This is a genomic window from Vibrio sp. V15_P4S5T153 (assembly GCF_963874485.1).
GTDB lineage: Bacteria > Pseudomonadota > Gammaproteobacteria > Enterobacterales > Vibrionaceae > Vibrio > Vibrio anguillarum.
Genome location: NZ_CAWNHR010000017.1, coordinates 269,950 through 312,889, shown reverse-complemented (window position 1 = coordinate 312,889; position 42,940 = coordinate 269,950). Strand labels below are relative to the sequence as shown.

The 42,940-nt window shown below is 35.6% G+C and carries 48 protein-coding genes (1 of these 48 cut by a window edge); 18 read left to right on the top strand and 30 right to left on the bottom strand.

From position 1 onward, the window contains the following. Positions 1 to 476: 476 nt before the first annotated feature. From AACT42_RS11910 to AACT42_RS11895, 4 genes are read right to left on the bottom strand one after another with little or no spacing between them, the layout of a single operon-like run. Positions 477 to 1,352 (bottom strand): 3'-5' exonuclease, encoded by an 876-nt coding sequence (locus tag AACT42_RS11910; RefSeq protein ID WP_094131701.1) that lies wholly within the window; start codon positions 1,350 to 1,352, stop codon positions 477 to 479. A 16-nt stretch (positions 1,353 to 1,368) separates the two neighbouring features. Then, entirely contained in the window at positions 1,369 to 1,524 is a 156-nt protein-coding gene (locus AACT42_RS11905; RefSeq protein ID WP_176432218.1) for a hypothetical protein, read from the bottom strand. 14 nt (positions 1,525 to 1,538) lie between these two features. Further along, complete coding sequence (locus AACT42_RS11900) at positions 1,539 to 1,928, bottom strand: hypothetical protein (protein ID WP_094131700.1); 390 nt, start codon at positions 1,926 to 1,928, stop codon at positions 1,539 to 1,541. Positions 1,929 to 1,942: 14 nt separating this feature from the next. Further along, positions 1,943 to 2,128, bottom strand: coding sequence for a hypothetical protein (locus tag AACT42_RS11895; RefSeq protein WP_094182813.1), 186 nt, complete (start codon positions 2,126 to 2,128; stop codon positions 1,943 to 1,945). 100 nt (positions 2,129 to 2,228) lie between these two features. Between AACT42_RS11895 and AACT42_RS11890 the strand changes: the two genes are divergently transcribed. Beyond that, the gene (locus AACT42_RS11890) at positions 2,229 to 2,966 is read left to right on the top strand and encodes a GIY-YIG nuclease family protein (protein WP_176432217.1); all 738 of its coding nucleotides are present in this window, start codon (positions 2,229 to 2,231) and stop codon (positions 2,964 to 2,966) included. A gap of 8 nt (positions 2,967 to 2,974) precedes the next feature. Further along, entirely contained in the window at positions 2,975 to 3,700 is a 726-nt protein-coding gene (locus tag AACT42_RS11885; RefSeq protein ID WP_094182811.1) for a peptidyl-tRNA hydrolase, read from the top strand. Positions 3,701 to 3,804: 104 nt separating this feature from the next. Here the strand turns inward: AACT42_RS11885 and AACT42_RS11880 are convergent, their stop codons facing one another. The 5 genes from AACT42_RS11880 to AACT42_RS11860 form a co-directional block, all read right to left on the bottom strand. Then, a complete protein-coding gene (locus AACT42_RS11880; protein WP_094182810.1) occupies positions 3,805 to 4,803 on the bottom strand; it encodes a hypothetical protein in 999 nt (332 codons plus the stop codon). 50 nt (positions 4,804 to 4,853) lie between these two features. Then, positions 4,854 to 5,885 carry an ERCC4 domain-containing protein gene (locus tag AACT42_RS11875; protein ID WP_094182809.1) on the bottom strand — a complete coding sequence of 344 codons (1,032 nt, stop codon included), beginning with the start codon at positions 5,883 to 5,885 and terminating at the stop codon, positions 4,854 to 4,856. A gap of 101 nt (positions 5,886 to 5,986) precedes the next feature. Then, entirely contained in the window at positions 5,987 to 6,838 is an 852-nt protein-coding gene (locus tag AACT42_RS11870) for a thymidylate synthase (protein ID WP_094182808.1), read from the bottom strand. Continuing rightward, positions 6,835 to 7,083 (bottom strand): hypothetical protein, encoded by a 249-nt coding sequence (locus tag AACT42_RS11865; protein WP_094182807.1) that lies wholly within the window; start codon positions 7,081 to 7,083, stop codon positions 6,835 to 6,837. Before AACT42_RS11865 ends, AACT42_RS11870 begins: the two co-directional genes overlap by 4 nt. 80 nt (positions 7,084 to 7,163) lie before the next feature. Further along, entirely contained in the window at positions 7,164 to 7,547 is a 384-nt protein-coding gene (locus AACT42_RS11860) for a DUF6750 family protein (RefSeq protein ID WP_044129018.1), read from the bottom strand. Positions 7,548 to 7,924: 377 nt separating this feature from the next. On the opposite strand from AACT42_RS11860, the gene AACT42_RS11855 reads away from it, so the two are divergent. Together AACT42_RS11855 and AACT42_RS11850 are read left to right on the top strand one after the other, a co-directional pair. Then, positions 7,925 to 9,262 carry a hypothetical protein gene (locus AACT42_RS11855; protein ID WP_094133736.1) on the top strand — a complete coding sequence of 446 codons (1,338 nt, stop codon included), beginning with the start codon at positions 7,925 to 7,927 and terminating at the stop codon, positions 9,260 to 9,262. Positions 9,263 to 9,370: 108 nt separating this feature from the next. Continuing rightward, positions 9,371 to 9,769, top strand: a complete 399-nt coding sequence (locus AACT42_RS11850; RefSeq protein WP_094133735.1) for a hypothetical protein — start codon at positions 9,371 to 9,373, stop codon at positions 9,767 to 9,769. Between the two features lie 678 nt (positions 9,770 to 10,447). Here AACT42_RS11850 and AACT42_RS11845 read toward each other — a convergent pair. From AACT42_RS11845 to AACT42_RS11835, 3 genes are read right to left on the bottom strand one after another with little or no spacing between them, the layout of a single operon-like run. After that, a complete protein-coding gene (locus AACT42_RS11845; RefSeq protein ID WP_094182806.1) occupies positions 10,448 to 10,813 on the bottom strand; it encodes a hypothetical protein in 366 nt (121 codons plus the stop codon). An 11-nt stretch (positions 10,814 to 10,824) separates the two neighbouring features. Further along, positions 10,825 to 11,205, bottom strand: a complete 381-nt coding sequence (locus tag AACT42_RS11840; RefSeq protein ID WP_094133932.1) for a hypothetical protein — start codon at positions 11,203 to 11,205, stop codon at positions 10,825 to 10,827. 14 nt (positions 11,206 to 11,219) lie between these two features. Next, complete coding sequence (locus AACT42_RS11835) at positions 11,220 to 11,570, bottom strand: aminoacyl-tRNA hydrolase (protein ID WP_254918658.1); 351 nt, start codon at positions 11,568 to 11,570, stop codon at positions 11,220 to 11,222. Positions 11,571 to 12,180: 610 nt separating this feature from the next. Here AACT42_RS11835 and polA point away from each other — a divergent pair. From polA to AACT42_RS11810, 5 genes are all read left to right on the top strand, one after another. Beyond that, positions 12,181 to 14,865 carry a DNA polymerase I gene (gene polA, locus AACT42_RS11830; protein WP_094133930.1) on the top strand — a complete coding sequence of 895 codons (2,685 nt, stop codon included), beginning with the start codon at positions 12,181 to 12,183 and terminating at the stop codon, positions 14,863 to 14,865. 102 nt (positions 14,866 to 14,967) lie between these two features. After that, positions 14,968 to 16,566 carry a hypothetical protein gene (locus AACT42_RS11825; protein ID WP_094133929.1) on the top strand — a complete coding sequence of 533 codons (1,599 nt, stop codon included), beginning with the start codon at positions 14,968 to 14,970 and terminating at the stop codon, positions 16,564 to 16,566. Positions 16,567 to 16,601: 35 nt separating this feature from the next. Next, a complete protein-coding gene (locus AACT42_RS11820; RefSeq protein ID WP_094133928.1) occupies positions 16,602 to 17,858 on the top strand; it encodes a hypothetical protein in 1,257 nt (418 codons plus the stop codon). A gap of 10 nt (positions 17,859 to 17,868) precedes the next feature. Further along, positions 17,869 to 19,125, top strand: coding sequence for a hypothetical protein (locus AACT42_RS11815; protein WP_094133927.1), 1,257 nt, complete (start codon positions 17,869 to 17,871; stop codon positions 19,123 to 19,125). A gap of 108 nt (positions 19,126 to 19,233) precedes the next feature. Continuing rightward, positions 19,234 to 19,632 carry a hypothetical protein gene (locus tag AACT42_RS11810; protein ID WP_094133926.1) on the top strand — a complete coding sequence of 133 codons (399 nt, stop codon included), beginning with the start codon at positions 19,234 to 19,236 and terminating at the stop codon, positions 19,630 to 19,632. Positions 19,633 to 19,667: 35 nt separating this feature from the next. Here AACT42_RS11810 and AACT42_RS11805 read toward each other — a convergent pair whose 3' ends face one another. Next, positions 19,668 to 20,027 (bottom strand): hypothetical protein, encoded by a 360-nt coding sequence (locus AACT42_RS11805; RefSeq protein ID WP_094133925.1) that lies wholly within the window; start codon positions 20,025 to 20,027, stop codon positions 19,668 to 19,670. A gap of 332 nt (positions 20,028 to 20,359) precedes the next feature. Here AACT42_RS11805 and AACT42_RS11800 point away from each other — a divergent pair, with 332 nt between their 5' ends. Then, positions 20,360 to 20,632 carry a hypothetical protein gene (locus AACT42_RS11800; RefSeq protein ID WP_094133923.1) on the top strand — a complete coding sequence of 91 codons (273 nt, stop codon included), beginning with the start codon at positions 20,360 to 20,362 and terminating at the stop codon, positions 20,630 to 20,632. A 27-nt stretch (positions 20,633 to 20,659) separates the two neighbouring features. Here AACT42_RS11800 and AACT42_RS11795 read toward each other — a convergent pair whose 3' ends face one another. Beyond that, positions 20,660 to 21,238, bottom strand: a complete 579-nt coding sequence (locus AACT42_RS11795; RefSeq protein WP_094182805.1) for a hypothetical protein — start codon at positions 21,236 to 21,238, stop codon at positions 20,660 to 20,662. A gap of 67 nt (positions 21,239 to 21,305) precedes the next feature. Here AACT42_RS11795 and AACT42_RS11790 point away from each other — a divergent pair, with 67 nt between their 5' ends. Beyond that, positions 21,306 to 21,680, top strand: a complete 375-nt coding sequence (locus tag AACT42_RS11790; RefSeq protein ID WP_094133526.1) for a hypothetical protein — start codon at positions 21,306 to 21,308, stop codon at positions 21,678 to 21,680. Between the two features lie 25 nt (positions 21,681 to 21,705). On the opposite strand, the gene AACT42_RS11785 is transcribed toward AACT42_RS11790, so the two are convergent. Next, positions 21,706 to 22,677 carry a hypothetical protein gene (locus AACT42_RS11785; RefSeq protein WP_141193242.1) on the bottom strand — a complete coding sequence of 324 codons (972 nt, stop codon included), beginning with the start codon at positions 22,675 to 22,677 and terminating at the stop codon, positions 21,706 to 21,708. 121 nt (positions 22,678 to 22,798) lie between these two features. On the opposite strand from AACT42_RS11785, the gene AACT42_RS11780 reads away from it, so the two are divergent. Beyond that, positions 22,799 to 23,908: a hypothetical protein gene (locus AACT42_RS11780; protein ID WP_094182804.1), complete on the top strand. Its 1,110-nt coding sequence runs from the start codon at positions 22,799 to 22,801 to the stop codon at positions 23,906 to 23,908. 37 nt (positions 23,909 to 23,945) lie between these two features. Here the strand turns inward: AACT42_RS11780 and AACT42_RS11775 are convergent, their stop codons facing one another. Together AACT42_RS11775 and AACT42_RS11770 are read right to left on the bottom strand one after the other, a co-directional pair. Next, the gene (locus tag AACT42_RS11775; protein WP_094131976.1) at positions 23,946 to 24,251 is read right to left on the bottom strand and encodes a hypothetical protein; all 306 of its coding nucleotides are present in this window, start codon (positions 24,249 to 24,251) and stop codon (positions 23,946 to 23,948) included. Next, on the bottom strand, positions 24,235 to 24,933 hold the full coding sequence (locus AACT42_RS11770; RefSeq protein ID WP_094131977.1) for a serine protease: 699 nt from the start codon (positions 24,931 to 24,933) through the stop codon (positions 24,235 to 24,237). The genes AACT42_RS11775 and AACT42_RS11770 overlap by 17 nt, the downstream gene beginning before the upstream one ends. A gap of 190 nt (positions 24,934 to 25,123) precedes the next feature. Here AACT42_RS11770 and AACT42_RS11765 point away from each other — a divergent pair, with 190 nt between their 5' ends. Continuing rightward, positions 25,124 to 25,459: a hypothetical protein gene (locus tag AACT42_RS11765; protein WP_045595339.1), complete on the top strand. Its 336-nt coding sequence runs from the start codon at positions 25,124 to 25,126 to the stop codon at positions 25,457 to 25,459. Between the two features lie 35 nt (positions 25,460 to 25,494). Here AACT42_RS11765 and AACT42_RS11760 read toward each other — a convergent pair whose 3' ends face one another. After that, positions 25,495 to 26,394 (bottom strand): hypothetical protein, encoded by a 900-nt coding sequence (locus tag AACT42_RS11760; protein ID WP_094131978.1) that lies wholly within the window; start codon positions 26,392 to 26,394, stop codon positions 25,495 to 25,497. A gap of 204 nt (positions 26,395 to 26,598) precedes the next feature. Here AACT42_RS11760 and AACT42_RS11755 point away from each other — a divergent pair, with 204 nt between their 5' ends. Further along, entirely contained in the window at positions 26,599 to 27,078 is a 480-nt protein-coding gene (locus AACT42_RS11755; protein WP_094131979.1) for a hypothetical protein, read from the top strand. Between the two features lie 84 nt (positions 27,079 to 27,162). Continuing rightward, a complete protein-coding gene (locus AACT42_RS11750) occupies positions 27,163 to 28,290 on the top strand; it encodes an RNA-guided endonuclease InsQ/TnpB family protein (protein ID WP_094131980.1) in 1,128 nt (375 codons plus the stop codon). Between the two features lie 134 nt (positions 28,291 to 28,424). On the opposite strand, the gene AACT42_RS11745 is transcribed toward AACT42_RS11750, so the two are convergent. From AACT42_RS11745 to AACT42_RS11725, 5 genes are all read right to left on the bottom strand, one after another. After that, a complete protein-coding gene (locus tag AACT42_RS11745) occupies positions 28,425 to 28,727 on the bottom strand; it encodes a hypothetical protein (RefSeq protein ID WP_053317400.1) in 303 nt (100 codons plus the stop codon). Between the two features lie 10 nt (positions 28,728 to 28,737). Beyond that, a complete protein-coding gene (locus AACT42_RS11740; protein ID WP_094131981.1) occupies positions 28,738 to 29,004 on the bottom strand; it encodes a hypothetical protein in 267 nt (88 codons plus the stop codon). A gap of 14 nt (positions 29,005 to 29,018) precedes the next feature. Further along, positions 29,019 to 29,861, bottom strand: coding sequence for a hypothetical protein (locus tag AACT42_RS11735; RefSeq protein WP_094131982.1), 843 nt, complete (start codon positions 29,859 to 29,861; stop codon positions 29,019 to 29,021). A 100-nt stretch (positions 29,862 to 29,961) separates the two neighbouring features. After that, complete coding sequence (locus AACT42_RS11730) at positions 29,962 to 33,240, bottom strand: hypothetical protein (protein WP_141194975.1); 3,279 nt, start codon at positions 33,238 to 33,240, stop codon at positions 29,962 to 29,964. Positions 33,241 to 33,353: 113 nt separating this feature from the next. Then, the gene (locus tag AACT42_RS11725) at positions 33,354 to 34,478 is read right to left on the bottom strand and encodes a trypsin-like serine protease (RefSeq protein WP_094133372.1); all 1,125 of its coding nucleotides are present in this window, start codon (positions 34,476 to 34,478) and stop codon (positions 33,354 to 33,356) included. Between the two features lie 246 nt (positions 34,479 to 34,724). Here AACT42_RS11725 and AACT42_RS11720 point away from each other — a divergent pair, with 246 nt between their 5' ends. Both AACT42_RS11720 and AACT42_RS11715 read left to right on the top strand, forming a co-directional pair. Next, positions 34,725 to 35,966 carry a hypothetical protein gene (locus AACT42_RS11720; RefSeq protein ID WP_141193225.1) on the top strand — a complete coding sequence of 414 codons (1,242 nt, stop codon included), beginning with the start codon at positions 34,725 to 34,727 and terminating at the stop codon, positions 35,964 to 35,966. 102 nt (positions 35,967 to 36,068) lie between these two features. Next, on the top strand, positions 36,069 to 37,094 hold the full coding sequence (locus AACT42_RS11715; protein ID WP_094182802.1) for a hypothetical protein: 1,026 nt from the start codon (positions 36,069 to 36,071) through the stop codon (positions 37,092 to 37,094). 24 nt (positions 37,095 to 37,118) lie between these two features. Here AACT42_RS11715 and AACT42_RS11710 read toward each other — a convergent pair whose 3' ends face one another. Next, complete coding sequence (locus AACT42_RS11710; protein ID WP_094133431.1) at positions 37,119 to 37,970, bottom strand: hypothetical protein; 852 nt, start codon at positions 37,968 to 37,970, stop codon at positions 37,119 to 37,121. A gap of 523 nt (positions 37,971 to 38,493) precedes the next feature. Between AACT42_RS11710 and AACT42_RS11705 the strand changes: the two genes are divergently transcribed. Then, positions 38,494 to 39,072 (top strand): hypothetical protein, encoded by a 579-nt coding sequence (locus AACT42_RS11705; RefSeq protein WP_141193230.1) that lies wholly within the window; start codon positions 38,494 to 38,496, stop codon positions 39,070 to 39,072. Between the two features lie 30 nt (positions 39,073 to 39,102). On the opposite strand, the gene AACT42_RS11700 is transcribed toward AACT42_RS11705, so the two are convergent. From AACT42_RS11700 to AACT42_RS11675, 6 genes are all read right to left on the bottom strand, one after another. Then, positions 39,103 to 39,402 carry a hypothetical protein gene (locus AACT42_RS11700; protein ID WP_094133433.1) on the bottom strand — a complete coding sequence of 100 codons (300 nt, stop codon included), beginning with the start codon at positions 39,400 to 39,402 and terminating at the stop codon, positions 39,103 to 39,105. Between the two features lie 62 nt (positions 39,403 to 39,464). Beyond that, entirely contained in the window at positions 39,465 to 40,712 is a 1,248-nt protein-coding gene (locus AACT42_RS11695; protein WP_094133434.1) for a hypothetical protein, read from the bottom strand. Positions 40,713 to 40,723: 11 nt separating this feature from the next. After that, positions 40,724 to 41,044, bottom strand: coding sequence for a hypothetical protein (locus tag AACT42_RS11690; protein ID WP_094133435.1), 321 nt, complete (start codon positions 41,042 to 41,044; stop codon positions 40,724 to 40,726). Between the two features lie 180 nt (positions 41,045 to 41,224). Continuing rightward, on the bottom strand, positions 41,225 to 42,190 hold the full coding sequence (locus AACT42_RS11685) for an SPFH domain-containing protein (protein ID WP_094133436.1): 966 nt from the start codon (positions 42,188 to 42,190) through the stop codon (positions 41,225 to 41,227). Between the two features lie 159 nt (positions 42,191 to 42,349). Continuing rightward, a complete protein-coding gene (ndk, locus tag AACT42_RS11680) occupies positions 42,350 to 42,766 on the bottom strand; it encodes a nucleoside-diphosphate kinase (RefSeq protein ID WP_094133437.1) in 417 nt (138 codons plus the stop codon). Between the two features lie 122 nt (positions 42,767 to 42,888). After that, a protein-coding gene (locus AACT42_RS11675) for a hypothetical protein (RefSeq protein ID WP_094133438.1) crosses the window boundary here: on the bottom strand, positions 42,889 to 42,940 show its final stretch. The gene runs 1,586 nt beyond the window's last position; 52 of the gene's 1,638 nt are visible here — the last part of the coding sequence; its start codon lies beyond the right edge, outside the window; it ends in the stop codon at positions 42,889 to 42,891.

Below are 42,940 nucleotides of genomic sequence, written 5' to 3'. Positions count from 1 at the left end.
AGCCACCACTTCGTGGTGGTTCGCCTTTCACCACCACCTAAATTAACTCGCTTAGGCTCATTAGATTTAGATGGAGCACTTGGCGCTATTGGGTAGAAATGTTGTTGGTTTAACAATATAAGTTTCTTATAAAGTCCAATATTGAGCACATTACCCCCAAACCGCGCCATAAGTGCCTAGACAGGCACCTTATACCACCTGCCATTATCGCTTTTGTCCTTTCACGCAAGAAAGGGCGGGGTCATACCTAATGCTCGTGGGAAGAATGCCATGTGCCTTCAAAAGTAATCAAGGGCAAAGATTTTTTTGAAATTTCAGCAATGAACTGATTTACAGAGATAAAAATATATATTTCTACATTTATCATAGCGAATGGCAAGCATGTATTACTAATTTAAAGCGAAGAATGGGCGCTACACCTGACGGTATAGCACCCACAACTTTTATCAGCCCACCATCTAGTAGTGGTGGTTTTGCTAGGAAATAGCTTTGAAAACCCTTGCTGTATAGATAGCATCACTGTTAGCCCTATGCTCCTTTAGCTCGGACTCTAGACCTAAGTTCTGCACAGCTCTTTTAAGTCCCATCGTATCTCGACCATGAATTTTTGCGTAGATTGTTTGGAGATCTAAAAAGCTATGGTTCAGTTCGGGCTGACTAGTTCTTCTTAACTCTCTATTAAACGCTTTTTGCTCGATACCACCCCAGTGGACAAAAATGCATTTTTGTTGCTTATCGAGAAAGCTTTTCAGTTTTTCAAGATAGAAATTTTCGAAGTTTGGCATACCCTGGAGCATTTCAGTGCTAATGCCTGTTTTTTCTTCACAGTATCTACCCATTTTCATCTCTGGGAATGGTAGAATCAAAGAATCTAATTCAAACGCGGCTTCTAGGTTATCCGAACTTACCGCAACAAGACCAAAATCAACAATAGATTCTGTAAACTTGTCTGATCCACCTAGCCTATATTGGTTGTACTCAAAATCGAGAAATAATAGCCACTCAAAGTTTTCTCTTACTAGGTTAAGATGGTTTTTTGCATCTTCTGCACTTCTATGAGGCTGGGATTCGGAGTTAGCGGGAAGCCCTTGAATAAGCTCACCTAAAAAACGCTCTAGATTAAGCACATCATTGCCAACAAATTCGGTCATTGTCGGAAGTTTGTGGTAAAAATCACCTAATGTGATTTTACTTGAGAAATAGTCAGGATTGGTCTGACTAAGTAAATTACATGCAGATGAAATGCTTTTTTTTAGGCTTTTAACTTGAGGTTTTCTATGCAAACCCTTTTCAGTAGACTTGTATTGATCGAGGTTGCTAAGCCATTCCAGCAATTTACTTACGTCATTCATTTCAAATACCTTAATTTTATCCAGAATTTTCTCTTTTACACCATTCTAAGAATTCTTGATCTGATTGTATGTCTGAAGGAATTTCTACAGTCCCATGCTTTAGCATCAGAGCATAATCCAAAGAAATAGCATCTCTTTGCTCTTCACTAAAGTGCTGAATTTGATTATTCAATATAGCTTCCTCAGTTAACAAGTTCTTCTTTGATGTAAGGCAGCAAGAGTTCTAGAATTTTTATACATCATTACAACCCTTAAGTAAATAATAGCCAGATCGAAAACTATTCTTGAATCCATCTTTTTAGTTTCAGGAGACATTAAGGGCAATGCATGTATCGTTTCAAGAGATGAATCTGAAAGATACTCATAAAGAGGGATAACAACCTCATCTCGGTATGTACTGTATGAGCGCAACTTTATTGATGCTGATATTCGATTTATAAATCTGAGTAAATCAGAAGACTTTACACCTGACTTAGACAATGACTCAGTAACTTTATACAAGTCTTTATATTTTGATTTTTTATTTATTAAATTAACGAGTCGCAGGGCATCTTTACCTATGGTTAGATTATACAAAACTCGCTCCTTACTTAAGCGTTTTCACTTTCTATTTCCGTTTCACCATTTACTTCCTTCCAGCCATTCTCCCACTGAAGGAAAGCGTCACTTGGATTGTCCACGTATGTGTTTCTAAAAGGGTTTGCATCGATACTCATGCCAGAAGCCCTACAGGTTTTACCATTTTCATACGGGGTTTGATTATTGAGATTGTTCACATTATACACCGTTGCAATTATTGTTATTTAAAGATATATTGCCATTTGTTCTTACTTCTATCAAATGTTTTGCATACATTTAGTTAAAAAAGTGATAAAAATGAAAGAATTTTATTATGAAATAAAATGTCAGAAGCAGGACTCATTAGGTAGTTGGGCTTTCCCTCCTATGTATTCAGGACTATTGAAAGCTAAAGACAAAAAAGCAGCCCGAAAAGCCCTTGAAGATGAGTTCGACGTTGAATTACCTTGCCGTGTTCTCAAAAAAGATTTTGAAAAAAGCCCATATTTGCTCAAATTAAGAGAGCATGACGGAACTGATGAATATCTAAATCGTTTATTTGAAAACAGGAAATGCAAGGAGTGCAGCAATTCCTTTAGGCGAATTGACCTTTACAATGACCACAACGAGCAATACAAGGGGATAGAGTTTTGCTCTAGAGAGTGTCAGCAGAAATACGGAAATAAACACATTGCGTTCAATGCTTCCTGTATCGATAAGACACATGGAAATGCGCCTGTCATCTATAAGATCACTAATACGGCTGAAAATAAGCACTATATAGGCAAAACTTTGCAGGTTTTCACGTTACGCTGGTATCAGCATTTTTTTCAGGGTGGTGATTGCAAATTTCATAAAGCAATCAGAAACACCAAACTAACAGATTGGGAGTTTAGTGTTTTAGAGATTATTGGAGAATCACCAGAAGGTATGCCTATAGAGGAATACGTTCTCTCTAGAGAAACCCATTGGATGAAAAAGTACGATTCAATCGATAACGGCTACAATAGTCAAGTTTCTAGCATTACTGTACACGGGCATCTGGAAGAAGGTTGAGGTAAACGATGTTCACTATATATATTAGAAAAGACCTTGGAATGACTAGAGGTAAGATGTTATCCCAAGTCTCACATGCAGCTATGAAATACACGCTGTCACTATTTGAGCAAAATGGTGGAGTTTTAACTACTAGTTTGAGCACCATCGAAAAACTAAACCATGTATTGACCCACATAGACAAAGTTCTGAATATCCAATTTGTAAAAAGTGAAGAAGAACTTATCAATGTAAGCAATGCTAGTTCGAATCACTCAGTAAGTATTCTTGATAATGGACTGACGCAATTTAATGGCGTTAGAACACTAACTTGTGCTTTGGTTAATACTGACTTTAGTCTTCCAATTCTTAGAATCCCTGAATATGGTAAGAAAGAGAGTGATCATAAGCAAGTACTCGTATTTTATAGTAATGAGAGACTAAACAAGATAATCCAGATCAGATCAGCCATTAAAATGGCAATAGCGACTATCCTTGCACATGTCTCCCGTTGCAGTATTGACCTTAATTCTGAGAAAAATAGAGATCTACAAATCTGGCTTGATGATTGCTTTAAGAAGGTTACATTAAAAACTAAAAGTATTGATGTATTGATGAATCTAAAAGAACAGTCAGAATCAAGAGGCTTATTATGCGTAGAGGATATTGACACATACTCAACAATTTCTCTCGCGATAGGACCAGGTAGCAACAGAATGTATCATGAGTTAACGGACAAGCTGACACTGTACTAATTGAAATTGCAGCCTATAGGCTGCTCTTTTCCAATTATCTACTAATAATGGTGCTTTTTCATACCTGATATACTTAAGCCAATCTATGTAGATTGGCTTTGATTTTACTTTTTAAGTTGTTGAATGGCTTTCTTAAAACTTCCGTATTCAGTTTGACCCGCTCTAATAGAATGGTCAAACCTACTCAATATGGCATCCATTTTTATCTTTAAAAAGTTCTCGTGCGATATAAAGAAACTGCCATTTTCAAGCTTATGGATGAAATTTACTCTTGATGAATATTCAGGAATGATTAAATCTAAAAGCCAGCCTATATAAATTGAGTTTCGTATTTTGTTGTACAGTATTGGATCTTTTGAAATCAGAATATATGCTTTTCTAATTATATCGAATGCATTTCTATCACAATCAATGTAATAGACAAGCTGATCTTTATATTCGAATGAATCCAGGGTTATAAAATCAATGCCTAGATCTTCTGGGATTTCGCTGATGAATTCATTTAGATTATTTAGAAGAGCCTTCTTCTCACCATCTTCGACACCCGACTCTAACGAAACATCAATTTCTTCAACAACTTGCAAGCAATCTTTCAAGGCAGAAATTATATTTACTGATAGGCATATTTTAAACTTTGAAGGAAGTTTATTTATGTGATCGATTACTAATTTATCTTTCGCTCTCTTTGGGATTCGGTATTTTGATATATTATTTAAACAAGAGTATTCAGAAGTTTTTTGCTCAATTTCTAAAGTTAGTTCTTTATGCACATTAGTTTTCTTATCAGTAATTACCTTTTCGAACTCAATTCCATTAACATCTTTGAGATTTGCGAAAAATCTTGATTTAACTATCTCTTTCTTCTTTGAGTCAATGACAACAAAAGTTATCGAATCCATTAACGGGTTGTTCTGTCTAATGTAAATTCTATCTATTTTCAAAATTGTGTTTTTAGGAAGGGAAATTGAGTTCGAAACATTTACTGCTTCATATCCAAGGTAGGACTTAAGGAAGTTTTCATTTCTTCTTTCATTGATAACATTAAATGTAGTTTGGGATGCTAGCTTGATAGCATCCCCGATAGTTGGTATATAAAAAATCATCTTTAATCTCCATTTTTAGAAATTATAACAATGATCATCTGATTTATATACTAGAAATATCTTAATGAATTATATATTTTTTGAGCGTTGATCTCTCCAACACCTTTCAGCTTTTTCAAATCCAATAAGGACATTTTACTAAGTTCTACAATAGATATTCCTTCTCTTAAAAGGTGTGTAGCAGTCGTATGAGATATTCCTGGTATGTTCAAAAGCATCTTATAAAGATGATAGTTACTTGATTCACGCGCTTCAATATTGCAACGTGAAGGCACTACTTTGTAGTAGAGTTCTTGTTCAAGAAACCCCTGAGCTAACTTTGCAACCAAATACGCCGTATGATGCTTATTATAAGCCTGCAAGATGTGTTGATTATGGATCGCAGTTATGTAGTTAACCACACCATCTGTTTGCTTCGTTTCAGGGAAGGCATTATAAAGGCTTCTTTTCCCTTCTTGTTCCGATTCAATTATCCAGACAATTTTTGTCTCTTTATCACCGCGAGCGAACCTGAAATCAGATAACCTTTCAACTTGATCGTGAAAGTGCTTGGATACGGTGCTATTGTAAAGATCAGTAACTGTCTTCCTCTCTATAACCATTAATCTTTCATTTAGGTGTGAACCTATATGAATGTCACCAATACTAAGAACTGTTTGCTCGATTTGATTTATGGAAATTCTTTCGACCAGATCTCTTAACTCTTTAGGTTCTCTTGTGTCTATAAGCAAGTATGAATTCATTCTTGTGCTCTTTTTAAATGGAGCACTTTCGATTTTCCACTTATAGGTTTGACTGCCTAGCTCAAAAGGCTCTCTGGTATCAATTAGAGAGCTTATAATGCTTGAGATATCTCTACCTTTGGATTTTAGCTTTTCGTGGGATGTCTGCTTCTTAATCACTTGCAGACCCCTATTTTCAAGCTCATTCGCTAAAGCTTCAAGATCTCTATACTTTGAGAGTTTGATTGGATTGCTTTCATATGAAGTATCTGTAATGCCTTTAAGATACACATAATCACCATCAAGGACTATCTTGAACTTAACTCCGTCTTTATCAACTTCAATCTCGCCTCGTTCCAACTTAATTACACCTAAATAGATAAATGTCAACAATTATAGTTTAACAAATTGAATTTAAAAATGAAAAATAAAAAGCCGAATCGCAAGATTCGGCTTAGGGGCTAAACTGAAAATGGATACTCAATTGGGTCGTAATGTTCGTAACCTTCAACTACAAAGTCATCCACTGTTACCCATGTTTCTAGATCCTTCAGTGTTTTGATATCAGGATTAATGATTAACTTAGGTTGCTCCAAAGGCTCCCTTTTTAACTGCACATCTTTCATCAGATCAAACTGATTTTCGTAAATATGGCAGTTAACTAGCTTATGGAATCCCTTACCTGGTTTGTGACCCGTAATTTGAGCCATGACAGCTAGAAACACATAGACTTGCTGCATGTTTGCTACCAGTCCCAGAGGCACATCTACCGACCTTGACGTACTGTTCAGGAATAACTCTCCATCCAATAATGAGAATTGATGCGAATGCATACAAGGTCTCAAACACCCCATATGGAATTCACCTGGATTGAAAAATGTGATGATCTCACCTCTATTATCAATTCCATTTTTTAAATGGTTGACTACGTTTTCTAATTGGTCTATACTTGTCCCATCAGGGGTCTGCCAGCCACGAGCTTGCACTCCATAGATCCTGCCGCAATCGTCGGTGCCTTTTCTATGTGGATTCTTTAGCCAAGCCTCATTTTCATTAGCGTTTGCATCCCAAGAGCGTGTTCCCAATTTTCTAAAGTCAGCAGCATTACTGTATCCACGAATATAACCAATTAGTTCCGCTATCGCTAATTTTATCGGACTTTTTCTTGTTGTTACTAATGGGTATTTTCCTTCATCAACATCATAAGTGAAGTCAGCGTTAATAACCGTTAGGCATCTTTCTCCTGTTCGATCATTTACTACCCATTTTCCTTGGTCAACAATTCGTTGACATAAATCCAAGTATTGTTTCATGAGTCTTTCTCATATTGTAATTTATTTATTGATTTAATAAGTTCATTTTTAAGTTCTTTTCTACGAATACCACCAACATGCAAAAATTCGCTTTTATCCTTATCAACTAGCAAAAGAGCAATGGCTTCTGGCTGTACTTCAAGGGATTCCGATTCTATCAAATCAGCAATTTCTCTTAGCCACCAGCATATTTGGCTTTTGCCTCGGATGTTTTGAGGTTTTGTAGGGAATTTTAGAACAGACATATGATCTCAAATCCAAGTATTTATTTCAATAATAAAAAGGCGACATCTCTGTCGCCTTCAGCATTTTCAATCTTGCTTTGCTAGAAACCTGCATCGGCTTCAATACGCTCATTAGCTTCCTTGGCATCAAAACCAATTGTACCAGTAAGAAGAGCTACGATACTTGTAATGGAGAGCAGACCCACACCAACAAGTAAACTAACTAAGCCGTTTTTAGCATGTCCTTGGTTTGGCTGCTTATTGTCTTTGTAGAACAAGAACAAACCAACACCAACTAGAACTAGACCTACCAAGTAGAAAAAGCTCATAATCATGCTTTTAATTGCTTGAATGTTACCTTCGATGTTTTTTGCTGCTTCACCAGCATCTTTTACACTCGCGAACGCTACGTCTGGAGCTAGCAGTGAAAAACCTGCCAATAAGCCCAAGCCAAGGTACATTCCATGCTTTCTTGTTAATTTCATGATATTTTCCTTTTTTATTATTTATTAATTTCTTTTGTTATTGATATGTATAGTCTTACTATACTTTGGACATTATATTTAATGATCTTTATTCGATCAACCATTATGTTAATTATTAAATTTTAATGTGATTAATAATTACCCTGATGATAAATAAAGGCATTTCAAATGATTCCACACTAACAACTGGTTTTGTCAAAGAAAATTTTGATTGTTTCTACAGCACTCCCAACTTAATGACCAGATATTTTTAATCATATATTTAAATATACCTCTTTTCCTTCAGTGTAACATTGTGTATTATAGTAAACATTCAGGCGAGCTATCAGCTCGCCTTATCTAATTACAATAATTGTCATAATCATTTAGGTGTGTATATGGTTTGCGTAGAACAAAAAGGCAATAAAATAATCGACATTCAGCAAACTTTAGCAAAAGACTACACTAGAGAGACAAGTATTGAGCTTTTATTCCCAAAGAATTTTGAGATTGATGATGATAGTCGATTTGTAAATGGTTTCGATAGCTTTATTACTCAAAGCCGTAGATTCCATAAGGGTAACAGCATCAGTACTATGCTGCTTTATGTGAAACAGCTAGAAAAGAAAGATCTACCATTTGAAAAATTCAGTATTTCCATTAGCTTGTTCGCATTTCTATTTAATGGTCAGCTAAAGAGCAGTTCGATTAATGAAACTGAAGAGGATTCATTAGAGAATTTCGACAATAGTATCGATTCTCTTAAAACTTTATTGAACTCATTTAGGGATTTCCCTATTGAGGATGAAACTAAGTTTGAAAAATTTAGAAGCGTAGATTTTGTTCTATCTTTCAAGTTTGAACAATTTCTACTAAAAAACCTACTTACATTGCAGTCAATTAAAGATTCACAGGATCTTCGTGCAAAAGTTAACAATCTATGTATTGAAGAGCAAAAACATCGAAAGGACAAGATGTATCACGAGAAAGTGGGTTCTATGGATCTTAAAACTGAAGATGTTGATAAGATCACTCGTCTCACAAATAAAATGGAAATGCAGGAGAGGATTACTGAACTACCTCTTAAGCTAAACACGACCACGACCAATGTAGGTACAAAGGAAAAGTATTTAGCTATTGCGCTATCCACTGGCATTATTATGATCCTGTTCGGATTTATAATGCTCCAGTTACGACTTATGGGGTTTGATACTGGCTTACAATTTGTTTTAGGTTTTGCATTTCTTTATGTTATCCGCGATGTATTTAAAGAAAGCATCAAATCACGGATTTATAAAAAAATCATGGAGCATAAACCAAGACAAAAGGCGATTCTTCATTATCCTGGTCAAACCAAGCCCATTGGCTATAGCCAGACATGGTGGTCTGAAGGTTTGTATCGCTCAGATAAAAAGCAGCGAGGTGATAATTCGATAACAATTAAAGAGCGCACAACTTTAAGGGATTTCGATTATCATGGGTTTAAGAAAATAAAAACAGACTTACAAATTGATTTGGCTGAAATCATGAAAACCATTCCAAGTGATGGTAGGGAGATTTATTTGTACACAGCCAATGATAAACCAAGTAAAACAAGAGTTCCGCGCAGAATCAGAGTTGAACTCAAGATTCACGAAAAGAAAACATATAAAGGTCATGAAGAGACGGTTACATCAAGATTCCGAATTTTGATTGATAGAAATAAGATTATTCGTATAGAACCTATAAACTATTAAGCCAAAGCCTAGCAATCGCTAGGCTTTCTTTTTTAAGTTAAAAAGGATTGACCTAATCGGTTTTGAACATATAATTTACACAAATTAACAAATAAAAATGGAACTATAATGAAAAAACTACTTAAAACTATATTCACAAAAGACAACGCTAAATCATTTATCCATCGTTTCAACGACAATCTGGATAAGGTTATTGCTTTTCGCGATTCCGTAGGAAAGAAGGCTTTAGTAGGTTTTCTTGTTGTTGCTTCGGGTATTGCTCTTAATCACTATGACATTTTGGGTGGTTTGGCGATTTTTGTTTCAGTTATTGCTGGGATCTATACCTTTTTCACTTTCGGTGTGTACATGGCATTCCATATTCTTGAGTTCTATGTAACAAGCAAAATCAACGCTGCTGTAGGTTCGGTTGTTAGAGTTGGGATAGTTGCTGATGAGCTTACTGACTATACCGTTGAAAAGTTCAGAGAGCAAAGAACACAAAACAACGCAAAATCAGAAGCATAAAAAAGCCCCAATCATGGCAAGGCATTACGGTATCGTGGCGCTAGTCCGTTGCCCATTTAATCAATAGCCCTTGTTACACATAGTAAGGGCTAATTTTTATATTGGACAAATTTTATCCTTCCATATCCTGCTTTTAATAAATAGAGTTAATGAAAAATGATAGTAAAACTAACCTTAGATATGGTGGCATTCAGTATTCTTGCTATATCCTTTGCCGTTTCGTGTTTCTCGGTAAGTTCAATTATTATTAGAAATACGGCACTTGTTGTGCTTCACGAAGACTTATCAGAAAAGATACCAAGATGGGGGTTGTGAGCTTCGTCTTATCTGTGATGTTAGTGGGTGTCCTTTATCACTTAAATTTCACGGTTTTTTATAATGCTATGCAACTGTTGACTTTTATGTTGGGAAATACCTTTCTATATTACGTTGTTAGGCTTTTGCTAAATGCTGAAGAAATTGAAAAAAAGAACGGTAGTGTTATCAAAAGTGCGTTTGGATTGATACTTCTAGTTATGCCGCTTTTTGCTTTCTCTCTAATGTCTAGTGTCACGCTTTGTGGGTGTTTCCCATCTGAGATGTGCAACTGCTAACCCACAAAAAGAGGACTAAACGAGTCCTCTTCTGCTGAGCACCATGAAACCGCAATGCCGTGCGATCAGAGGCTATTTTCAATTATCATAACTCTTCTCTGTACATCTTCATTTCTTCTTCCGTTAATCCGAAAGCATCAATGAGGGTGTTAGCAAAGTTACCTTTTGGCAACCATTTACTAGGCTTGTATCTTTGCTCAAGAAATCCCTTTACGTTATCTAGAGCTTCTTCATAGCTGTCAGTAGACGGGTCGTGAGATGTTTTCTTAGGGTCTTTCCCGCGAATAACTGCATACAAAATGTACATTTCGAACATATGAGAGCTTTCTCTTTCGCTTTCCTTAGCATTTACAAAGGCTTTAAATTTTGACACGATTTCAAAAAATCTGTTTTTTTCTTGTGTTTTCATAGTGTTTTTCTCTTCAATATTTTTAGTAGTTTCAGTAATCATTTTATTATTCCTTAATTAAATTCTTTAGATTTGATAGCAGTTATATAAATCAGTTCCTTTTCTTCTTTCGTGAGACCAAAAGCCTCATCAAGAACGTAAGGTATTCTTCCCTCGAATGAATATTGAGATCGGTACTCCTTTCCATTCAAATAGTCATAAATATGATTTTCGGCGGTTTTGTACTTCAAAGAGCTGGCGTTGTGAGTAGTCTTTGCAACCGATTTGCCTCGAATCAGTGCGTTAAGAACGTATAACTCCATGCTGGATTCGCACTTATGACTCTTTGCTTTCTTTGCTATAGTTTTAAAGCTATCAACAATTTCTAGATATCTTTCTTTTGTAAATTTAGTTTTTAGTTCGGCTTTAAATACATTTAGGTTGATGTTTTTCATAATATTTCTCTCAATTATTTTATTAGCTTTAGTTTTCCAAGGACGCGTTTAACCTGGCGTTTGGTACATGGACCTACGCCGAGAGCTGTGACTATTGGACTTCCATCGAAGAATGGAAGATGCACATGTTGAGAATCAACAACTAATGCGCAAGGTACACCTAGCTTCTGGATTTCGTGATGGATTTTGTTGATATGTATTTCGTCGTTAGCCCAAAGACATACTTTTGAACCGCCAAATTCAGGGTTCTCGTAATCGTCTACAAGTGAGTTGCAGATTTCTTTGTTTCTAACACTATAATGAAAGGCGTGACCAATTTGAGAGCAAAGCTTTCCAGCATTCATCTCTAGGTCTTGTCTTGCTATTGCGTAGACATAAAGGTGCTCTTGATGAGCGGTTTTTGGAGCGTCCTCAGAGTTAGACTGAGTGCTTTTTTGAAGAGTTTCTGAACTTAGTTCAGTGCGGTCTGTCCGTGCGCAAGAGCTATCTGAATGGCATTGTCATGATTGTTTACCTACATATATAAAATTAAAAGGTGGTCTACAGAAGAATCGAGCTTCTTGAGAGCTTCGGTGATGCGAACCCCTCACTCCGAGATAGACCATTGGTGGCTTGCAGGGGTGTCGAACCCCTCTTCTAGATGGCTAGCGCACCCTCCAGAAATTCCCACGATCCAAGCCTTGGTGACTCGCAGGGGTGTCGAACCCCTCTTCTAGATGGCTAGCGCACCCTCCAGAAATTCCCACGATCCAAGTCAGTTGCCGCAGCGTTAGAAACCAAAATAAAGTTCTCGCATTTCACCTAAAAGAATAAGATTGGCTTTCCTTCGCTGCGAAAACAATATTATGAAATATAAAAAAGGCTGTCAATGGGTATTTCGAATATTTTTATACATCATAATAATTATTTGTCTTTTATTATACCTTGATTTGGTGTAAGGTAATGATTCAACTAATCAAATAAAAGATTTCCAAAATGACACTTGAGCTTAATAAGACCATGATTATTATTGATGGTAATTCATTTTATCATCGTGCTTTCCACGCAGTCCCTGCTTTGAGCAACAAAGAAGGCTTCCCAACAAATGCCATTACTGGCTTCTGTAACATGGTGAACCGAGCAATTAATTCAATTTCTCCAGACAAAACGATTGTTGCATTCGATCATAGCGGAAAAACTTTCCGACACGATATGTATTCTGAGTACAAAGCGAATCGTGATAAGACCGACCCTGTCTTAAAGCAACAGGTTCAACCAATTAAAGATATTGTTGAGGCTTGGGGTCTACCTATTTTGTCCATCCCTGGTTATGAGGCCGATGACACTATCACAACTATGGCGGTTAAAGCATCGAAACTAGGTTACATGGTTTACATTCTGACATCTGATAAAGATATGTACCAAGGGATCAATGAACGAATCAACATCATTGATACGCAGCAGACCGAAAGAAGCACAAAGCTACTCGATGCCGCAATTGACAGAGAAGGTACATTTAAGAAGTTCGGTGTATACCCTGAGCAGATTATCGACTTCTTAGCGCTTCAAGGAGATAAATCAGATAACATCCCAGGCATTGATGGTTGCGGAGATAAGACCGCAGCAAAATGGATCGCAAAATACGGCAGTCTTGAAGGTGTTTTAGCTAATGCAGGAGAAATTGGTGGCAAGTCAGAAGAAAAAATCGAAGCCGCTAAGTCACACCTATCACTAAGCAAAGCCCTAGTTACTATTAACTGTGATGTCGATTTAGGGAAAGGCGTAGAAGAATTTGTTGGTTGTCGTGACGAAGTCCGACTCTATGAGCTAACAACAAAGTACGGTCTTATGAATCTAAAGAAAGCGCTTGGACTTAAAAACCCAAATGCTGAAAGCATTGTTACTCAGTACACTACTGATGAAACGAAAATCCGCGAAATGCTGTTCAATAAGTCTAATTCGTCAATACTAAATAAGCCTATCCAGATCGACTTCTTCAAGTGTGAAGAAGGTGTGCAAGATTTATTTAGTACACAAGGTAACAAGCACTTAGTATTTAAAATTAATGATGAGTATTTAGTGGTTGATGTTGAGCAGTACACAAATGAATTAGCCACATTAGCGAAAACGCTAATTGACAGCCATGACTTTGTGATTGTCAGTCGAAACGCTAAAGAAGTACTAAAATCATTGGGGAGTTGTTATGACTCAATTGATGTGTTCCGATTAAAAGCACATGATGTCAATGTTTTACATTATGTCGCTGTCGGTGGTCAATCCAAGAAGCCATCAATAGAGTTTTTGAATAGCACATACTCTCATTTCAATCTCAATCCATTAAGAGAGAGGTACAAACTAAATACAACTAAAGCTGATTGGAATAAAGTACCATTCGAAGATGCAGCTTTGATTGTACTTGAGGAAATGCAGGTTAGCGCGAAAGTGTACGAAGAGTTAACCGAGCACTTAATGACGAAAGAGTATGCTGTTGACTCTAAGATCACACCTATTCTTGCATATATGGAGTTCATTGGGGCAAAAGTTAACCTAACGAACCTTAGAGAAATTGGTTCTGAGCTTAAGAGCCGCTTAACTACGCTAGAAGCGAATATTTATAAAGAAGCTGGTAAGAAATTCAATATCAATTCACCAAAACAGGTGCAGGCTGTTCTATTTGAAGATTTAGAAATTCCATCAAAGAAAAAATCTACTGCTGAATCTGTACTGACTGATTTAATCGATAAGCATACTATTATCCCAATGATACTTGAGCATCGTAGTGTATCTAAATTGTTGTCAACGTATGTTACAGGTATTGAGAAACGAGCTACCGAGAAAGGTAGAGTTCATACAACATATAATCAGGATGTTACATTAACTGGTCGATTGTCTTCTGAAGATCCAAACCTTCAGAATATCCCTATCAGATCGGAAGATGGGAAGCGCATTCGCTCAAGCTTTGACGCGAATACGGGGAATAAAATTCTGTCTATCGACTTTTCTCAAATTGAATTGCGCATTCTTGCTCATCGAGCAAATGAATCTTTGTTTATCGATGTGTTCAATGAAGGTGGTGATATTCATGAAGCTACAGCGAAACAAATTGTTGAAACTGATGAAGTGGATGAATCGCAGAGACGAAGAGCAAAAACAGTCAATTTCGGTTTGATCTATGATATTTCAGCGAAAGGGTTAGCTAAACAACTTGGTATCGAGAAAAAAGCTGCTGAACAGTTTATGGCTAAGTATTTCGAAAAATACGTATCTATCAAACCTTACTTTGAAGGTGAACTAGATTTTGCTAAAAGTAATGGATATGTAGAAACACTTGGTGGTCGAAAGATCAATGCAGGAGACTTAAACTCTCCAAACTCAATGGTTCGTTCACATGCCGAGAAATCAATCAAAAACGCAGGTATTCAAGCAACAGCATCGGAAGTGATTAAAGCAGCGATGATTGAAGTCTTTGACTATATCCTGAATGAAAGAAATGACATTAAACTCCTGATGCAAGTCCATGATGAACTAGTTTTTGAAGTTTCAGAAGCTAGACTCGAAGAAACTAAAGACACACTCAAAAAGTTGATGGAAGAAGCATACAGTAAGGTTTACGAGATCACCCTAAAGGTTCCGCTGGTGGCAGATGCCAACTCTGGTGAAAACTGGAACGAAGCGCACTAAAATCTAAAACGATAACTCACCAATTCTAACCCGATTGGTGAGTTTTTTTGTAAATGGTCACATGGTATAATTAATTAAATAATCTTCTTCTGGATAATAATAATGAACAGAGTTAACGCGTTACATGTGATAGTAGACGGGATTTCAGCAAACTCATGTGTTATAAATGACATGTATGCTGGCAATAACACTCCTATATCACCTTTGGGAATATTTGATTTTCACACTCAAGAAATTGATGAATTTTCTTTTCAGGACTATGAAAGTAAAATTTATGAAAAGGAAGTTTATAGAATAAATGCAATTGACCTAGATTCTATTGAAACTTCATTTTTAAATTCTGTATATTACAAAACTGATATGGCAATCAGTGAAAAAAATATACTGGCTGGCTACAAATCTGGATTTATTGACATCATAAAAGATACGATACATCTAGAGTCAGATGGATGGTATAACAAAGATAATCAAAAGATTTGTGAGGCAAATGTAAGCGCTCATGAATTAAAAGAAATTTTATCTTGGTCAATACAGATCCTGCCTCATTTGGATACAGATACAATAAAAGAAATGGACAATAATGGCGTTGTTACATTCGACGGAAAGCCTATTGCATTCAAAACAGACTCAAATTGGACATTTGTCGAAAATGGGCGACAATTGTCTGGCGATGCTATGAGAGTTTTACATCACTCAGATTGCTCTTTCACATACTCAGAAGCCACTGATAACTTGGATCTATATCATGCTGTCACAATGAGTGAAGATGAGTATAACAAAAGTGGTACAAAATTTTTCGGTTATGTAAGTAGAGGTAACTCAAAGCAGGGTGATGGACTATATTTAACTGGGAGTCTAAATGAAGCCGTTCGTGTATATGGCAATCCAGAATCCTTTGAACGTAAAAGTCATGCATACGCAAATAAAGAAGAGCATTTAGTACACCAAACTCAACGAGGGGTTTTGCATAAATTCTCTGTCTCAAATGCAAATATATATGATGCGTCATTTGATAATAACTACCCTACTTTGCTAATGGACTCAAAACCATCACCCATTTTACTGAGAACTATTGCAAACAAATATGAAATTGAAGATAAAATCAAAGACATTGTTTTAGCTAAGACTAACTCAATGATCATTAATTCAACCAATCAATTTGATGTTTATCTAGCTATATATGAATTTGCAAATTCATTAGGTAGCTATTCTGGGAATCCAGATTCAAGAAACGTTGTTAAACAAGTATTTTCCGCGATGGGCTATGATGGAATTAAAGTTACGCCACCAAATGATAAGAAACTAAACACAATAAATGAAATAGCATCTTTATATAAAGATTATTGTAGTGGTAGAACAACAGAAATATTTTATGATGGGTTAAAAATTAAGCCTTTTGTTGCTAAGCACATTGCAAGCTACGCGGTAAAAGTTAAAGACGCACAAATACCAAAAATGGAAAATTTTCATGTTATTGTGTTTTCACCCGATGATTTGTTATGCAAGATAAAAGAAAGCATTACTCTACCTAAGCACAAGAAGTACTTTGTAGAAAGAGGTGAAGGAACTGAAGTTATTGATGATTTTTACGACTTGGAAAAAGGAAGTCTTGATAAATTATCCTTTAAACAGATCAAGTCAATAACACATCAACGCGACAATGGTAATTTCGATAAGCCAGGAACTGAATTGACAATGTAATTAAAAGCCCTAGATGGGCTTTTTTAAGGTGTAAAATGATAACCATTAAGAAATACGGAAAAGCATTCACAAGCAAAGATGTTGAAAACTTAACGCAACATTTTAATGATCTATTTAACAATAATATTGATATTGGAATTTCTTTCCATGAAAAGGATGACAAGCCATATCATGCCATGACTCATATATACAATGATGATAATAGATTTAAGAGTGACTTTATAAACAGTGAATGTTCTAGTGAATCTATTATAGATGCTATTCAAATTTCTATCGAATCCCATTTGAAATATAGCTCTTGCAAACACAGCGAACTGAAACCGCACATAACAAAAGAAGGTGTCCTCGTTACAAATGGTGTAATGGAGTGCTCAGAATGTGGAATGCTTACTGTTCCTTCAATAGAAGATAGAAGTTCAGAGAGAAGAACAATACTTCTGTCCGCATTTGGAAGAGCTAAGGAGAGATACTATACCACATCATTTAACTGGAGTGGTATTTCTATACAGGGAGGTGATAACGGAGTTGTTATTTCAGCCTCTAAATGTAAATCTTATGCTACTTCATTTTTCGAAGCGTTCCCCACCATACACAATGTTAAGACATTCATTAGAGGCGAAGGCTCTACTTTGGTTGAAGCTGAACAGGATGCATACGAAAAGTTAAATAAAAAAATGAAATGCAAAGAGCATGATTGGGTAAGAAATGATGGTCGAGTTGAAAGAAAAGATGGATATGCGACTTGTACAAAGTGCGCCTTATCTGGTCATACTCTTGAACCTACTACCCAATGTACTATATGTAAATCACCAGCAAAATTGACGAATCTCGATAAGTTTTATTGTGATGCTCATTACAACGAGCTTTCTTTTGATGAACTATATGAAAATGATGTTAAGTTCAATACAGAAAGGTATGAAGATCCCGATTCGATAATATCCATTGAAACAGAAGACGAACTTAAAAGTGAAAACTTCGAGAGCTATTTGAGCAATAAATTTTACGTGCTGCTGAGAGATCAGTCCTTACAATCAGGAACCATGCTTTCTAAAGAAGAATCATTTTATCTCACAAGAACCTTTATTCAGATCGTCAAAAAACACATATACGAAATAAAAGGTTATGCAAACTTTAAAGAAATACCTGATATTAGTAGTCGAGAATTCAAAAACAACATGAAATTCTTAGAGAAAAATATGGTTGAATATTTCAATAAAAAATCAAAAAACGATGAAACGGCATTTGCAACTTTGTTCTTTGGTTGGGTAAAATTTGCAGGAATCAAGAATTGAGGAAAATAAAGTGATAACGATAGAAAATGGGCTAACATCAGATTACCCTATAAACAAACACGCCTTGTCAGTAATTCAGGGACAAGTTAACAAAAACCATAAAACAACTGAACGAATTAAGGTTGTCATTAATAATGATGACTTAAAGCTGGTTGAAGCGAGCATTCGATATGTCTCAGAGAATGATAGTAAAATTCCAGATTTTTGGGTTTCTAGTGAAAAGAATTTAATCTTGAGTCAAGCTGTTGAAGATGTTTTGTTTAAATACAAAAAATTTAGAAACTGTGATCACGAAAAGTTTGTACCTGCGATTTCGCAGGAAAGGCGAATCTTTTCTGATGGTACTTGCACATGCTCAAATTGTGGCATTACAACTACAGCGGGCTTTGGTGAGAAAATTGGCACTACCAATACATTTAAAGTTAACCTAGCATCAAGAAAGTACGAAACCAGGTATGATTGGGGAAAAACACACCTTCAAGCTGGCGAAAGCGGTATTGTTATATCAAGAGGAAAAGGTTCTTATATGACAGCGTTTTTTGAGGCATTCCCGAAGGTTAGCGGATTTGGAACTTTCATTCGTGGAGAAGGTAAAGATATCGATGAAGCTGAGAAGAATGCATGGGAAAAATTTCAGAAGCAACTAGCATGTGTGGAACATCACTGGAATAGAAAAGTGCATGGTAGCGTAAGAACAGACGGTTATGCTCAGTGTGAATGTTGTGGTTTACGAGCCACTGCTCTAGAACCAACAACCAAGTGCAGCAAATGTGAAAAAAATACAGCTAGAGAGTTTGGTGATGGGTTTTTATGTGATGATCACTTCTACGAGTTAATTTTCCAAGATTTCTTAAATGAAGAAAATCGGATAACTTTAGAATGGGATGATGAACTGAAGACAGAGAAGGAAATTCAGAACCAGAAGTTTGAAAATTTTGTTCGTGCTCATTTTATGGTCTCGCTTAAGGATGCGTTTATTGCTAACAATTACAGAGATGATAAGATAGATGATAAATTAATGAGATTTTCGATTCACTATTACAGCCAGTTCAAGAGACATGTGTTTGGAACAAGACCGTTTGAATACCTTCAAACAGTACCAGATACTGATAATCCCGATTTGATATCTAATTTGAAAATAATGCAAGACAATGTAAGTGACATTGTCAAACAAGTTATGGATAAAGAGGAAAAGATCAGCTTCGAGCGACTTATCAATGGTCTGACTCCAATGCCTGGTTACATAAAACCCAAAGATAACGCTTGATATTGTTTTTTATTTGTTTTATTATTTTGTCAATCCATTAAATTTAGAGAAAATATGTATTATCTAAAAGACATCTTCTAGTAATAGTTACTCACTAGGAGATATAAGATGGCAAATCGTCAACACACTGAGTTTTTTTGCAACCGCCCAGAGGCAAGAAAGAAATCGTATTTTGTTTATGAAGAACGAGTTACTCGTTTTTATGAATATGATGAAGATTTAGCTAGTGGAGATATCGAAATTGACAAAGTTCATTTTCGAAATTACAGCTACACTAACTATTTGGGCTTTAATCGCTCATATGGAAGAAAGCGTTCAGCTAAAGGCGTAATGAAGGATTTAAGAACCAGACTGGGTCATGCGTTAGACTACCCTGAGTACAACTTCAAGCGTAAGAGAGTTTGTAAGTCATACTGGGATATTGCCGATGGAGACAGCTATGCATACAAGCTCCAAAATAACTGGAAAGGCAACAGTAAAAGAAAACAGCAGTGGATTGCGAAATAAAAAAACCGAGCCTGGCTCGGTTTTTTATTTATTCATTAAACTAAGTGTCTGAGTGCGTTTGGGTGAATTGACACGTTTTCACCAGAGATCTCTTGAAGAGCGACATCTTCAATAGACAATTCATTTTTAGCTAGCAATGAATCAAATCGCGATTTAAGCAGTCTATCTTCAATAACCATTTTTACAAGCTCCGTTGCATTATTAAAGAGAGTACATTTATCTTCCTTAACAAGTTCAAACTTGTAATCCTCTATTCTGACTGGAATAAAGTTACCATGTGAAGACATACCCGAATAAGGATCTTGTATAGCTTGTGCTCTTAAGAAAAAAGTCTCAACACCCACCTGAACTGCAAACACAAACTTTGTTTCTTTTCTAACCTTAAATTTTTCCATTTTTTACCATATTTATCTTATGTATAAACTAAAAGTATTTTCCATAATTTTTGATTTTATTTCAATAAGTTTTGTTATAATACCGATGATTAGCTAAGAAATTTATCGACAACTTTTAGTAAAAAAGCAATCCAACCAAATCCTAAAATGGCTGAAATTAGCACATATAATGCAAGTAATTTCCTTACATACAAAGTTTTGAAGTTCATTAGTATGTATGATGTAAGAATTGCATTCAAAATGATTGCTGAGAATGACACACCTATGGGTATGCTTTGAAGTAAAACTGTCACTTTAATACCAATATCATTATTTAAACTAAGATTAACAAAATGAATGAACCACATAAAGTAATTGCTAAACAATACTTACAGAAAATTAAAGCATTCAAAACCTACGAGTGCAATCCAGAAGACCCTATGAGTAATAATCACCTGTCATGGATGCTTCATGTAATTAGTTGTGAAATTTATGACCCTGCACAAGAATCAGAAACCAAAATGAATCGTTGGCTTGGGTATGTACAAGGGGTAATGGTTGCGAAAGGAATGATCCAGGTCAATGAAGAAAGAGACAGAACTAGAGATATTTTCAACGGCAAATAAAAACTAAGAAAAATCTCATAAATAAACTTAATGGCTCTTAAAACCAATTTCGTCCAGATGCCTTTGTATAAAGAAAAACTCTGAAAAATACTCAAACAGCCCTACATCTAAAGAGTTTATCTCAGATTTTTTCGTTCTTATTTTTAAGATGTCATAAAAAGTGAACAGCGAGCCTGAATCAATCATATTGAAATCGGAAATGTACATGTTTTTTATAAATTCTATTGCTTTAACCTCAGCACTAGGAAGCCCGTCAAGTTCCGCTGCAAGTATTTTTCTAAGTTTCACACTTGTTTCTACATAAAGATTGAATTCACATTCATAATCTTCATCGTTTATGAATTTTTCAGTATCTGGCTTTAGTTCAACAAAACCATTTTCAAAATTAAAGACTCTTTCAAAAGTGGCTTCTTTAATGTTCTCTATAAATCTAAGATTTTGGTCAATAATCTCAAATTCTATTAATGTATTGTTTGGAGTTCCAGTAGCGTACAAAACCTTACATTCCATATGAAAAATAAATAGATTGCATAACTCTACAGAAAGCTTTCCGTAGCGCTCAAGAAGCTTTGCCAAAGAATACCAATTCGCATGATTTCTGTTCATTTTTCATTCCAATTCATAATTGATTTGGGTAACATACTATCAATATTAATTAATTGAGTAAATAAAAATGGAAAGTCTAGTAGATAACTCTAAAAAGAAAGTTACATGCTTCATAGATGAATTTAGCTATTCAAAATCAGAGCAATCTGCTTACTATAGAATGCGAATGCTGCTAACACTTACTAGCAACGGCTGGAATGTTGGAGAGGCATTCAATGACCGCTATATGACCATCGTTGGTGGAAATTGCGCTTATTTAACGATGGAAAAAGACGGACAAACTCACACTAGTTATTCTGAGAGAGAGTCATCCATCTTTGATTCTGTTGAAAATATCTCATATTCGGCAAAAGAAGCTGAAGATATTCCTGCTCTTCACAGTTGCTTAGCAAGATTAAGAGAAAGAGAATCAGAATACGAGAAATATAAAGAAACACATTGATATTGGAGAAACATAGTTTCTCCTTTTATCTGACAAACCGAGGCTCATTTGACAGTGTTATGTCAAACTCTGAGGTAATAAAGATTTGGTCTTCGCTAAATACTATGTAGCTATCTATACCTGAATCTTCTATCTCATTTTTATAAATGATGCCATCAACGCCCATATCGAGGAATATTCTCTTTAGCTGAGAGTACTTTTCCTCTAGATTCGTCTGTGACATGATTTTATCAACCTGAGATGAATCTAATTTTGCCTCTCTAGCAATATCTAAAGGAGACCAAACACCAAGATCACTCATCCTAATGGGGTTCCGTAAAATCAAGTTTGCACGTTTAACAGCGGATTCTTTCACAAACTTGGCAGCACAAGATGCAACAAAGCGATCTTCTGTGGAAAGTATTTCTGCTCCATTAGCTAAAACATTGAATTGAGGCTTTTTACCAATATTAACAAGCATGGTTTTATACTTTTCAGTTATTGGAAGATTGATGTAGCTATCAATCTCATGCTTAAGTTCTTCATCTGACAATGAATTAATAACGTCTACTATTCCTGGCTTTGGGTGTTGTAGTCTTGGTATGATTATAGCTTTAGCTTTAACCCTTAGGTCTGTAGAATTTTCGTCGCCTGCTCTTATCCCAAATGGACTTTCAGAAGAAAACTCTTCTCTTTCAATTGATACATCCATTCTTGGAATGCTTTTTAGCCGCTTCAACGCGGCTGACTTTGTTCCAAAATGAAAACCAATATCAGATGAGTGCTCAAAGCTAGTGAAGAATTCATTAGTTCCGTGGTACACATTTCTAATATTCGCTAACTTACAATTTTCCTTCCATTTTTCAATGTAGTCATTGGCTATATTAGATAGGTTAAAATATATTATAGGGTTATCAGTATTGCCACCTGCTATAAGATCATATCCCATGTCTTTAGCAAGCTCCTTTACTTCCTCTGATACCGCATTTTTTATGAATAAAACTTGTAGCGCTGTCACTTTATATCTCCATTTTTGCATGTATGCATTATACCATACCTGATTAAGTCTCGGTAAACCATTTACCTTCATTCTTAATGGTGTATTATGTGATAAAGAAAAACATCAAAAGGAAATTAAAATGAAATCATTATATATACACAGTAAGCTGTCAGAAGATAACGACTCAAAGCTATTAAAAAAGCTCTTTTCATCAAACAACAAAAACAAGCTAGAGACGATAGATAGTGAAGAAAACTCTATTTATGTCTATAGCAAAACTCCAGAATCAAAATACAGGGCTATTTCGTATGCGCTATCAAAGTCGTATTCAAGGCAACTAGATGCGCACTTTATTTTAGATTTTGACACAGATACTGACTTATTGTTTTCAGTTGCATTAGCAGCGTCAAGAAACTGTTCTAACCCTAAGAATGTATATGTGTTTGATCATGCAATAAGCGCCCCTTCTAAATCCCATAAAGTAAACATATCACCTTATGCATCATTTACTTCATTATTGCGTTCCGACAAATACTCAAAAACGACCAATCAATGGCTAGACTCATTTAATTCTTTACAAAGTAAGTTCCCTTGGCTTCTATCTGAGAATGAAGAAATTACGGATGTCGAGAAAATTGAGATATTCAAAAATTATTTAGTTCTCAAAAGTGAAAATTTATCATCTTCATACTTTAATGAAAGCAATGAATCATGGGGTTATACTTTAAATGAATCTAAATCAATATATTTAATACGAATGCCTTCATCACTAGAGAATCATGAAAGAAGAGATTTAATTAATCCAATGATTATTAACTTGATTGAAAGATTATCTAGAGTTAATGATTTGAAGATAGGATTAACTATTTATGGTTTTGAGAGAGTTAGAAACCTACATTTAGAAAAGTTAATTATTGATCTTCAGATTCAATCAAAAACATTTATTGAGTGTGATGTTGTGTTAAGCGATGAGGAATATAATCCAAGATTTTGTGATAGATTGATGGCAACCAGCCCAGAAATCCTTCTCGATAAAGTTGATGAGGTTCGTTTTATCAAAAATCTCAACGTACCATACTTATTCACACATAATTCTATTGTAAAGCTCGATAAAAACGCCAATGACACGGAAGAGTCAATGTATGATAAGAGCAAGATTAAAGAGTCAAAACTTCCTATATATGACCCTAGTAATGCATATCTAAAGTTATTGACACCTACAGATCAGAATGAAGTAATAGAGTTATAAGTTGAAGCCTTTAACCTGATGGTTAAAGGCTTTTTTATTAACAATGTAATTCCACTAGCTCATTCCATTCTGGATCACCATCAAACCAACCATTACCATCAAGTCCTAGCCCTGCCATATCTAGTTGATACAATATCTTACATGAAGAAATTTTGATTGCTTCCTCATCATCCAAGGATATCAGTTCGGATAAGTCTGTAGGGCTATCTGCCCATCCGTTCCCATAAACAGATAAACCTTCATCTTCCAAAAGGTCATAAATTTTTTCGCTTATGACCTCTTTAGGCAGGTTATCTTCCGAGCTTTTTTTGATTAAATTTTCAACTTTACTTCTTAGACTCATCTTTATTAATCCTTGCGGTTACATCTTTGTATTTAACACAATATTTAACACCTGTTACTTTTTCGATCCATTGACCAACTTCTTCAGTACAGACTGGCGTATAAGCTGTTCTTCTATCAGCCTCTTTAAGTGGTTTAGAACCCTCATTTAGTTTCACACTCCAAACAATAGCTTGATTTATTCCTATTAACTCTTCATTTGAATTATATACAGCGCCTCCAGACATTCCAGCCCAAACGGGTGCATTTGTTAATCCAACCGTACAGTTATTTACAGTCAAGTATTGTAAGAACTCTCCCTCGCTTTTAGCGGGGATAGCCAAAAAGCTTCCATACCCTTTGTGTGTAACTTTCTCTTCTTCATTCACTAGTTTGAAATTTACTGGAGTGTCAATTTCGCCTTTATCCTTAATTAGAGCAATATCGCACAACGGGTGTTCATATACATCATCAAACATTATAAAAAATGCGTTATGTTTTGCTGTCAGAAGCCAGTTTTCATCAATTCTTACTGCGCTACCTTGCATTGCTAATACACCTGGCACACCCAAAAACTTAAGATCAACATTATCCATTTCTGTAGTTGGTGTAACTAAACCATTACCTGCACAGCCTGTAAGCATAAGACTTGAAATGAGAGGTATAGTATTTATTACATTTCTTATTCTTTTATTAATTTTCATAACCAGACTTTTTATTGTTTATTTTTAATCCGATTATATTCATAAAATCTCATATTAAAAGCTTTTTTTGTTATTTTTTAATCACTTAAATATTATCTGTATAATATTCTTTCACGCTTTTAACTGAACCCTTTATTTTCAACAAGTTATTTGGTAATTTAGAATTCTAAATAAAAAAATGAGCTAAACAATGCGACGAAAACGTAAAAAGAACTATCCTCTTTCAGGTGGTTATTATATTAATAAAGAAAATGATTCTCAGTTTAAGGTCAGAACGGTACTCTTCCACAAGCTATATGGTGTGTTTATCGACAACAACAAGATCCGCATAGAAGAAACGCTAACTGACGGAACCATCGACCACGTTGGTGAATTTACAACTTCAGATTTTCTCAATCAGCTAACACCTTCAATCCCAATTGAGTCTTCCTTCAATAATCCTCAAATTACAATGGCAGTACACCTTGCTATTCATGGAATCCTGAGCGGTAAAGACTCACCTGAACGCATTGATGGTTGGGTATGAAAAAGCCGCTCTAAGAGCGGCTCAAATCCAATAGCTTACGCTTTTTCATTGTAGAGTTTTCTTGATATTCCATCGGGAAACTTAGAAAGGAAAATAGACTCTTCTTCAGCAACTTTACATAACCCAAGCTCATGCTGAGTGCTGAGGAACTCATCAGGATCGTACTTTAAAACGTGTGTTAACGGTGTATAGTGGTATGACTTTTCACCCTTAATGATGCCAACAGAATGAGTTCTTTCAATATTCATATCCTGAACATCCACCACCGCAACTTGAGGAAGAAATTGTCTGTTGTGAGCATGGTCATTGAACTCAATTTTGAATTCATGTCCTTTATTGATGCTCTGTACGTGGTAAACAACAATGTCCTTTCGTGTAAACATTAAGTCTGAAAGGCTTAGATACGAACTTTCTATATGTACGAGTGTTCCATACGCATAACGTAAATCTGGATTATTCAACCTAATCGTTATCGAACGGTTTTTCTCATCAACATTTGAGACCAAAAAAAGGTTAGGAATCTCATAATTGTCTGCATAATTAATGATTTCTTCTGAGGCTTCTTTTAGACGATCAATAGATTCGTCAACAGCGGGATACCAGGATATCATTTCGATATACTTCAGGATTTCACCTTTAGCACTGTTATCAATTTCCCCAAGTAGCGTTCTCTTGATCGAGTCCCTAATGTTGCGCCATCCTGAATTGGATTCCGCACAAAAACAGTCCATGAAAATTGGGGTTTCATGCTTTTTAGCATCAGTACTCAAATCGTTGAACGATCCAAATTTCAAGCCAACAGCAATACGATCTTGCAGCTCATTTAACTTTAGGGTTAATAATGGTTCATATTGATGAAATTTGATTGCTTTTCTAAGTAGTTGAATACCACGTTTCAATGCAGGGATTTGAGAAGTTGAGTAGGATTTACGCATTTCAATACCTTTTAGCTATGCGCGGCATTTTGATTTATACAGTTGCTAAGGAAACCGAAAGCCGCTAAATAAAAGATATAAAACGACCATTTAATGAACTTTGTATTCGCTATCATTTACTGACACCTTAACGCTAGACTTGTTCTAAAGCCTGTGATCATAATATAATGTAACAATCAAAAGTCAATACAAAGAAAGAATAAAATGAATGAAATCAAGAGGATTATTGATGAATTTGGGAATAACCAATCATTTTCATTAAGAAAATTAGAATTAATCTTATACTTATATGATTGGTATTCATGCTTAAAAAACGTGGTTAAGCGCACCGATATTGAGTGGGAATATGAGCATGGCAGTATCAAATCAAACCTAAAAGATGTATTACTTCGAAGTTGTTTAGGCGCTCAATTCACTATTAGGATTTACTCCGAATTGAGTAAGCTTGGTACAGTCTCATATGTAGAACTTGGAACTAGCGAAAACACTGCTGAATTAGACAACGTTCATTATTATTTGTCGCAAAAATTAAAACACGCACTATTCAATGATATTGTTCATCTTGTAGAAAGCTCATACCCACTAAACTCCCCAACAATATATAAGAAGTTAAATCTACCCTTGTTGGCATCAGAGTTTAGCAACTCCGCCGTAAACCCTCGCCCGATCAGGGCGGGGATATAAGGCGGTTCTCTCGATAGAGATAAATATTGACATTTCGAATCATTTATTAGATATTCCTCAATGAATTCATAGTGTTTTATTGAAATGTTACGAGCCACGAAGATACGTATTTACCCAACGATAGAACAAGCTGAGTTTCTTGAAGCTCAGTTTGGCGCTGTTCGGTTTGCGTATAATAAAGCTCTACACATAAAAACTCACTTTTACAAAAAGAAAAACATTTCATTAAGCCTTAAAAAAGAGATAAAACCATTGTTATCTCTTGGCAAAAAGTCCAGAAAGTATTCCTGGTTAAGTCAGTTCGATTCCATTTCTTTGCAACAATCGATCATCAATCTTGATAAGGCTTTCTCGAACTTTTTCAATCCAAAGCTAAAAGCTAAGTTTCCTAAGTTTAAGCGTAAACACGGTTATCAGAGCAGTTACCATTGTACTGGTCTAAAAATCCTTGAAAACGCAATCAAAATCCCGAAATGTAAACCTATCAAAGCTAAGATCCACCGAGAGATAAGTGGAACGTTAAAAAGCATAACCATCTCTAAATCTAGCACAGGTAAATTTTATGCTTCAATTCTGGTCGATTGCGGTAATAAGGCACCTGACAAACCAAAACATATCAGCAAATTATCAGGTTTCGATTTGGGGCTGACGGATTACCTCATTAGTGATAAAGGTGAAATGATTGCCAATCCTCGGTTTTTAATTAACGCATATAAAAACCTAAGGCGGAAACAAAAAGCCCTGAGTCGATGTAAAAAAGGCTCTAAAAATAGAGCGAAAGCCAGGCTATTGCTTGCCAAAGCGCATGAGCGAGTGGCTAACGCTCGAAATGATTTTCAGCACCAGCTTTCAAAACGAATTATTGACGAAAACCAAGCGATAATTGTTGAAACGCTAAAATCATCCAACATGCTAAAAAACAAACGACTTGCGAAACACATTGCTGATGCGGCTTGGGGAGTATTTATCTCTAAGTTGGCATATAAAGCTGATAGGTACGGCAAGTGGCTGATTAAGTGTGATCAGTGGTTGCCCTCTTCAAAGACCTGCTCGTGTTGCGGCTACAAGATGGATAAAATGCCGCTTCATATCAGAGTATGGACTTGCCCGAGCTGCAATGCAGTACACTGCCGAGATACTAACTCTGGCAAAAATCTTCGTAATGCAGGTTTAATTGAATTAAAAGCGGCTGGATTGACCGTTTCTGCTTGATGATGCCTGCGTGAATCCTAATCAAGAATTAGGTTGCGGCAAACGATTCAAGAAGCCTCGCCCGATAGGGCGGGGAGAATCACAGAGACTATCAAGCCTGCATAGAACAGGCTTGTTATATCAAAAATGTGAAATTAGTGTTCTTGTCCGCATGGGCAAGAGTACCATTCCGCTTTATCTGGAGTCATATCAGGCTCAACTTCCATCTTGTCTGAAAGGAACATTGCTGCTTCAATCATAATGTCTGCTACTGAAGGTTTATGTTCAACTGCATAATCACCATGAGCTGCTACTGCGGCTTTATAAGATGGCAAGTGTGTCCAGAGATCGTATCCAGCATTCTCCTGACGATCAATGTCTTTTGCCAAATCAGAAAATAATTTCTTAGCTTCCTGACCAGATTCGGCAAGTCTTTTAACAGTATCTACATTTTTCATTATGTAATCCTTAGCAACTTTTAAGTTCAGGAGGGAGATTCGCTATGACAGCTTGTTCTCTTCCATGTACGGTGCTCAGATCAAACTTCGGTCTTTTTGAAAGCTCCGCAATTTGATCCTGTTGAATACAGTACAGCTCTGCAAGCTCTTTTACAATATCCTCAAGACTTTCTGATTTCAATTGACAATTCAATGAGTTGTCTTCAGCTCTTGAGATCGTTATTTTGTCTGTGTTTAAAACTATGCTCTGTGATTTTGCGATTGTAATTGAAGACATTTATTACCCCTTAATTATTTATGCTTTCTACGTTTTTTAGTTCCTGGTCTTGTTTTGAACGATTTACCATCAAAACCTTTTGCATCTCTCAAGTGCTCATCTGCAATTTGAATAATTTCTTCCTGAGTTGAACCTAGAACACCACAGCAAAACATCTCAATCTCTTGGTAAGCCTGCTGAGGGTAAAATTGCTTTTGGAATTGTAGTAATCTCAGGTTTGTATTGGTTTCAATATTCAATGAGCATGACTGGAAATTATAGTTAATTCGATGTACTTTTAGGTATGGCGTATTGTAGTTTACAAGCAATTGGCGATAAAAATCACTATCATTTGTAGGTTTAAAAGCATTGAAAATTCGCTCAATGATGTCAAACCAATATGCTTCACCATAATCTGCGTCCTTGAAAGCGCCTAGATTACTCATATTGGTGATAAATCGCTTTGCCGATACAGCATCGTAAAAGGTTAGATAAGGCATTTCTCGCTCTGATTTAACGCCATTTAGCGACATGTATTCAATGACCTTTTCTAATCCAGTTCTAGTAGTATTGAATTGATGGAATGCTTCACTACAGAATGTGATTAAAGGGTAATTCTTTCCACAAAAAATCAAAACTCCAACTTCAATAAATGGATCTGAGTATCTAGTACCCCAAGTATTACGTCTTGAGATGTCGCGGAAAATTTTCCTAAGTTCCTTTGCTTCAAGTTGCAGTAACTTGTCGATTACTTCAATCGCTGACACTTCCTGTAGCAGGTGCGTTTTCTTATTACGTGCAAAGACGTAGTTATCATCTGACTGACCAAAAGCTGTACAAGAGTCGTAATAATCACTATCTTTAGAAATAATTTTCATTTTCACATTCCTTATTTATTGTTCTTATTATACACATCGAATACTGGTAGTCAATTTGTTTTACAAATAAAAACCCTCTTGTTTTAAGAGGGTTTGATGCTTATTTCACTATCTTAAAAGGAACTTTTAGAGACTTTGCTGTTTGAGCAACATGAGAAAGCGGAGTTCCATTTCTCACTATGATTGCAGAAGCGTTCATGCAATCCATCATATATGAGATAGGTATAAAATCATCTTTAATCACTGCCTTTGCCTGATCATTTTCTGAAAGCATTAAGAACTCATCAACAGAATATGTTTCACCAGAAAATGAACCTTCTACTACGACTATCATTTCATTCATATTATTAGTTTCAGTGGTATCTTCAATTAAGATTTTTTCATCCAGTTGTGAAATTGTACTACCAGCTACTCGACTAATATCTGTAAACTCTGAGCAAAGTTCATTTCTCAGCCTAATCAAAGCAATAGATACGATTAAGTGCAATACATCTTTATATGTTGTGGAACTCAAGTTACTATTTTCTGTACTTACTTGTACAGGCTTATCAGCGAGATCATATCCTGGCAATTCACCAAACTTAGAAACCGCACTGGTAACGCAATTCAGTATGATACTGTCGCGAACTGTTTCAAAGAGCATGCTGCTACCACTAAAGTACAAAGTTATGATTGGATCAAGAATCTGTTTAATCAAATTAACCTTAGCATTTATAGTGATCGAGTTAGACAGGTCAATTTCAGACAATTCTTTAGTGATCGCGACAAGACGGGTTTGTGTCGCAATATAGCTTAAACTTTGGTTAGGCTCGACAACCTTAAGCATGGACATGCTTCCCTTTGCCAAGACAATCCTACCTTCACTCAGGCTGCTCAATACAGATGCTCCTAAAATAGAAGAACTCTCATTAAATACAACAGAGTATCGACCATTCAATGCATTACGCGTCTGTTCGTGAGAATATTTTACACATTGATGTCTAACTTGAAAAATCTCAATTTTTCCAAATCTGGTAATGCCAAATTCAACTATTACTGGAACACCTTCAATAGCTTCGATTTCTTTCAGTTTTTTGAGTAATCTCGCCTTTGTAATTTTTGAATCTGACCAATTCTTGCAGTTACCTTCCCTATCTATTTCATAGTAAGAGCTAGAAGTTCCCAGCGTAACCGAATCATTAGCGCCCAAGGATATGCCAACTAACCCTATGTTTGTACCAATTGACTGCATTACACCTTTCAGTGTTGTCTCCACATATGGAACGAGCCAGAATTGGATATCATCTTGCTTTAGCAAGATGTTTGCATCCTTAATAGCGGCTTCATAGACTTGCATTGCGTCTTCTTTTCCGCTTATCAAGTAACTTTCAAATTTTCCAGAAACGTCCATTTCTTCTTTAGTTAAATGATTAGATCTCAACAGATATTTTTTGTTTTTTACATGTCGAAGTAAGTCCTCCTTGTTTTCAATTATCCAGCCAGCTTTACAGTTTGTAAGATGCTTTACTGTTAAAAGATATTTCTCACCTATACGAGCCTTATCTTCTTTAATTTTCTTACAACTAAATGCAAAGGCAAGAACACCACCTATTGAATAGAATGAAAGCACGTAATTAATCATACTACTTACACTTATGAAGCTATAAGCTAGCCAGTACGCGATCAGAGAAAATATCGCATATTTGCACTTATCTGTGGTCACATAAATGTACGTTGATAACAGTGGTGCAGCAAATAACACACCAAAAATCTCTAAATCTATCAACTTAGGATTCAAGTGGAAAAAGTTGACAAGAATGTATGAAATTACAATAAAACCAATACTTGATGTTTTAGAAACATTTCCGTTTTTAGAGACCGATAAAGCACCAAAAATCAGGCTAACAACTATCAACGCATAAATATTAATCTCTCTGTCTTTATCTAAAAACTCATAGTTTATAACTGATAGTAGTTTAGTTAACGGTTGAAGAATATTGTCATCGTAACTAGCTATATGCTCACCATTTATAACTGACCTTTCAAATGCTCCAAAGTACATAGAGTAATGGTAAGTGAATCCTTTGAATTTAAATCCGTTTTCAGCAAGATTCTTAGCTAAAAGTTTTCCTAATAATGAACTGAACAGATCATGCGAGGCTATAACCAATTTATCATTTTTGTATCTTTTCAATGGTTCAAGGTTAACTAGCAAAGAACCATTTAAACTGAAAATGTTTAGTGTCGATGCGTTGATAGAATTGTCTCTACCCATTGTGTCAACGCATTGCTCAGTAAAACAAATGTAAGTAAAATAATCAAAATTGCTATAGCTTCTAGCATGAATCTCTATAGGTGAATAATATCTATTTTCATTTATATGTGATTTCGTTACAACAGGGTCATCACTTCTTAATGAAATCTCACGGATTAATTCAGAATTGCTTGTAACATAAAAATCCTTAACCCCTGTTTGCTCTGAAAGAATATTCAGTAAACCATTCTTATAATTGTAAAAAATCTCAGAGCTTGAAAAGTTATCATTTTTATTTATTAGAACAATCGTTTTTTTGTTTCGATTAATCTTGGTAGATATTGAAGACCAGTATTTATCTCCATACGCGTAAGCTAGATCAACATCTAAATAAATCATATCTTCTTTATATATCTGAGAAATAGAAGAAATGAATCGAGAGGCTACAATAATATTAAAATCATCGAGAAGCTTTGCTCTTCTCGCATTAAATTTCTCAATAATCGGAAAATCATAATCTTCAAAGTCATATTCTCTGAAATTTTTGGCGCAAGTTTTTTGCTCACAATTAAATGTTGTCAACTCAGGCTTAACTAACATAACTTTGGTATTTGCATTCTTAGCCACCTTCTCACCGAAATCGAGTAAGGTTTGATAGGAGTGCGATCTTAATAATACATAGTCAAACTTATTAGCATTAATGTAATCAATAGCTTTGTCGTACTCAGCGTAACCATATGTATTATTGTTATTTAAGTAAATATTTCGGACATCTTGAATTTTTATTAAGCTTACTCGCTTACCAGAGTTGATGACTTCAGGAACCATTGCAATAGGTAAGAACCTGTCGGAGTTGATTTGAACACTTTTACTTGATTCGAAATATTTTTGCTTTAAGCTGAATTTTTCTACTCTATGATCGACTACGTTTTCAAAGATGAAATACGTAAGTAGCACCAACATTCCAACCATTGCAAAAAGCATGTGTTTCTTATTTCTTATACCCACCCCACCAGAAACAATAGCAAGAAGTATTGGAACTAAATAGCCAATGCTGTTGATCGCCATAATCGGAAATGCGGAAGCGTTAAAGCTTACTGCCAATAGAGAGCTTCCTGCAATGACGTTGCGTAAGATTGTATTCATAAGTTGATAATTTATTTATTGATATTTAAATAGGAATTCATCGAAATATAACACAAAAATTCATAAAAAAAGAGGGCATAAAGCCCTCAATATCAATATTATCTTTTGTCTGCTTACTTTTTCTTTCTGCGATTGTAAGCAGTGGTTCCTAAAGCAATCAGAACACCTAGACCAAAACTGCCACCAGATTTATCTCCTGAATCACCATTACCGTCTGTAGCATTGTCGTCATCATCACCGACAAAGTCTGGGTCTTCTCCTGAGTTACCACCCACTTCACCCTTGTTAGTGTATGAAGGCATATTCTCATCAGCAAGAGGATCATAGCTAAACACGGTCATTTGAGCTAATTGGTTAACTACATATTCTTCACCAATCTCAGCAGTGATTGTGTTTTTAATCCAGTCTACATAGTCAGCAATATTAGTAAATTCAGAGTAGTTATTGTTGTCACAGTTATCCTTACCGATAGAGGCAATGCCAGCTAGTCGCAGACCTTTGTTGTTATCCCCTGCATTATTTGGGTTTTTCCAAATTAGTGGAGCACCAAGATCTCCGTAACACATGCCTTGTGTGTATTCAGGATGTGGAGTAGTACCACAATGTGTCAAGCGAGTATTGTAACCATCACACTTATCATTTGGCACACCAGATAGGTAATCACGCTTTAAAGCGCCATCTAGCGAGCCTTGATAACCAGTTGTTACAAACAACGGTAAACGTTCCTGGTTCTCTACCCAGAAATCTGATTTTTGCTGTGTTAAAACATTTTCATCTTCGACAGCGGTCATTAATTGAATTACACCGTTCATTGGGAAGCTGCTTTCATTGAACTTGACCAGTGCAATATCGTTTGCATCAGCAGGGTTTCCAGTAGCGCTTGAGTGTACGAAGAACTTATCGATATTTAGTGTTGCTAGACCTTCACCATCATAATCTGGGAATGATACTTGCAAACTTTCGATGTCATTCTTATCAAGACCCTTTGACACATCAAAGAAACACTGAGCAGAAGTTACAGCCCACTGAGTGTCAATGATTGCACCGCCACATACTTTTGCTTCTTCAACGCCATTCATTGTAGTGATTACCTTAACTTGCCAAGGGTAATTGCTTTCAAGAACTTCAACACCGCCAGTAGTGACTTGTTCTGTTCCATTAGTGGTGCTTGCTAAAGCAAGAGGGCTTGATACAGCAGTCATTGCAAGAATAGCAGATAGTAACTTTTTACTTTTCATAAAAACTCCGTTACGGCGTTAAAGCCTTGATAAAATCATTAAAATCAGAATGTTAATCACTTTGTATGTTTCGAATTATACACTGGCAGGATTAAGCGTCAATAATATTTGCTGAAATAAAATTAATTTCAAAACTTAATTTGATTTGAATCAATTTCTTCTTTGGTTGCTAACTTTATGTTTTATTTTATTAACTATTTTATAGCGGCATGTTACAATATTGTAAAAATAATATTGGGAACGGCAATGAACATCATAAATCGCTTACAAACTGATTTTTCAGGTTTTTTTGATGAAATAAGTGAGTCACACATTAGACTAAGAAGTGGCCTAGAAATAAAACTTACTGATTCGGTACGGAAGTCCCTTGAGGATATTTTTAATTCAAATTCTAAAATGGAAAAGATCAAAACCATTCTGAATATGGAGAAAGTCACTTATCCCGATGGAAATCCATTCGTAAACGGTGAAGACAGACTCTTAGTTCCATTGAGCAGTAAATCTAAACTAAAAGAGATAACAACTCACTCTCCAGAATCCGTAATAGGCTATATAGCCACAGATGATTGGAGCAACAACAATTTAGAATGCGCCTATGTGTATGACAACAACCTGGATACCCTAGTCCATCAACGCAGATTTGATATGCTGGGGGGAGTACAAACTGTTGACGCATACCTTAACACCCCAACGACAGTGGGTAAAATAGCATTTACCAATGATTTAGTATCAATGGAAGACAAGCTTAATAGCTTTAACTCGTCACTTCCTGACCCAATACCTAACTTCAAGTTTGGAGATGTTCTTGTAATGCCTCTAAGGGATGGGTACAGAGCTGAGGTAACAAAACAATCTAAATTCTACAATGACCAGGAAACCGTTGAATACATAATCAATGTCATTACACCAAAAGAGGAAATATTCAGTTCTATCATAATCGAAGAAGATCCAAGTTTTCTAATAGGATTAAGAGATGGACATGAACCTGTTGAAAATATGCTTCCTGAGCACACGAGGAAAGTAGCTGGCTTGAAAACAAAACCCATACAATTTCATGAGTTTACATCTGAAAAACTCCAAGATTCAATCATGAGTATGATGACTAGACAGGAGCCAATTTCCTTTTTATCTAAAGACGGTAGTTTTGAGTTAATCATCGGGAACTCTATGCCTCCGCTTGGGGTTAACTACTACCCATTAAGTGTTGATATTACGATCCGAGATATTGGTAATCATAGATTCAATAAAGTATCCAGTGGACACGTAAATTATGAGAACCTTATGAGATTGTTAAGAGATGGTAAATCAGCATTAATTGATAATCTTACGGAATACGATGAAGAGTACGTCGATAAAACTGAGTCATACGGTTTTCAAAAAGGAACAGATGGAGAGATATTAATCGGTTTGACTTTAGAGAGTGGAAACATCATTCAGATAGAGAAGAGAAACCCCGATCCACGGCTGTCTCAAGGGATTGATTTTTAATCAGTTTAAGCAGGCTTTGCCTGCATTATTTTTTTATTGATATTTAAAACATCTAATGTATCATGGTAAAAAATAAATAATTAAATAATTAAGAAACTTTTTATGAATGATATAATAAAAAGATTGCGATCTGAGTTCGGCATATATCGACAATCTCCTGTGGGAAAAAGGATAGGTTACAATTTTTGGTTTCATGTCTCTTATGCAGACTGCTTTGGTGTTGAAATTGAGAAATTCTTAAATTCACCCAAAATTGATTTCATGCCGACAATAATAAAAATTAACAATAAAACAAATGCAATATCATTAATTCAATGCGATGAATTTGACAGTCAAGATTGCCCTGTAATTGGCAAGGTTTTAACCTTCAAACAAGACGGATCTTGTAAGCTAACTAAGCAAAGCGAAAATCCTTTTATCTACCATCATAAATGGCTTTTTGTAGCCGATGATTACAATGGCTTTGACATAAATCAATCAAAATTGTACTCATATATATGGAAGTCCCTATTAGGTGTTGATCCGTCAGTATCCAGCATAATAGGCAGATATCACTGTTGGTGTGAAATCTTAAAAAAACACAAAATAGAAAATTTAACAAAACTCTGGCTTGACTGTGACCAAAAAGTGTCATCAAAAAAAACATCTATGAATTCGAGAAATAAACCGAAAATATTTGGACTTGGGTGTGATTTGGGCTTGTTTAGAGATAACACTGTCAATTTGGATATAGGGGGAGGTAAGTTTGAGACAGGTACAACGTTTCTATCTAAGATTGGAGTAACAAACTTAATTATCGATCCGTTTAACCGCCCTGTAATTGATAACGCAAATGCCATTATTCAATCCAAAAAACACGGTGTTGACACAGTTACAATTAGCAACGTGCTTAATGTAATAATTGAAGATACTGTGAAGCTAAAACTTATAGAACAAGCATTCGACGCTTTAAATGATGACGGAACGCTTTTGGTTACATGCTATGAAGGAAATCGCAGTGGTGTTGGTTGCTTTTCTTCTAAAGATAGCTGGCAGGAAAACAAAAAAACTGCTGAATACTTGCCTCTCATAAGTAAGATTTTTCCGAAATCTCACATTAAAAATGGGCTAATCCTAGCTAAAAAGTGAGCCTCAATTGAGGCTCATTTATCATTATAAATCATAGTCGAATAGAAGATTATAGTCGTGCGTATATATTACGGATTTTAGAATACATATTTCTTTTTCATTGACGCAGTCAAGTTGTAAAAGTGACTCGTAAATATTCATAAGAACATCACTGGTCTCAAGAGCTGTTAATTCAATCAGACCATTTTTATCTGTGCTTCGATAGACTTCAAAATCATCAGACGAATATTTGTCAGCAATGAGTAGTGGAATGTAGAGTTTAATGTTATCGAGCAGCGTTTTCATGAAATTGCTTCTATTCGTCGCAATCTCTATTGTTTCTAGACTATAAAATAACTCACTCAAAGACTCATGATAACAATGTGAAATGGATTTAGAAATAATTGATTTAGCTTGCTTTATTAAGTATTTAGAACGTGTTGATTTAATTGCTAATTCAGAGATTCGCTCATAAGATTCTTTTAATGCGATTAAGATTTTATCTTCTGAGTCAATGAGTGCATACTTAATATTGCGGTAAAGTTTTGATGCTAAGACGCTATATTGTTCTTCTTTGTGCATTAATAGATCAATGTTCTTCTGAGTATATCCGACTTTATCATTACCTATTTGAGCACCATAAACCTTTGAAATAGCATTAAGTTCCCTTATTACCTTAGCTTCCAACTCAGAAATTTTATATATAACATCTGTTTTAAAAAACTTACCCTCTGGTTTGTATGCTTTTATTGTTTCTATTAAGTTCAGTTCGGCTTGTTCTATTACCTGGCTCACTAAGCATTTCGAGTTCACATCAATTTTTGTAAGTCGAAAGTCTGACTCATGAAGATGGAATGATTTGGATAGCAAAATAAATTGACTAATTTTACTGTTCATAGTGTTTTTACCTTTATTTATTATTGTTATTTTCAACTTCGATAGTAACAATTACTGGTTTAAAGGTAAAACCAAAAACACGATATTGAATTTAACAACTCATAAATTAGCCAGTTAATAAAATAATTAATAAAAAGTGTTGTATTATTTTAAAAATACTTGTATATTTTATTTAATGTATATCGGAACGCGGTTACATTTCTTTGTTATTTCATTTCTTTTCCTAGAGTGGGTCTTGTTGCTTAGCAGCAAGACTTTACTCTTTCTAAATGACTAAATATTCAATTCCTCGCGCAGTGATAAGAGACGTATTTATCTGAAATCTTTATCATAATTGCCCAGTTTCCTTTACATGCATGATAAACAAAGAACGTTTGACCATTAAATTGTTTAGGCATATACTCGATAATTATCAACTCATATCAAACAAGGGTATATGATGATTTTGCATACATATGATCTCCTACGGAGTATACATGCTGTTAACGCAGCGTCTAAAGCAACTCTCAAGAACCCTTCCGAGATGACTGGTTTTCATAGAAAAGCAATCCAGCTAATGGATGAGCTAGGCATCGACTTCAATGACTTATACACATTGAAAAATCGAGGGATTGCTTTCGCATTACAGGAAGGGATACTTCAATACCTATATCATCACAATAGCAAGCCTGTATACGCTGGTGTAGAGGATGGGTTTAAGTTTTTCTTTCATACCCCAACGGAAATGACACCAGATCCAAAATTGGACTTTGATGAAAACCTACACTTGAATCTGATTGAAAATCAACAGAACAACACATTTACCCCTGTGTCTTTGATAACTGCTATCAAAAACCTACAAAGCCTGCCTTCTGGACGAAGCAATACGTCAATGGACGATTTCAAACCAAATCCAGGCCGATACGAAGGTCAAGGTAAGCATAATATTCAAGCCATAAACAAAAAGGTCATCAAAGAATATAAGGTAAATGGATTTAGTTTTTCTCAATTACTTGAGGAAAATGAGCTTGAACCAACCAGTTTCTACTCTGGGGAAACGAAACCAGGTCTTTATGGTCAGCACAGAGCGGGTCAGTTCAGGAACAGAAAGCACAACTATTGATAAATTGAGCCTGCTAAGCAGGCTCTTTTATTAGAACCAGATGTACTGGTTCACTTTGTCGAATTCAACATTGAAAACAAAGCCCTCGGATGTTGAGACTTCTACAGCCAGAACAGGATCTATAATGTAATCCCCTATTACTATCCATTTTCTGTCTATAAGCCCCATTTCCGTTATCACCTTTCCGCTAACAGTTTTCGTTACACTTAACATTTCGAGACTTAGAGATTTGTTGAGATTATTTCCAATTATCTCTGCTGCATTCTCTGCAACGATATCTTGTGCGTTTTTAATGATATTAATTGTTAATTCTTCTAGCTTCTTTTTCATACTCTTTCCTAAAATAGAAAAGCGCCAGCGGTTAACTGGCGCTCTGATTTTAAATAATAAAATTAATACAGAAATAGCTTGTCAAGCTGATCAACTGTTAGGGCTTCGTTATAGAAACCATCTAGCTGAGCTTCTTTGCCATTTTCATAGATATAATTTGGCGATTCACTATCTGCACCTGAACCAACTAATCTATAAACAGGGTAGTATTTAAACATGTCATCTCGATTAAAGATCCCTACTTTGCGTTTTATGGCATATACAAATCCTGACAATTCATAGCTATTTGCTGTTTTAAGAGTTGATGGCTGATTACTCGGGAACACTGGATTACAGTCAATTTCGTTGTTGTGATACAATCCCGAATTATTAGTCAATTTTTCACAGCTACTAAACTCACGGAAAACATGATAGTTATATGAGTTTCGTGGAGCTTTATCATTCGATTTAGCTGTCTTAACTACTTTATGGTTTATTACCTTAGTAGTATTTACTCCACTATCTAATTGCTCATTCTCAATATGGCTTCTAACTTTTCCAAGATCTGCTTCTTTTACTTTTACGTCATATGGAAAGAAGTCCACCTCTTTACCATAGAACTTTCTCAACATCTGTTCAAAATTCATTCCGTGTTTCTTGTAAAAATAGAATCCAGAATCTTTTGTGCTTTGTTGACTTGCATGATAGTAAATACCTTTTACACCCTTTTTCTTATAAATAGGGAAATAGTAATGATGTTCTTTTTTTGATACTTGACCTCTCATGAAAACCATAACAAAGCCTGATTTTAGCATTGTAGGATCATTTGAGAGTGAGTCCGAACCTTCAATTTCTACATTACATGAACCACCAATTCGACCAAATTCTTTGCCAAATGATTTGTAGCAATCTTCGATTTCATTGAATAGATAGAAGTTAAATGTTTTACTATCACTGAAAGCAAATTTCGTTTTTGAGTCTGCAATAACAATGTCTACTGGCTTAACTGCCTTCGTCTCTTTAATTGACTTAACAATCTGTGGAGATACAGAAGGCTTCTTAGTTTCAGCTTTTAACTCTGTTATTTCAGGCTTAATCTCTTCAGATTGAACTTTGCTATTCAGCTTTTCATCGTTCTCAGGTTTGTCAAAGAGGGTGTTGATAAATAACCCAAGAATAACTGCTAAAATGCAGGTTGCTGCAACAGAAGCGATTACCTTCCCCTTACCCTTAAAAATCAATCTTCCAAGGATATCGTGTGATTGTTTCTCCCCCTCTATTAATCTTAGAGGGATGAGTAAAACCCAAATAATAAATAATGCGAAATTCATTGTAGCTCCATTTATTTCATCATTAATAACTTAATACATTTAAAATTAGCTAAAACATTTTTTTGTTCTTCGCTTAATTCAAATTCAGAAATGACAATGTATTCAGTGTCAGGCTCCAGGTATTCTGTAATTGAATTAACATCATCAGGATTGTTTAGGACAAGAAGGTGTTGAGTACATTGAGATACCTTAACACCATGCTTCACACCAAGCTTATACAGTTTGTAAAGCTCATTGCAGCTATACCCTGCACCAACCTGAACTTCTTCATGAGCGCCTGAAACTATTGCATTAGCAGCCTCAGCTTTCTCATTCATGTTAAAATGTTTCATGATTAACCTTTTTTATTCTTTTTAATAAAATCTTTGATGATAAGATAACCATCTTTACGATAAAAATCGTAGAAAAGAGTGTGATGAAAGCTAGCCAGGCGATGCATTTCAAAGGAAAAATCAGTTGCTTAATGTTCATGACTATTTAAGCCCTTGCAAAAGCAAGGGCCATCCCTTTGTTTATTCTTTTTCAGATAATTCAGGCGCTTCTTCATTTTCTTCTTGTGATTTAGAAGAACCTGGTGATTTCTTAAGTTGTGATGCTACTTTAGCTTGCAATCCCATTTCATTTGAAGCTTGGCTTGTACCCAATAGAACAAGGTTGCCATAACGTGCTGCTGTTGTAACAGAGTCGCGAGTATCCATCGCTTCCATTGACATCATCAGCATATTAATCTCTGATGCGTCAGTTGTTGAATTTTTGAACTTATTAAGGTTTTCAACACACACTTGAGCGTAAGATTCTCTGGATTTAACAGCAGCTCTGGTACGCTCTTCAAGCGCTCCAGCATCAGCACGAGCATCTGCCATTTTTAGTTCGTATTTAGCATCTTTTTCAATTTTTGCCGCTTCTAGTGTGCGCTTAGCAGATACAACACGGTTTGAAGCATCACGCACTTCAGTAGGTAGTTTGGGGTCATCAATTTTAACATCAGTGATCTCATATCCGTACTGATTGTAGTTTTTGTTCAGTTTGTCGATTAGCTTCTTGGTCATGTCACCTTTACTGCTGTAAATTTCTTTTGTTTCCAAGGAATCACATTCGGAACAAGTCATTTGACGCAAATCAGACTTAATCAAAGATTCAGGATCGTCAAGGTCATAGCAAGCCTCTTGCATTTTATTCTTCATTACACGCACTGAAGCGTTAACGCTCATCCCAAGAATAACCTCATCTGCTGTTTTGACAGTACAATCTTCTGTGATTTGGAAAATGTCAAACGACACATTGTTAGCAACACCATGAATTGGAGCTGGAAGCTTAAAATAAATGCCTGGCTCAGAGATTTCGCGGACAATTCGACCACCAAAGAAGTTGATTAACACACCTTGCTTTGGTTTTACAATCACGATCATTGAAGCTAGAAGTACAAAGACAGCAACTGCAATAGCACCAAACATCAGAATATTAGATATTAAACCCATTTTATTTCCTTTATTTAACTAATTAAATTTGCATCCTGGTGTTATCACTAGGAATTTATTTTGATTTAGGTAAATATTATAGGCCATATTACTCCGTGTCAATATTTTTTATAAACATAAAAAAGGAGGCTTACGCCTCCTAAACAAATGGTTGGTTTTTTATACAAACAGTTTTGTTTTGAACAACTCAATCTCACGTTTTGCTGACTCATCACTATCAGAGCCATGTACGGAGTTTTCACTTTTAGTTTGTGCGTACTTGGCTCTCAACGTACCTGATTCTGCTTCTAGTGGGTTCGTAGCACCCATAAGACCACGGTATTTTAAAACAGCGTTTTCAGCTTCAATCACATATCCTACAACTTCGCCACTAGTCATGAATTCGATAAGCTCACCAAAGAAAGGCTTTTCCTTATGTTCCGCATAGAACGTTTCCGCAGCATGTTTGGTCATAACACCACGCTTTAGTGCAACGAGCTTAAAGCCAGCATTTAAGATATCAGCTAGGATCGAAGAATCAAGATTTTCTTTTGTTGCATTTGGCTTAATCAAGCCGAAAGTTAAGGTACTTTTCATAGTTTTCACTTTTTATTACTTATTTAAATTACGTTTTGATGTTATATCTTTTGATCTAAAGAATCAATCCATAGAGTCGATATACGTAGGAATCAATGTTTAAGTGATTCATATTTAGGCAATCAAAGCGAATTCTGCACTTCTTGGTCTAAAATTTTACTTTGAATTTCGCCA

Excerpts from the sequence above, each read along its gene's own strand:
- AACT42_RS11840 (WP_094133932.1), bottom strand. The coding sequence starts at position 11,205 with ATGAAAAACATCAACCTAAATGTATTTAAAGCCGAACTAAAAACTAAA.
- AACT42_RS11755 (WP_094131979.1), top strand. The coding sequence starts at position 26,599 with ATGAATGAAATCAAGAGGATTATTGATGAATTTGGGAATAACCAATCA.
- AACT42_RS11690 (WP_094133435.1), bottom strand. The coding sequence starts at position 41,044 with ATGAAACATTTTAACATGAATGAGAAAGCTGAGGCTGCTAATGCAATA.
- AACT42_RS11725 (WP_094133372.1), bottom strand. The coding sequence starts at position 34,478 with ATGAAAAGTAAAAAGTTACTATCTGCTATTCTTGCAATGACTGCTGTA.
- AACT42_RS11770 (WP_094131977.1), bottom strand. The coding sequence starts at position 24,933 with ATGAAAATTAATAAAAGAATAAGAAATGTAATAAATACTATACCTCTC.
- AACT42_RS11745 (WP_053317400.1), bottom strand. The coding sequence starts at position 28,727 with ATGAAAAATGTAGATACTGTTAAAAGACTTGCCGAATCTGGTCAGGAA.
- AACT42_RS11730 (WP_141194975.1), bottom strand. The coding sequence starts at position 33,240 with ATGAATACAATCTTACGCAACGTCATTGCAGGAAGCTCTCTATTGGCA.
- AACT42_RS11685 (WP_094133436.1), bottom strand. The coding sequence starts at position 42,190 with ATGGGTTTAATATCTAATATTCTGATGTTTGGTGCTATTGCAGTTGCT.
- AACT42_RS11805 (WP_094133925.1), bottom strand. The coding sequence starts at position 20,027 with ATGGAAAAATTTAAGGTTAGAAAAGAAACAAAGTTTGTGTTTGCAGTT.
- AACT42_RS11720 (WP_141193225.1), top strand. The coding sequence starts at position 34,725 with ATGAACATCATAAATCGCTTACAAACTGATTTTTCAGGTTTTTTTGAT.
- AACT42_RS11880 (WP_094182810.1), bottom strand. The coding sequence starts at position 4,803 with ATGATTTTTTATATACCAACTATCGGGGATGCTATCAAGCTAGCATCC.
- AACT42_RS11775 (WP_094131976.1), bottom strand. The coding sequence starts at position 24,251 with ATGAGTCTAAGAAGTAAAGTTGAAAATTTAATCAAAAAAAGCTCGGAA.
- AACT42_RS11740 (WP_094131981.1), bottom strand. The coding sequence starts at position 29,004 with ATGTCTTCAATTACAATCGCAAAATCACAGAGCATAGTTTTAAACACA.
- AACT42_RS11705 (WP_141193230.1), top strand. The coding sequence starts at position 38,494 with ATGACTGGTTTTCATAGAAAAGCAATCCAGCTAATGGATGAGCTAGGC.
- AACT42_RS11765 (WP_045595339.1), top strand. The coding sequence starts at position 25,124 with ATGCGACGAAAACGTAAAAAGAACTATCCTCTTTCAGGTGGTTATTAT.
- AACT42_RS11820 (WP_094133928.1), top strand. The coding sequence starts at position 16,602 with ATGATAACCATTAAGAAATACGGAAAAGCATTCACAAGCAAAGATGTT.
- AACT42_RS11855 (WP_094133736.1), top strand. The coding sequence starts at position 7,925 with ATGGTTTGCGTAGAACAAAAAGGCAATAAAATAATCGACATTCAGCAA.
- AACT42_RS11715 (WP_094182802.1), top strand. The coding sequence starts at position 36,069 with ATGAATGATATAATAAAAAGATTGCGATCTGAGTTCGGCATATATCGA.
- AACT42_RS11795 (WP_094182805.1), bottom strand. The coding sequence starts at position 21,238 with ATGAACAGAAATCATGCGAATTGGTATTCTTTGGCAAAGCTTCTTGAG.
- AACT42_RS11790 (WP_094133526.1), top strand. The coding sequence starts at position 21,306 with ATGGAAAGTCTAGTAGATAACTCTAAAAAGAAAGTTACATGCTTCATA.
- AACT42_RS11735 (WP_094131982.1), bottom strand. The coding sequence starts at position 29,861 with ATGAAAATTATTTCTAAAGATAGTGATTATTACGACTCTTGTACAGCT.
- AACT42_RS11780 (WP_094182804.1), top strand. The coding sequence starts at position 22,799 with ATGAAATCATTATATATACACAGTAAGCTGTCAGAAGATAACGACTCA.
- AACT42_RS11890 (WP_176432217.1), top strand. The coding sequence starts at position 2,229 with ATGAAAGAATTTTATTATGAAATAAAATGTCAGAAGCAGGACTCATTA.
- AACT42_RS11850 (WP_094133735.1), top strand. The coding sequence starts at position 9,371 with ATGAAAAAACTACTTAAAACTATATTCACAAAAGACAACGCTAAATCA.
- AACT42_RS11825 (WP_094133929.1), top strand. The coding sequence starts at position 14,968 with ATGAACAGAGTTAACGCGTTACATGTGATAGTAGACGGGATTTCAGCA.
- AACT42_RS11845 (WP_094182806.1), bottom strand. The coding sequence starts at position 10,813 with ATGATTACTGAAACTACTAAAAATATTGAAGAGAAAAACACTATGAAA.
- AACT42_RS11870 (WP_094182808.1), bottom strand. The coding sequence starts at position 6,838 with ATGAAACAATACTTGGATTTATGTCAACGAATTGTTGACCAAGGAAAA.
- AACT42_RS11695 (WP_094133434.1), bottom strand. The coding sequence starts at position 40,712 with ATGAATTTCGCATTATTTATTATTTGGGTTTTACTCATCCCTCTAAGA.
- AACT42_RS11800 (WP_094133923.1), top strand. The coding sequence starts at position 20,360 with ATGAATGAACCACATAAAGTAATTGCTAAACAATACTTACAGAAAATT.
- AACT42_RS11885 (WP_094182811.1), top strand. The coding sequence starts at position 2,975 with ATGTTCACTATATATATTAGAAAAGACCTTGGAATGACTAGAGGTAAG.
- AACT42_RS11865 (WP_094182807.1), bottom strand. The coding sequence starts at position 7,083 with ATGTCTGTTCTAAAATTCCCTACAAAACCTCAAAACATCCGAGGCAAA.
- AACT42_RS11860 (WP_044129018.1), bottom strand. The coding sequence starts at position 7,547 with ATGAAATTAACAAGAAAGCATGGAATGTACCTTGGCTTGGGCTTATTG.
- ndk (WP_094133437.1), bottom strand. The coding sequence starts at position 42,766 with ATGAAAAGTACCTTAACTTTCGGCTTGATTAAGCCAAATGCAACAAAA.
- AACT42_RS11750 (WP_094131980.1), top strand. The coding sequence starts at position 27,163 with ATGTTACGAGCCACGAAGATACGTATTTACCCAACGATAGAACAAGCT.
- AACT42_RS11910 (WP_094131701.1), bottom strand. The coding sequence starts at position 1,352 with ATGAATGACGTAAGTAAATTGCTGGAATGGCTTAGCAACCTCGATCAA.
- polA (WP_094133930.1), top strand. The coding sequence starts at position 12,181 with ATGACACTTGAGCTTAATAAGACCATGATTATTATTGATGGTAATTCA.
- AACT42_RS11810 (WP_094133926.1), top strand. The coding sequence starts at position 19,234 with ATGGCAAATCGTCAACACACTGAGTTTTTTTGCAACCGCCCAGAGGCA.
- AACT42_RS11710 (WP_094133431.1), bottom strand. The coding sequence starts at position 37,970 with ATGAACAGTAAAATTAGTCAATTTATTTTGCTATCCAAATCATTCCAT.
- AACT42_RS11700 (WP_094133433.1), bottom strand. The coding sequence starts at position 39,402 with ATGAAAAAGAAGCTAGAAGAATTAACAATTAATATCATTAAAAACGCA.
- AACT42_RS11760 (WP_094131978.1), bottom strand. The coding sequence starts at position 26,394 with ATGCGTAAATCCTACTCAACTTCTCAAATCCCTGCATTGAAACGTGGT.